Source organism: Candidatus Sulfotelmatobacter sp., assembly GCA_036500765.1.
GTDB lineage: Bacteria > Acidobacteriota > Terriglobia > Terriglobales > Acidobacteriaceae > Sulfotelmatobacter.
Window position 1 is genome coordinate 1 of record DASYBM010000017.1, and the last position, 56,891, is coordinate 56,891.

At 58.0% G+C, this 56,891-nt stretch carries 53 protein-coding genes and 4 tRNA genes (1 of these 57 running past the window's edge); 30 read left to right on the plus strand and 27 right to left on the minus strand.

Annotated features, from left to right (window positions below; translation table 11 throughout):
• The 7 genes from VGM18_20295 to VGM18_20325 form a co-directional block, all read right to left on the minus strand.
• On the minus strand, positions 1-333 hold a 333-nt coding region (locus VGM18_20295), incomplete at its 3' end, for a GTP-binding protein (GenBank protein ID HEY3975355.1).
• A 118-nt stretch (positions 334-451) separates the two neighbouring features.
• The gene (locus VGM18_20300) at positions 452-790 is read right to left on the minus strand and encodes a hypothetical protein (protein HEY3975356.1); all 339 of its coding nucleotides are present in this window, start codon (positions 788-790) and stop codon (positions 452-454) included.
• Between the two features lie 17 nt (positions 791-807).
• Positions 808-882, minus strand: a tRNA-Gly gene (locus tag VGM18_20305).
• A 157-nt stretch (positions 883-1,039) separates the two neighbouring features.
• Positions 1,040-1,115 (minus strand) — tRNA-Thr (locus tag VGM18_20310).
• Positions 1,116-1,160: 45 nt separating this feature from the next.
• Positions 1,161-1,337 (minus strand): hypothetical protein, encoded by a 177-nt coding sequence (locus tag VGM18_20315; GenBank protein ID HEY3975357.1) that lies wholly within the window; start codon positions 1,335-1,337, stop codon positions 1,161-1,163.
• A 52-nt stretch (positions 1,338-1,389) separates the two neighbouring features.
• A tRNA-Tyr gene (locus tag VGM18_20320) sits at positions 1,390-1,478 on the minus strand.
• A 296-nt stretch (positions 1,479-1,774) separates the two neighbouring features.
• Positions 1,775-1,850: transfer RNA gene (locus tag VGM18_20325), tRNA-Thr, on the minus strand.
• Between the two features lie 206 nt (positions 1,851-2,056).
• Here VGM18_20325 and VGM18_20330 point away from each other — a divergent pair.
• The 3 genes from VGM18_20330 (at position 2,057) to VGM18_20340 (ending at position 5,486) form a co-directional block, all read left to right on the plus strand.
• A complete protein-coding gene (locus VGM18_20330; GenBank protein HEY3975358.1) occupies positions 2,057-3,118 on the plus strand; it encodes a hypothetical protein in 1,062 nt (353 codons plus the stop codon).
• Positions 3,119-3,250: 132 nt separating this feature from the next.
• A complete protein-coding gene (locus tag VGM18_20335; protein ID HEY3975359.1) occupies positions 3,251-4,792 on the plus strand; it encodes a cytochrome c biogenesis protein/redoxin in 1,542 nt (513 codons plus the stop codon).
• A 151-nt stretch (positions 4,793-4,943) separates the two neighbouring features.
• Positions 4,944-5,486: a protein-disulfide reductase DsbD domain-containing protein gene (locus tag VGM18_20340; GenBank protein HEY3975360.1), complete on the plus strand. Its 543-nt coding sequence runs from the start codon at positions 4,944-4,946 to the stop codon at positions 5,484-5,486.
• A gap of 263 nt (positions 5,487-5,749) precedes the next feature.
• On the opposite strand, the gene VGM18_20345 is transcribed toward VGM18_20340, so the two are convergent.
• Positions 5,750-7,474 carry a glutamine--tRNA ligase/YqeY domain fusion protein gene (locus tag VGM18_20345; protein HEY3975361.1) on the minus strand — a complete coding sequence of 575 codons (1,725 nt, stop codon included), beginning with the start codon at positions 7,472-7,474 and terminating at the stop codon, positions 5,750-5,752.
• A gap of 464 nt (positions 7,475-7,938) precedes the next feature.
• On the opposite strand from VGM18_20345, the gene VGM18_20350 reads away from it, so the two are divergent.
• Positions 7,939-9,114 carry an FG-GAP repeat protein gene (locus VGM18_20350; protein ID HEY3975362.1) on the plus strand — a complete coding sequence of 392 codons (1,176 nt, stop codon included), beginning with the start codon at positions 7,939-7,941 and terminating at the stop codon, positions 9,112-9,114.
• A 453-nt stretch (positions 9,115-9,567) separates the two neighbouring features.
• On the opposite strand, the gene VGM18_20355 is transcribed toward VGM18_20350, so the two are convergent.
• Positions 9,568-11,052, minus strand: a complete 1,485-nt coding sequence (locus VGM18_20355; protein ID HEY3975363.1) for a radical SAM protein — start codon at positions 11,050-11,052, stop codon at positions 9,568-9,570.
• Between the two features lie 152 nt (positions 11,053-11,204).
• Positions 11,205-12,677, minus strand: a complete 1,473-nt coding sequence (gltX, locus tag VGM18_20360; protein ID HEY3975364.1) for a glutamate--tRNA ligase — start codon at positions 12,675-12,677, stop codon at positions 11,205-11,207.
• A gap of 215 nt (positions 12,678-12,892) precedes the next feature.
• Here gltX and VGM18_20365 point away from each other — a divergent pair, with 215 nt between their 5' ends.
• The 4 genes from VGM18_20365 to lpxC all read left to right on the plus strand — a co-directional run bounded on the left by VGM18_20365 (position 12,893) and on the right by lpxC (position 19,528).
• The gene (locus VGM18_20365) at positions 12,893-16,276 is read left to right on the plus strand and encodes a diguanylate cyclase (GenBank protein ID HEY3975365.1); all 3,384 of its coding nucleotides are present in this window, start codon (positions 12,893-12,895) and stop codon (positions 16,274-16,276) included.
• 233 nt (positions 16,277-16,509) lie between these two features.
• Positions 16,510-17,292, plus strand: coding sequence for an SDR family oxidoreductase (locus tag VGM18_20370; protein ID HEY3975366.1), 783 nt, complete (start codon positions 16,510-16,512; stop codon positions 17,290-17,292).
• A 177-nt stretch (positions 17,293-17,469) separates the two neighbouring features.
• Positions 17,470-18,423: a hypothetical protein gene (locus tag VGM18_20375; protein HEY3975367.1), complete on the plus strand. Its 954-nt coding sequence runs from the start codon at positions 17,470-17,472 to the stop codon at positions 18,421-18,423.
• A 193-nt stretch (positions 18,424-18,616) separates the two neighbouring features.
• Complete coding sequence (lpxC, locus tag VGM18_20380) at positions 18,617-19,528, plus strand: UDP-3-O-acyl-N-acetylglucosamine deacetylase (GenBank protein HEY3975368.1); 912 nt, start codon at positions 18,617-18,619, stop codon at positions 19,526-19,528.
• A gap of 139 nt (positions 19,529-19,667) precedes the next feature.
• Here the strand turns inward: lpxC and VGM18_20385 are convergent, their stop codons facing one another.
• Both VGM18_20385 and VGM18_20390 read right to left on the minus strand, forming a co-directional pair.
• On the minus strand, positions 19,668-19,904 hold the full coding sequence (locus VGM18_20385) for a hypothetical protein (protein ID HEY3975369.1): 237 nt from the start codon (positions 19,902-19,904) through the stop codon (positions 19,668-19,670).
• 200 nt (positions 19,905-20,104) lie between these two features.
• A complete protein-coding gene (locus VGM18_20390; GenBank protein HEY3975370.1) occupies positions 20,105-20,836 on the minus strand; it encodes a PilZ domain-containing protein in 732 nt (243 codons plus the stop codon).
• A gap of 168 nt (positions 20,837-21,004) precedes the next feature.
• Here VGM18_20390 and folK point away from each other — a divergent pair, with 168 nt between their 5' ends.
• On the plus strand, positions 21,005-21,499 hold the full coding sequence (folK, locus tag VGM18_20395) for a 2-amino-4-hydroxy-6-hydroxymethyldihydropteridine diphosphokinase (GenBank protein HEY3975371.1): 495 nt from the start codon (positions 21,005-21,007) through the stop codon (positions 21,497-21,499).
• A gap of 28 nt (positions 21,500-21,527) precedes the next feature.
• On the opposite strand, the gene VGM18_20400 is transcribed toward folK, so the two are convergent.
• Complete coding sequence (locus VGM18_20400) at positions 21,528-22,205, minus strand: hypothetical protein (GenBank protein ID HEY3975372.1); 678 nt, start codon at positions 22,203-22,205, stop codon at positions 21,528-21,530.
• Between the two features lie 297 nt (positions 22,206-22,502).
• Between VGM18_20400 and VGM18_20405 the strand changes: the two genes are divergently transcribed.
• The 3 genes from VGM18_20405 to VGM18_20415 all read left to right on the plus strand — a co-directional run bounded on the left by VGM18_20405 (position 22,503) and on the right by VGM18_20415 (position 25,349).
• The gene (locus VGM18_20405; protein ID HEY3975373.1) at positions 22,503-22,796 is read left to right on the plus strand and encodes an HU family DNA-binding protein; all 294 of its coding nucleotides are present in this window, start codon (positions 22,503-22,505) and stop codon (positions 22,794-22,796) included.
• Between the two features lie 164 nt (positions 22,797-22,960).
• A complete protein-coding gene (locus VGM18_20410; protein HEY3975374.1) occupies positions 22,961-23,941 on the plus strand; it encodes a Gfo/Idh/MocA family oxidoreductase in 981 nt (326 codons plus the stop codon).
• Positions 23,942-24,008: 67 nt separating this feature from the next.
• Positions 24,009-25,349, plus strand: coding sequence for a hypothetical protein (locus tag VGM18_20415; GenBank protein ID HEY3975375.1), 1,341 nt, complete (start codon positions 24,009-24,011; stop codon positions 25,347-25,349).
• A 12-nt stretch (positions 25,350-25,361) separates the two neighbouring features.
• On the opposite strand, the gene VGM18_20420 is transcribed toward VGM18_20415, so the two are convergent.
• The 3 genes from VGM18_20420 to VGM18_20430 form a co-directional block, all read right to left on the minus strand.
• Positions 25,362-26,663 (minus strand): amidohydrolase family protein, encoded by a 1,302-nt coding sequence (locus VGM18_20420; GenBank protein HEY3975376.1) that lies wholly within the window; start codon positions 26,661-26,663, stop codon positions 25,362-25,364.
• 20 nt (positions 26,664-26,683) lie between these two features.
• Positions 26,684-27,121, minus strand: a complete 438-nt coding sequence (locus VGM18_20425; GenBank protein ID HEY3975377.1) for a CBS domain-containing protein — start codon at positions 27,119-27,121, stop codon at positions 26,684-26,686.
• 145 nt (positions 27,122-27,266) lie between these two features.
• Entirely contained in the window at positions 27,267-27,671 is a 405-nt protein-coding gene (locus VGM18_20430) for a RidA family protein (GenBank protein HEY3975378.1), read from the minus strand.
• A gap of 308 nt (positions 27,672-27,979) precedes the next feature.
• Here VGM18_20430 and VGM18_20435 point away from each other — a divergent pair, with 308 nt between their 5' ends.
• Positions 27,980-28,531 (plus strand): hypothetical protein, encoded by a 552-nt coding sequence (locus tag VGM18_20435; protein HEY3975379.1) that lies wholly within the window; start codon positions 27,980-27,982, stop codon positions 28,529-28,531.
• 21 nt (positions 28,532-28,552) lie between these two features.
• Here the strand turns inward: VGM18_20435 and rsmD are convergent, their stop codons facing one another.
• Entirely contained in the window at positions 28,553-29,140 is a 588-nt protein-coding gene (gene rsmD / locus VGM18_20440) for a 16S rRNA (guanine(966)-N(2))-methyltransferase RsmD (GenBank protein HEY3975380.1), read from the minus strand.
• 66 nt (positions 29,141-29,206) lie between these two features.
• Here rsmD and VGM18_20445 point away from each other — a divergent pair, with 66 nt between their 5' ends.
• Positions 29,207-30,364: a site-2 protease family protein gene (locus VGM18_20445; GenBank protein ID HEY3975381.1), complete on the plus strand. Its 1,158-nt coding sequence runs from the start codon at positions 29,207-29,209 to the stop codon at positions 30,362-30,364.
• Between the two features lie 47 nt (positions 30,365-30,411).
• On the opposite strand, the gene serA is transcribed toward VGM18_20445, so the two are convergent.
• Positions 30,412-32,025, minus strand: a complete 1,614-nt coding sequence (gene serA / locus VGM18_20450) for a phosphoglycerate dehydrogenase (protein HEY3975382.1) — start codon at positions 32,023-32,025, stop codon at positions 30,412-30,414.
• A gap of 262 nt (positions 32,026-32,287) precedes the next feature.
• On the opposite strand from serA, the gene VGM18_20455 reads away from it, so the two are divergent.
• Entirely contained in the window at positions 32,288-32,719 is a 432-nt protein-coding gene (locus VGM18_20455) for an IPT/TIG domain-containing protein (protein HEY3975383.1), read from the plus strand.
• A gap of 42 nt (positions 32,720-32,761) precedes the next feature.
• Here VGM18_20455 and VGM18_20460 read toward each other — a convergent pair whose 3' ends face one another.
• Both VGM18_20460 and VGM18_20465 read right to left on the minus strand, forming a co-directional pair.
• Positions 32,762-33,967 (minus strand): alanine--glyoxylate aminotransferase family protein, encoded by a 1,206-nt coding sequence (locus VGM18_20460; protein ID HEY3975384.1) that lies wholly within the window; start codon positions 33,965-33,967, stop codon positions 32,762-32,764.
• Positions 33,968-34,125: 158 nt separating this feature from the next.
• A complete protein-coding gene (locus tag VGM18_20465) occupies positions 34,126-34,419 on the minus strand; it encodes an antibiotic biosynthesis monooxygenase (protein ID HEY3975385.1) in 294 nt (97 codons plus the stop codon).
• Positions 34,420-34,530: 111 nt separating this feature from the next.
• On the opposite strand from VGM18_20465, the gene VGM18_20470 reads away from it, so the two are divergent.
• Both VGM18_20470 and VGM18_20475 read left to right on the plus strand, forming a co-directional pair.
• Positions 34,531-34,989 (plus strand): GatB/YqeY domain-containing protein, encoded by a 459-nt coding sequence (locus tag VGM18_20470; protein HEY3975386.1) that lies wholly within the window; start codon positions 34,531-34,533, stop codon positions 34,987-34,989.
• Positions 34,990-35,045: 56 nt separating this feature from the next.
• Positions 35,046-35,657 carry a hypothetical protein gene (locus VGM18_20475; GenBank protein HEY3975387.1) on the plus strand — a complete coding sequence of 204 codons (612 nt, stop codon included), beginning with the start codon at positions 35,046-35,048 and terminating at the stop codon, positions 35,655-35,657.
• On the opposite strand, the gene VGM18_20480 is transcribed toward VGM18_20475, so the two are convergent.
• Both VGM18_20480 and rsmI read right to left on the minus strand, forming a co-directional pair.
• Entirely contained in the window at positions 35,654-35,971 is a 318-nt protein-coding gene (locus tag VGM18_20480) for a type II toxin-antitoxin system Phd/YefM family antitoxin (protein HEY3975388.1), read from the minus strand. The genes VGM18_20475 and VGM18_20480 overlap by 4 nt on opposite strands.
• Positions 35,972-36,050: 79 nt before the next feature.
• Positions 36,051-36,965, minus strand: coding sequence for a 16S rRNA (cytidine(1402)-2'-O)-methyltransferase (rsmI, locus tag VGM18_20485; protein HEY3975389.1), 915 nt, complete (start codon positions 36,963-36,965; stop codon positions 36,051-36,053).
• 140 nt (positions 36,966-37,105) lie between these two features.
• Here rsmI and VGM18_20490 point away from each other — a divergent pair, with 140 nt between their 5' ends.
• The 3 genes from VGM18_20490 to VGM18_20500 all read left to right on the plus strand — a co-directional run bounded on the left by VGM18_20490 (position 37,106) and on the right by VGM18_20500 (position 38,581).
• A complete protein-coding gene (locus VGM18_20490) occupies positions 37,106-37,435 on the plus strand; it encodes an MmcQ/YjbR family DNA-binding protein (protein HEY3975390.1) in 330 nt (109 codons plus the stop codon).
• Positions 37,436-37,504: 69 nt separating this feature from the next.
• Entirely contained in the window at positions 37,505-38,062 is a 558-nt protein-coding gene (locus tag VGM18_20495; GenBank protein ID HEY3975391.1) for an NlpC/P60 family protein, read from the plus strand.
• Between the two features lie 135 nt (positions 38,063-38,197).
• Positions 38,198-38,581 (plus strand): zinc ribbon domain-containing protein, encoded by a 384-nt coding sequence (locus VGM18_20500; GenBank protein HEY3975392.1) that lies wholly within the window; start codon positions 38,198-38,200, stop codon positions 38,579-38,581.
• 68 nt (positions 38,582-38,649) lie between these two features.
• Here the strand turns inward: VGM18_20500 and VGM18_20505 are convergent, their stop codons facing one another.
• On the minus strand, positions 38,650-40,884 hold the full coding sequence (locus VGM18_20505) for a DPP IV N-terminal domain-containing protein (GenBank protein ID HEY3975393.1): 2,235 nt from the start codon (positions 40,882-40,884) through the stop codon (positions 38,650-38,652).
• A gap of 232 nt (positions 40,885-41,116) precedes the next feature.
• Between VGM18_20505 and VGM18_20510 the strand changes: the two genes are divergently transcribed.
• Entirely contained in the window at positions 41,117-42,244 is a 1,128-nt protein-coding gene (locus VGM18_20510; GenBank protein ID HEY3975394.1) for a C4-type zinc ribbon domain-containing protein, read from the plus strand.
• Here VGM18_20510 and VGM18_20515 read toward each other — a convergent pair.
• On the minus strand, positions 42,241-42,792 hold the full coding sequence (locus tag VGM18_20515) for a hypothetical protein (protein ID HEY3975395.1): 552 nt from the start codon (positions 42,790-42,792) through the stop codon (positions 42,241-42,243). The two genes, VGM18_20510 and VGM18_20515, sit on opposite strands and share 4 nt — an antisense overlap.
• A 374-nt stretch (positions 42,793-43,166) precedes the next feature.
• Between VGM18_20515 and VGM18_20520 the strand changes: the two genes are divergently transcribed.
• The 6 genes from VGM18_20520 to VGM18_20545 all read left to right on the plus strand — a co-directional run bounded on the left by VGM18_20520 (position 43,167) and on the right by VGM18_20545 (position 47,763).
• A complete protein-coding gene (locus VGM18_20520; GenBank protein ID HEY3975396.1) occupies positions 43,167-43,415 on the plus strand; it encodes an addiction module protein in 249 nt (82 codons plus the stop codon).
• Entirely contained in the window at positions 43,405-43,707 is a 303-nt protein-coding gene (locus tag VGM18_20525; GenBank protein ID HEY3975397.1) for a type II toxin-antitoxin system RelE/ParE family toxin, read from the plus strand. Before VGM18_20520 ends, VGM18_20525 begins: the two co-directional genes overlap by 11 nt.
• A 130-nt stretch (positions 43,708-43,837) precedes the next feature.
• Complete coding sequence (locus tag VGM18_20530; GenBank protein HEY3975398.1) at positions 43,838-44,476, plus strand: hypothetical protein; 639 nt, start codon at positions 43,838-43,840, stop codon at positions 44,474-44,476.
• 573 nt (positions 44,477-45,049) lie between these two features.
• Entirely contained in the window at positions 45,050-46,321 is a 1,272-nt protein-coding gene (locus VGM18_20535; GenBank protein ID HEY3975399.1) for a class I SAM-dependent rRNA methyltransferase, read from the plus strand.
• 197 nt (positions 46,322-46,518) lie between these two features.
• A complete protein-coding gene (locus VGM18_20540) occupies positions 46,519-47,028 on the plus strand; it encodes an Hsp20/alpha crystallin family protein (GenBank protein ID HEY3975400.1) in 510 nt (169 codons plus the stop codon).
• 132 nt (positions 47,029-47,160) lie between these two features.
• Positions 47,161-47,763 carry a LemA family protein gene (locus tag VGM18_20545; protein ID HEY3975401.1) on the plus strand — a complete coding sequence of 201 codons (603 nt, stop codon included), beginning with the start codon at positions 47,161-47,163 and terminating at the stop codon, positions 47,761-47,763.
• Positions 47,764-47,881: 118 nt separating this feature from the next.
• Here VGM18_20545 and VGM18_20550 read toward each other — a convergent pair whose 3' ends face one another.
• Together VGM18_20550 and hemB are read right to left on the minus strand one after the other, a co-directional pair.
• Positions 47,882-48,760 carry a sulfotransferase gene (locus tag VGM18_20550; GenBank protein ID HEY3975402.1) on the minus strand — a complete coding sequence of 293 codons (879 nt, stop codon included), beginning with the start codon at positions 48,758-48,760 and terminating at the stop codon, positions 47,882-47,884.
• 186 nt (positions 48,761-48,946) lie between these two features.
• Positions 48,947-50,059, minus strand: a complete 1,113-nt coding sequence (gene hemB, locus VGM18_20555; GenBank protein ID HEY3975403.1) for a porphobilinogen synthase — start codon at positions 50,057-50,059, stop codon at positions 48,947-48,949.
• A 224-nt stretch (positions 50,060-50,283) separates the two neighbouring features.
• Here hemB and VGM18_20560 point away from each other — a divergent pair, with 224 nt between their 5' ends.
• Entirely contained in the window at positions 50,284-52,038 is a 1,755-nt protein-coding gene (locus VGM18_20560) for a HAMP domain-containing sensor histidine kinase (GenBank protein ID HEY3975404.1), read from the plus strand.
• 94 nt (positions 52,039-52,132) lie between these two features.
• Entirely contained in the window at positions 52,133-54,652 is a 2,520-nt protein-coding gene (locus VGM18_20565) for an endonuclease MutS2 (protein HEY3975405.1), read from the plus strand.
• Positions 54,653-54,715: 63 nt separating this feature from the next.
• Here the strand turns inward: VGM18_20565 and VGM18_20570 are convergent, their stop codons facing one another.
• Entirely contained in the window at positions 54,716-54,889 is a 174-nt protein-coding gene (locus VGM18_20570) for a hypothetical protein (protein HEY3975406.1), read from the minus strand.
• Between the two features lie 184 nt (positions 54,890-55,073).
• Between VGM18_20570 and VGM18_20575 the strand changes: the two genes are divergently transcribed.
• Positions 55,074-56,891 carry the 5' portion of a DNA primase gene (locus tag VGM18_20575; protein ID HEY3975407.1) on the plus strand. The gene runs 219 nt beyond the window's last position, so only the first 1,818 of its 2,037 coding nucleotides appear in the window; the start codon lies at positions 55,074-55,076; the stop codon falls past the right edge of the window.

Below are 56,891 nucleotides of genomic sequence, written 5' to 3' on the forward strand. Positions count from 1 at the left end.
GTCGGTCGCCGCCACCACCAGAATGCCGCCATCCATCTGCGCCGCGCCCGTGATCATGTTCTTGATGTAGTCGGCGTGGCCCGGGCAATCGACGTGCGCGTAGTGCCGCTTCGCCGTCTCATACTCGACGTGCGCCGTGGCAATCGTGATGCCGCGCGCTTTTTCTTCCGGCGCGTTGTCGATCGAATCGAACGACCGAAACTTGATATTCGGATTGTGCTTCGACAAAACCTTCGTGATCGCCGCCGTCAACGTGGTCTTGCCATGGTCGATGTGACCAATCGTCCCCACGTTGCAGTGCGGCTTGGTCCGATCAAATTTTTCTTTCGCCATAACTCAGCTCTTAGCTCCTAGCTCTTAGCTTCTAGCTCAAACCAACCCCACCCCTTGTCATTCCGAACCCGCCGCTAAGGCGGGTGAGGAACCTGCTGTTTTCTGAACACCGCTGGATTCAGTAATACTGATACAGCTTTTTAAACTTGTGCCGCAGCGCCGGATCTACCGTTTCGAGCTTCGACAGATAAAACTCCCGCATCTGCGCCTGGTCCGACACCGGCAGCGATTCATATAGATGCTTCGCGCCCAGTTCCGCTTCGCCCACCACAGCCTCAAGCAACCGCTGCGCCAGTACCGCGTCAAAATCCCGGACGCGAATTCCCTTGCGATCGAGCTGCTTCAGGAAGCGCTCGACTCTCTCGGGCAAGAACGCCTGCTCGACCGCCGCTTGCAGCTTGGCGAACTCGTGCGCCTTCTCGACCTTGATGGCAGCCTGCTCGAAATTCACTGTCATCGTCCTCGCTAGATCCATGGAGCGGGAGACGGGAATCGAACCCGCGACCAACAGCTTGGAAGGCTGTGACTCTACCACTGAGTTACTCCCGCCAAAACCAGCTGTCAGCTATCAGCCCCTTCGCCATACGGCTCAGGGCAAGCTAAAAACAGCTCTCAGCCAAACTGCTGCGGCTAAAGCCGCTCGTTATACGACGCTTTACGGCACGGCTAAAGCCGCGCCCTTCCACTATCCTTCCAACTCAAACTCTGGAGCCGATGACCAGGATTGAACTGGTGACCTCTCCCTTACCAAGGGAGTGCTCTACCAACTGAGCTACATCGGCCCAAAACCAGCCGTCAGCCCTTGGGCGTCAGGCGTCAGCAAACCCTTACTCGGCGTCGCTCTTGTCCGCGTGAAGAACGTCGTTGCGCCGCAACACCGACTTCACCGCGAAAAATGCCAGGACCACCAGGGTCCCCGCCCTTAACTTCGCGTCGGTCAGCGTCGTCCAGGCCAACGCTCCCAACACCACGTAACACACCAGCGCAATGGACAATCTGCTCACAAATCAGCTGCTCTCAAATCAGCGATTCACAGCTTCAGCGATTCAGAAGTCATGGTGCACAGGGAAGGATTCGAACCTTCGTACCTCGCTAGGAGGGACAGATTTACAGTCTGTTGGCTTTAACCACTCACCCACCTGTGCAAAAACTTTCGGGCGATGCGGCTGGAAAGCACTTGCTATACCCGCAGACCAAACGCAGCAAAGCCACGCACTTCGATTTCACAATACAAGATTCGCTAAACAGGGAAACCAAGGCTCGCGCTAAGAAAACCGCGAAGATCACAGCACGCCGGAAAAGTACCGAATGGAGTGCGTTGGAAAAACCTGTTGCGCCACTACCGAGTCCGCCAGAACTGCCGCAAATTCACGTCTTAATTCTTTGCTACGATCTTTACTGCGATTCTTTTGCTTGCGATTCCGTTCCCGCGATTCATTTCTGGAGCTGGCGAAGGGATTTGAACCCCTGACCCTCTGATTACAAATCAGATGCTCTACCGACTGAGCTACGCCAGCAAATTCGGGAGAAAAACAAGCCTTCGCCCAAACTTATCCCTCTGATCCTTACCAGATGTCCGGGACAATTGTTTACGATATCACAAGGCCAAGATGGGGCGCAACCGGAGATAGTTGCGTTCTGCCTGACCATCACGACCGGGCTAAACTTCCAGCCGCACGTCTCCGACCCTTTGCTGCTATCATTTCATTCCTGACCTGCATTCATGCGAATTAGGCGCACTTTTCCTATCGCTCTGGCGGTTGTAGCGGTTGCCGCGGCGGTGACGTTTGCCGTCCAGTTACGGAAGCATGCGCCCCCGGAGCCGGCGCGGCTGCTGCCCGGCGCCGACGCCTTTATCTATGCCGATTTCGGCTGGGCCCGGAAGATGAATGGCGGAAAGCTGCTCCTGCCGGGGGCGCATAGTCCGGAGCACGATCCGGACTATGACCGCTTCATTCAGGACACGGGATTCGACTTCGAGCGCGATCTGGACGCCGTGGCCTTCGCCGTCCACTATCCGGCGAGTTGGCCGGGCGGAGGAACCGGGGGGGCCGCGCCGGAGCCGCGATTTTCCGAGGTCTTCACCGGCAAGTTCGACGGCACCCGGTGTCTCGCCTATCTGAAGAAGACCGCGAAGTCGGTCGAGAATTACCAGTCGATCGACATCTTTACGATTCCACTCTACGGACGATCCTTCCGCATTGCGATTCTCGGCGTCGATACGGTCGCGGCCTCGAATCATGACGACCCAGCGGTGATCCGCGGCATGGTCGACCGTTCGCGGCGGCTGGCTTCACCTTTTGGCGGTCCGGCCTTGCTGCGCCGCTTTTACAAGCGTGTGCAACTGGCCAGTCCGGTGTGGATGGTGGCACGGGTCGAGCCATCGTCACCGGGATTTGACGCGTGGTCTTCGATATTTCCCAAGCCTGCCGACCTGGTCGTTTCCGCGAGCTACAATCCGCTCCATCTGCCGTTGCGCACCGGGGTGCTGCATTTGCGCGCCGAGGCCGAAGCAGCCACTGACGACGACGCTCGTAGCATCGTCGACAAGGCCAATGTATTCCTGGCAATGTTTCGCAGCGCAGAAATATCGGTGGGCGCGCCGGGCAGCGACGCCGACGTGAAGGCGGCTTTTGACAGCCTGCACGTGCGCCAGGAGGGTTCGCGAGCAATACTCTCGGCAATCTTGCCCAGCGGAGTCCTCCGCAAGCTGGGCGAGACTTCGGATCAGACAACGGAAATGGGGGCACCCGCAGCCAATGCGAAGCCGGGGAAATCGCGCTGAGAATGCGGTCGGGTATCTGAACTTGCCATTAAGACCCGCAACTGCTGAAACTAAATCCTTCGCTGAGCGTCTGATCAATATGATCGCATGCGGTCAGATCGCATCCAGCAGGTACAATAAAAGCTAAGTAAAATGTCGAGCTCTCTCTCCAGTCTGCCGCTTCCTCTGGCCGCGTTCGTCGCGGGGCTGATTTCGTTTCTCTCGCCCTGCGTGCTGCCGCTGGTGCCGGGGTATGTTTCCATGATCTCGGGAGCCGCCCTGGACGAGCTCAAGGCGGCAAGCGGCGATCTCCGGCGGCGAGTCCTCATCAACTCCGTCGCATTTATTCTAGGTTTTTCGGTTGTTTTCATCGCGCTTGGCGCCGCCGCTACCGAGGTCGGCCAGGCGCTCGGACAATACCGATCGATCCTGGCTCGCGAAGCCGGAATATTAATCATCCTGTTCGGCCTGCACATGACCGGATTGGTCACTATCAAGGCCCTTTACACCGATGCTCGCCTGCACAACGTAAAGGGTGGCAGCACGATGCGCGGGTCGTTCGCCATCGGCTTCGCCTTCGCCTTCGGCTGGACGCCCTGCGTGGGCCCGATTTTGTCCGTGATTCTCGGATTCGCCAGCGCTGAGGCCTCAGCCCTCAAAGGTATTCTCTTGCTGGCGGCATACTCGCTGGGGCTGGCTGTGCCGTTCATGATCACGTCGCTGGGCCTTGAACAGTTCCTTAGCTTTTACAGCCGCTTCCGTCGCCACATGCACATCATGGAGGTCGCGAGCGGAGCGATTCTGATCGCCCTCGGACACCTGCTCGTTTTTGATCGCTTCACTTTAATCTCAAGCCAGCTTTCGTTCCTGGGCCGCTTCGAGACATGGCTCGAGGGAGTGGTCACCCACAGCAGCGTTACCGGAATCATTCTCGTGACGGCTGCGGTTGCCCTGGTGCTGTACCTCGCTTTGCGCCCGGGACGACGCGCAATCGCGCCGACGCCGGCAACACCAAGCGTGACAACCGATGCCGGCGCAACGCAGGATGCCAGCGATGCAACGGTTCCAAATTCCCTGCCAGAGTCGGCACCTTCGCAAATCGCAAGAGGCCGCAATCCTCTCGCCCTAGTCGCAGCGGCGCTGGTCGCAGCCGGGATGATTTACTTTGGCGTGCACATGGCGCGCCGCCCGTCGCCGCCGCAAGCCGCAGCGCAAGCCTCGCCCGCGCCCGACTTCACCCTCGAATCGCTCGATGGCAAGAATCTCAGCCTATCCGACTTGCGCGGCAAAGCCGTTCTGCTGAATTTCTGGGCAACCTGGTGCGGTCCGTGCAAAATCGAAACTCCGTGGCTGGTGGAATTGCAGAACAAATACGGAGCGCAGGGACTTCAAGTCATCGGCGTCGCCATGGATGATTCCGGCAAAGACGACATCGCCAAGTTCGCCAAAGATATGGGCATGAATTATCCCGTGCTGCTCGGTAAGGAAGCCGTAGGCGACGCCTATGGCGGCGTTCCCGCGCTGCCGGAGAGTTTCTTCATCGGGCGCGATGGCAAGATCGTCGACAAAATCGTCGGCTTGAGAGGGAAGGCTGAAATCGAGGACTCGATCAAGATGGCGCTCGGGACGCAGTCGGGCAACGCGAAAGACCAGAATGACGCCGCGCCACTAGCCGCGGCGCAGCCTCAGAACTGACACTAGGAACCGGTGTGCGCTCGCTCTACCATTGATCCAGACCGCAGTTGTCATCCTGAGCGAAGCCGTTTTTCAGGCGGAGGGAAGGATCTCAAGTCCGCGGGCGCGTCGCGTGAGCCCGAGTGCACGACTTTAGACGATCGCATTCGAAATGATTTCGCCAAGGCATAGCTCGAACCTGATCGTCATCCTGGCGCTGCTCGCGGTCACGGCATCCGCGCAGACCGGCAAAGCGCCATCGGTTTCCTTCGCGCCAGTGGCGCTGGTGACGGCCCCCCGCGCAGCGCAGACGATGGTGAGCCTAAATTTCCGCGTGGCCTCCGGTTTTCACATCAACTCCAACACGCCGAAGGACGAGTATTTAATTCCAACCAGCCTGAAGATGGACCTGCCCACCGACATCATTCTTGGAAAGATCAATTATCCCGAAGGCAAAGACTTGACCTTCCCTTTTTCTCCCGACGAAAAGCTAAACGTGTACAGCGGAGATTTTACGATCGCGGTGGCCGTGCATCCGCTGCACGCGGTAACGCCGGGAAAGTACGTGATGCACGGCGTCCTGCGCTACCAGGCCTGCGACAACGCGCAGTGCTTCCCACCGAAAACTCTGCCGGTAAGCTTCGATGTCAAAGTCGTCAAGGAACCGCCGGGACCACACAAAAATCCGGCCCAGAGCCCGCACGTGCATAACTAGATGTCGGCTTTCAGCTGTCAGCAACACCCGTAAACCGCGTTGTCATCCTGAGCGTAGCCGTTTTTCAGGCGAAGCGAAGGATCTCACACTTAATCGGCTCGGCGCGTAAGCCAACTGCACCACTACCGCTCTCTCAGTAACCTTGACTTCGAATTTCAATCTGCCGATAATTGAGTTGTAGCTGGACAGGCTTACGCCCCGAGTGCAGTTTAGCTCGGGTTTCGTTTTTCGGTTCCAGCCGAAAGATTAATCCGCGTTAGCTACTATTTCCCGCCCTGTCTCTTCTCGGTTCTCGCCCAAGCATCTTTCAACGCGACAGTACGGTTGAACACCGGCCTGCCTGACTTAGAGTCGGGATCGACACAAAAATATCCCAGACGTTCGAACTGATAGCGGGTTCCCGCCTCAGCGTTGGCTAGCGACGGTTCAAGCTTCGCGTCGGCAATAATTTCCAGCGAGTTTGGATTCAGATTGTCGAGCACATCCTCGCCTTCCTCTACATCGCTGGGATCTTCTTTCAGAAAAAGATTTTCGTACACGCGCACTTCGCCCTCCACCGCGTGCACGGCCGAGACCCAGTGGATCGTCGCCTTCACCTTGCGGCCGTCGGGAGCATTGCCGCCACGCGTCGCAGGATCATACGTACAGTGAACCTCGACCACTTCGCCGTTCTCGTTTTTCACGACGCTCGTGCAGGTAATGAAATATCCATAGCGCAGGCGAACCTCGCGTCCCGGCGACAGCCGGTAATACTTCGGCGGAGGCACCTCGCGAAAATCATCCTGCTCGATATAGAGCACGCGCGAGAACGGCACTTTGCGCGAACCGGCGCTTTCATCTTCGGGATTGTTCACCGCATCCATCTCCTCACTCTGTCCCTCGGGATAGTTGTCGATCACAACTTTCAACGGACGCAGCACCGCCATCACGCGCAGGGCGCGCTTGTTCAAGTCCTCGCGCACAAAATGTTCGAGCATCGCAAGCTCGATCGAGCCGGTGGTTTTCGATACGCCAATCGCTCCGCAGAAATTGCGGATCGCTTCCGGCGTGTACCCGCGGCGTCGAATGCCGCTCAGCGTCGGCATGCGCGGATCGTCCCATCCCCGCACGCGCCCTTCCTGCACCAGTTGCCGCAATTTGCGTTTACTCAGCAGCGTGTGCGTCAGGTTGAGCCGGTCGAACTCGATCTGCTGCGACGGAAAAATGCCCAGTTGCTGGATGAACCAGTTGTAGAGCGGGCGATGATCTTCAAACTCCAGCGTGCACATCGAATGCGTAACTTTTTCGAGCGAGTCCGACTGGCCGTGGGCAAAGTCGTACATCGGATAGATGCACCACTTGTTGCCGGTGCGGTGGTGCTCGGCGTGCAGAATGCGATACATCACCGGATCGCGCATATTCAAGTTCGGCGACGCCATGTCGATCTTGGCCCGCAGCACGCGCGAGCCGTCGGGAAATTCTCCCGCCTTCATGCGCTGAAACAGATCGCGATTCTCCTTCACCGACCGATTGCGATGCGGACTGTCCTTGCCCGGCTCGGTGAGCGTGCCGCGATACTTGCGAATTTCTTCCGCCGAGAGGTCGTCGACGTAGGCCTTGCCATCGCGAATCAATTTCAGCGCCCACTCATAGAGCTGGTCGAAATAATCCGACGCGTAAAAAAGTCCGTCCCAGTGAAAGCCCAGCCACTTCACGTCCTCCATGATGGAGTCGACGTATTCGGTCTCTTCTTTCTCAGGATTGGTGTCGTCGAAGCGGAGATTCGTGTGTCCGCCGAACTCGTCGGCGAGCCCAAAGTCGAGGCAGATCGCCTTAGCGTGCCCGATGTGGAGATATCCGTTGGGCTCGGGAGGAAATCGCGTCTGCACCCGCCCGGCGAACTTATTAGTCTTCAGGTCGTCAAAAATAATGTCGCGCATGAAGTTAGACGGTCGAAGCTCGGGCGCGGCCTTTTCGCCGGTCTCTGCCTCGGCATTGGACGTTTTCATACTGTGATCTTACCGCAAAGAAAGGCGCCCTCGCCCGCGCCGCTTGCTCGGGAAACCAAGCGGCGAACACGAACCGCAATCGGCACAACGGGGACAACGAGGTAGGCGGGAAAAAAAGAATTGCGACAATGAGATATCACATCTCCCTCTCCTTCCAACAAGCTGCCGACAAACGACATCCGTTGCCCTTGACAGGGTGGTTGGGCGCTTTGATAATGTTTTCCCCCGCGCTGGGCTCCCCCGTCTTACAACCTACTTTCCGAAGTGTCTCCACGACCCTTCACGAGGACAAATGTATGACTCTCACTCTCGCTAGACTACGCACCTTGGCAGCCTTGCTATTGGCTTTACTCGTAGCGGCGTGCGCCTTCGGGCAAGGCAACACATTAGATCGACCCGCGGCAGTTCGCGGCGCCCTGGCTTCCACATCCTCGCCTCGCATATCGAAACCTCCCATATCGGCGATGGACCAGATCGCGGAATTGACAGCTTCGGACGAGCAACAATTCAGCTACCTGGGAACATCGGTGGCAGTGAGCGGCAACACCGTTGTAGTCGGCGCACCTGGCACCGATGGCCAGGGCAATTTCGTTTCAGGAGCCGCTTACGTTTACGTGAAGCCGTCCACAGGATGGGGGAATATGACCCAAGTCGCGAAGCTGACAGCTTCCGACGCTGGCGGAACGGCCGGATTTGGTCTCTCGGTGGCCATCAGCGGAAAGACGATCGTAGTCAATTCGAATCTTCCGGAACTATATGTTTTCGAAGAACCGGCCGGTGGCTGGACCGATATGACCGAAACCGCGATCCTGAGCGTTTCCCCCGTCGGCCTGGGTCCGTGCCTTTGCGGCCAGTTGGGGATTGACGGAGACACCCTCATCGTCGGGTCGCCGCTCGACGCCTTCGGTAATTTTGGTTCAATCGAGGTTTACGTCAAACCGGCCACTGGCTGGCAGAACACTTCCCAACCCAATGCCACGCTGATCCAGGCCGATGCACAATACGAGGAGCAGTCCTTCCGGTCGGTTGCCATTAGCGGCGGCACGGTCGTCGGGGAAGGTCTCGTTTTCGCCAATAACACGGCAGAGAACTCCGTTTTCCTGTTTACCAAGCCAGCGAATGGTTGGAACGGGGACTACACTCCGCAGGCCGTGCTGTCCTCCACGCAAGCGTTGAATTACTTTGGCGGGGGCACCGTCTCCATCAGCGGCAATACTGTCGTCGCCGGCTCGAACAGTCCTAACTTAACTAATTTTCCGCCGCCCTTTGTCGACGTGTGGGTCGAGCCCACCTCGGGTTGGAGCGACATGACGGAAACGGCTCAACTCAGCGATGGCAACACTACCTTCGCTGACGAATTCGGCACCTCCACGGCGATCGTCGGCAACCGAATCCTGGTAGGCACGCCCGCTGCCTACGCTGTCAAAGCCGGCTCGGCCTACCGCGGAACGGTGTTCTCATTCACCAAACCAGCGAACGGCTGGAAAACCACCACCACCCCGAACGGCCGCTTGCTCAATTCCGACGCCACTAACAACGACGGATTCGGTTCCAGCCTCGCGGCAGCCGGAACCACCACAGTGGTAGGCGCTCCCTACGGCCCCACCTCCAGTTACAATGGCAGAGCTTACGTTTATTGAACGAAAACTGGGCTGGCCCATCCCTTGCAGTCAGCATGTAATGTGGTTGCCCCATCCTTCCCGCGTTTTGTGCGGAAGGGTGGGCCGCCACGAACGTCGCAGCGTTCCTTCTTGCCTCCATCATGCGCGTTACCGGCGCCTGGCGCATCCCACCCTTGTTTCCGCAAAGTACAAACGCAGACAAGGGTGGGGGTGCTTCCCGAATCGGAAGACTTAGGATCGTTTGCATCCAGCCTATAAAGTCAAGTCCACTTTCGTAGACATTGACCGTCCACGAAAGTAGACATTTCTTCCACAGCCTAACTAACTCAAAACAAACCGCTGCGAAAATGCCTCGTAACAGAATCAATGACTTGGGGCCCGCGATTCCGTGCTTTTCCACAGTGTTCCCGCAGGAACATTTGTACATACAAGGGCCGTCGAGTCCCCGGCGGAATTTTCTCCCTCCGGCCGTTAAACCCCGGCCGACACAACTTGCCCCGGTGCCACGGCCGCAGACGCCTCTCGCTGCGCCAATCGGCGGCGAAAATGCACGTGACGCAAGCGCGTCATCTCGACCAGCGGCTTCCAGACCGGATTCACCAGGTCGTGCTTGATCAGCAGATGCCAGAAGCGGTTCGATCTTTTATACAAATAGGACATTGCCAGGTAGAGGGGGATCGCCTGCCAGTCTTCCGGCCGGCGACGCCAAATCGAGGCGTGTGAAAACAGCCGCTGGTAGATCCAGGCATAGCCCTGCTCGAGTTCTTCGGGCGTCATGTGTTTCGGCTGAAAAACAGCGTGGCCTGTGTCATAAAGCGTCCAGTCACGATGCAGGATTCGGCGTTGCTCTTCCATTTGACGAAACAAAGGTGTGGCCGGGTAGGGCGTAAGAATGTGGAACGTGGAGCACTCCAGTCGATTTTCTTCGATCCATTCGGCGGTGCGGGCGAAAACGTCTTTGCGGTCGTGATCGAAGCCAAGGACGAACGATCCGTTCACCTGAATTCCGTAGTCGTGCAGGATGCGGACGCGCCGCGCGTAGTCTGAGGTCTTCGGCGTTTTCTTATGCGAGTCGGCGAGATTGTCGTCGGAGAGCGATTCGAAGCCGACGAAGACGCCGGTGCATCCTGCAAGGGCCATGTTGCGGATCAGGCTGAGATCGTCGGTTACGTCAATCGTGACGGCGGCGCTCCATATTTTATCGAGCGGACGCAGCGCGGCGCAGAGCTGGTGCAGATAGTCGCGGCGTGAGCCGAGATTGTTATCGATGAAAACCGCGTACGGCTGGTCATCCTCTCGAAAGTCATCCACCACCTGCTGCGGATGCCGCATGCGATAGGGCATGCGCAGGCCGTCCGTGGCGAGATAGCAGAAGCCGCAGCGATTGTGGCATCCTCGCGTGGCGATCAGGCTGGTCGTTGTCAGAAAGCTGCGGCGCGGCAGAATCGAGCGCCGCGGCGAGGGGTCGTCGCAATAATCGTTCTCATAGGTGGCGACATAGCGCGCTTGCAGGCGGTTTGCTTCCACGTCTTTTAAAATGCGAGGCCACAATTGCACGCCGTCGCCGAGCGCGAGCGCATCCGCATGCGGCGCGCATTCATCGGGGCATGACAGCACGTGCAGTCCGCCGAAAATCACTTTTGATCCGCGGGCACGGTACCAATCCGCCAGTTCGTATGCACGTTGCGCAAAAGTCAGATGCACGGTGATGCCCACGACCTGCGGCATGGGACGAAACGGCGGACGGCCGTCGAGCAGATTTTCGTCCCAGTAGTCGACGCGCCAGTGTTCGGGGGTCGTCGCCGCAAAGCTCGTCAGAGCCAGGCTCGGCGTGAGGACGTGCTTGCCGAAGCTGGCATTCGCATCCTTGGGATAGAACGGATTGATCAGCAGGGCGTAATGTTTTTCGCTCGGGATCGCGGGTTGGTTGCGATCGAGCGCGGGCGCGACGGTCATCTCGCGAGGAATCCAACGCTTTGGGACGGGGCGAAGGAAGGGTCTGTCGGGTGCGATCATGAACGTACTTTATACTACAAAGTACTTCGTGTAAAGAGGAATATGACCCCTGAACGCTTGGGTTCTTAATTTTAATGAGCGGTGTCCGGGACCTATTGAATTCGGTCGATCGCTTGCCCAATCCTTGCCAGCGTGGTCTCTTTCCCCAACACTTCCAGCGTTTCGAACAATGGCGGCGCGTTCTTGCGGCCGCAGACGGCGACGCGGATCGGCTGAAACATCTGTCCAGCCTTCACGCCCAATTCCTGCGCTGCGGCGCGCAGCGCCTGATCGAGAGGATCGTGTTTAAATTCGACATTGGGCAGAACTTCCTTCGCGCGCCGTAGAACTTTCAGCGCCATGGCTGCGTCTCCCTTTTGCGGGATCAGTTCGGCCGGATCGTAGGGCGGCAACTGCTCTGCAAAAAAGAAGTCGGCGGCTGTGAGCACGTCGCGCAGCAGCTTAATGCGCTCGCGGATGAGCGGCGTGATGCGCAGCATTTTCTCGGCTGTCGCAGTGAAGCCGGCGGCGTGCACGATCGGCAGAAGGCGCTGACTGAGGTCTTCGACGTTCAGGCCGCGAATATGCTCGGCATTGAGCCAAACCGCTTTGGGATCGAATGTTTCCTCCGGCGTGGCCGCTGGCTCTTTGAAGTTCACCACTGCGTTCGAGCGGTTGATGCCTTGCAGCGAGAATGCGTCTCGCAGTTCTTGCAGCGACATATTCTCGCGATCGTTTTTTGGCGACCAGCCCAGCAGGCACAGAAAATTGATGAAAGCTTCGGGAAGAAATCCAGCGTCGCGATAGGTTGTAACGCTTACGACCGGGCCATGGCGGCGTTTCGAGAGCTTGGTTCCATCGGGCGCGACCAGCAAGGGCAGATGCGCGAACTGTGGGGGCGAGAAGCCCGCGGCCTCGAAAATCAATACGTGCTTGTAAGTGTTCGACAGATGATCCTGACCGCGAATGATATGGCTGATGCGCAGGTCGGCATCGTCCGCGCACGAGGCGAGGTGATACGTCGGCATGCCATCGGATCGCAAAAGGGCAAAATCTTCAATGTCGGCGCCTGCCTTCACCTGTTTGCCGTAAACGGCGTCGCTGAAGCGCACGATCCGGCCGTTGTCGCGCGGAACGCGAAAGCGCAGCGCAAACGATTCACCGGCGGCGGCGCGGCGGTCGCTTTCCTCGCGGGAGAGTTCCCGCATCCCGGTATTGAAGAGCCAGGTACCCTGCGCGCCCGATCTCTCACTATCCCCGGTATGGGCGGGAGTGAAATCGCGGTAGGCCAAACCTTTTTCAAAAATCGTCTCGGCCATCCGGCGATGCAGTTCGCCGCGCTCGGACTGTTTATATTCTTCGTCCCAACCCAGGGCCAGCCACTTCAGGCCATCGAAAATGGAATTGACCGAGGCGTCTGTGTTGCGTTCCACATCCGTATCGTCGAGCCGCAGGATCATCGTGCCCCCATTTCGGCGGGCGTACAGCCAGTTGAAAATGAAGGTGCGGGCGCTGCCCACATGGAGGAACCCGGTTGGCGAAGGCGCAAAGCGCACTCGCGGCCGGTTTTGCGAAAGTGAGGTCATTTGTTCGGGCATAGAATCGGGTTAGGCAATGCAGAGTCAAGCAAAAGCGCCATAACGATTTGGCGTTCACCCTCGATGCAAAAGCGTAATCGTCGAAGTTGGCCACTGTACTTAAATCTTATTGTGTTTTTCAGGCCTGATGTGAAAACATTGCTGCACTGTTTCCCCCCCGAAACTGCGCCGCCGGTTTTGGCCAGAAGTGTGCTTCCCGACCTATGAACAGTATAGTCACTACGACAACGGTACTCGTCCCGGGTTTTGTCTCGGTTCTGTTGTTCCTCGTCTTTACTTATCTGCACGAACAAAGCCGGCAGCCTTACTTCCGCGCGTGGCAGCTGGCGTGGGCCGCTTATTCCCTGCACTACGTTGTGGATGCGTTCCCGTCGTCTCCGTTCTCCTTCCTGCTGAGTGAACTCTTCCTGGTGGCGATGGTACTGTGCATCTTCGTTTCCACCCGGCTGATGCGTGGCCCGGATCACCTGCGTTGGTACGATGCAGCGGTTGGCGGTGCGGGCGTTGTCCTCGCCGGCATCACATTGAGCCAGCACATTGTAGATGGCGCCTTTCGTCCCGACGTACAACCCAGCATTCGTTTGGGTGTAGGCCTGGCCGTCATTCTGCTGTATAGCTCGTGGTGCTTTTATGTGAACGGCCACAAGCGGGGATCGCTGGCCTTCCAGGTGCTCGGAATCTCGCTGGCGCTGTGGGCTGCGCTCTGGGCAGTGGGGCAAGTGCAGAGTCCGTTGGGAGAAATGTTTGGCAGCGCCAGCCGTTTATTTGGCGCAGTGCCGCAGATGCTCCTGGGCATTGCGATGGTGATGGTGCTGTTTGAGAACCAGCGCAATGCGGTGCAGGAGAATACGCTGGCCTTGTCAACGTTAGGGGTGGACCCCCGCCGTCTGCTTTTCGCCGAAGATCTCGTCCCCAGTATGCAAGCCGCGCTGGAGCGCCTGCGTAGCGCCCTGGCCATGGAACGAGCCGCGATCGTGATCACCGAGCGCTGGCGTAGTCTGTTGCCTTCGGTGCAGCAAGGTTTCTCTCCGGGATTTCTGGAGGCGATGGAAAAAAGCGGCGCCGGAGATTACATCTGCGAACTGGCTTACCGGCAGAGTGGAATTTATACCGTGCAGGGGCTGGCCGAAATGACGGAGCCTCTTCCGGTCGCGCCACTGGGGACTTTCGCCGAATTCAAGCGAATTCTCACGGAGGCGGACGTCCGTAATCTGACCGCAGTCAACCTGCGGACGCGCGAACACAATTTCGGCGTGATTCTGTTTCCGCACGCGGAACGCCGAGGGTTCGGTTCGTCAGGCCCGCATTTGATGGTCGGTCTGGCGTTACAGCTCGGGCTCACGCTCGAAAATTACGCCATCAGCCACGACGCTCATCGGCGGACGAAAGAGTACGAATTGCTGACCGAGATTGGAAAGGCCATCAGTTCGCGCCTCGATCAGGACGAAATCCTGCGCACGATCCAAATCGAACTGGGACAGATTTTCGATACCAGCCACTTCTATATTGCGTTTCAGGAAGGCGACCGGATCGAATTCGAACTCGAAGTCCGAGAAAACCGGGTTCTGCCCAAGCGCACCCGCGAACTGCGCAACGCCTTCACCGAGTACGTCATCCGCAGCGGCGAACCGCTTCTCATCCGCTCCGATCTTGAGACCACGCGGAGCAACCTCGGCATCTCACATATTCCAAGCCGTCCGGCGAAATGCCTGATCGCGGCTCCGATTTTCCTGAACAACAAGGCCTACGGAATCATGGTCGCGATGAATCCGGAATGCGAATTCGTCTTCGAGCAGCGCGATCTCGATGTTCTGGTCACTGCCGCCGGTCAGGTTTCAGTGGCGGTAGAGAATGCCCGATTGTTTGCCGAAGAGCAGCGCCGCTCGCGCCAGCTCGCCTTTCTTAACAATGTCTCGCGCACGGCCATCTCCAGCGACGATCCGGTCCACATGCTGGGCCAGATCGTGAGTGAGATCCAAAAGAATTTCAGTTTCGATCACATCGGAATCGGACTGCTCGACTACGGAACCAAAGAAATCGAGATCAAGGCCGAGGCGGGTGCAACGGCGCACGCCATGGGAAAGCGCATCCCGGTGGGCAGCGGTATTCTGGGCCGCGTAGCCCGCACCGGGGAACGCGCGCTGGTGCAGAACGCGTTACCGGGCAATCTAACGGGAATTCTTCCGGACTCCCGTGCGGTCCTATGCATTCCCATCACCTACGGCGAGTCGCTGCTGGGCGTTCTCAACATCGAAAGCCGCAACGAGAACGCGTTCTCTCCGCAGGACGTTCTCATTCTCAACACCCTGGCTGACTTGCTGGCCACAGCGCTGCACAATGCTTTCGTCTTCCAGAAACTGCAACAGCAGTCCATCACCGACGGCCTGACCGGAATCAAGACGCGGCGTTTTTTCTGGGAAGCCTTGTCGGCAGAGTGGAAACGCGCGTCGCGCTCCGGACGCCCGTTCTCGGTGGTGCTCATCGACCTCGACAAATTCAAAGAAGTCAACGACACCATGGGCCACTTCGAGGGCGATCTCGTGCTGGCTCGGGTGGGCCGCTTGCTCGAACAAAAATCGCGGCAATCGAACGTCGTGGCCCGCTATGGCGGCGATGAGTTCATAATTCTGATGCCGGAGACCGGTTCCGAACAGGCCCAGGTGCTGGCTGAACGCCTGCGCCAATGGCTGGCAACGGATCCCATGCTGAGCGAACACAAGATCACCGGCAGCTTCGGAGTCGCAAGTTTTCCCATGCACGGCTTCTCGATCGAAGACATTATTCGCGTGGCCGACGCTGGCATGTATGTCTCCAAGCGCTCGGGAGGGAATTCCGTCTCGACGGCGCAGGAATTTGTCGAGGGCCAGGACTTCGCCCGCCAACGCCAGCAAATCTCCGCGTATATCGAAGGATTTCTGCAACGCGAACACACCGGACCTGAGCATCTGGAAGAATTGACGTCGACCCTGTTCAAACTTTGCTGCGGTGACGAGGGCTGCAATGTGCCCGTGCTGAAAGAAGCGATTGAATCGCTGAGCCGCGCCGCCGAGTCGCGGGAGTTACAGGCCGCTGGGCATGGCGATCTGGTCGCGCGCTATACCGAGGTGATTGCACGGTCCCTGGGCTTATCCTCGGAAGAAACCGCCGATTTGGTGTATGCGGCCCGGATTCACGACGTAGGCAAGATTTTCGTTCCCGAGCGCATTCTGAATAAACCAGGCCCCCTCGCCGACGACGAATTTCAACTGGTCAAAATGCATGCGCACGTGGGCGCGGTGATGGTCGGAACCATTCCGTACAGCGACATGATGCGAGAGGCGATCGAGCATCATCACCAACGCTTTGACGGCTCGGGGTATCCCGATGGCTTGCGGGGTGAGCAGATTCCGCTGTGGGCGCGAATTATCGCACTCACCGACTCCTACGCCAATATGGTCACTGAGCAATCCTTCTCGGCCGCGAGAACGCCGGAGCAAGCCCTCGAGGAACTGTCGAAGATGAGCGGAATCCGCTTCGACGGCATGCTGGTAAGACTGCTGCTGCGCAGCCTGAAGTCAGAGCGCATGTCGTCGGGCTCGGGACACTGATCTCGTCGGCTTGAATTCTATCGGTGGCGAGCTTCGATTGAGGGCCGCCTTCAGGCGTGACCGTACAGACCACGAACAGCGGCTAACGCTTTCCACTTCCTTCGACTTTAACGGGCTTCGACTTTAACGGGCACCGCTGAAAGCGATGCCCTGTGACGCACCTTCGCAAAACGAGACCGTTACCGCACTCTTCGACTTGCAAGCGTGCAAAGGAAGCTCGAAACTAGTCAGTCATGTCGATCCCTCTTTCTCTTTCGGGCAAAGTTGCACTCATCTCCGGTGGTTCGCGCGGCATTGGCGCGGCCACGGTGCGCATGTTCGCGGCGGCGGGCGCGAAGGTGGCTTTCGGTTATCGCAGCGCCCGCGCGCAGGCGGAAGCGCTGGCCAAAGAATGTGGCTCCGCCGTCTGCCATCCCATTGCTTCCGATCTCAATCATCCGGATGCGGCGCGGGCACTGGTTGCCGAAACCGTCCGGCATTTCGGACGGCTCGATATTCTTGTCGCCAACCACGGCGTCTGGGCCGCCGCAGACGTGCCGATCGAGAACATGTCGGATGAACAATGGCGTTCCACTATGTCGATTAATCTCGATGGCGTATTCGGGCTGGTGAAACACGGCGTCGCGCAGATGAAAGCCCAGCCTCGCACCAACGCGCCAGCCGGACACATTGTGCTGATCAGTTCTACCAGCGGCCAGCGCGGCGAAGCCTTTCACTGCGACTACTCCGCGACCAAGGGCGCTCTCATCAGCATGGTCAAGGGACTGTCGACCGAGTTGGCGCCGGCCGGCATCTATGTAAATTGCGTGGCCCCGGGATGGGTCGATACGGAGATGAGCGCCGGGACCCTCGCGGACCCCAAAAGTGGCGACGAAATCCGCAGCACGATTCCGCTCGGCCGCGTCGGCCGTCCCGAGGAGATTGCCGCCCCGGTGCTGTTCTTGTGCACCGAGCACGCCGCCTTCATCACTGGAGAGGTCTTCAATGTCAACGGCGGCGCGGTTCTCGCAGGATAGATTTACCTGCCATGAGCGGCCGGAAACGGACAAAAACCAGGCCCTCCGCTTGCAATCCGCTCTTTTCCTGCATCCAAGGAACGAAAGGAGCTTTTCGTAGTGGGAACACTGCTGCGGGCGGAACGTCCACAAGAAACGCTACAATTCTGATTGCGCGCGATCACGCCCTCAAGTGGAATGAAACAGTTTCTTCCGATACTAGTTTTGGTGTGCTCGACCTGGGCTCAGGCGGGAGCGGAGCCTCGCGGAGTAACGCGACAGGCGTCTGCGCCGGCGACTTCCCAGTCATCTGCTCAGTCATCCCTCCAGGCGGCCAGCGATGCGGCCAAGACCGCAACCTCGCCGATGCAGAATTCGGCGAATCAGATTTCTCCGAAGCAGCCTTCTGCCGATCAGATTCCTCCGGATCAGGAGAATGCCCGCAAGGCCAAGGCTGTGATCGAGCAAGGGATTCAAGCGTTGGGCGGTCAGGCCTTCCTGACCATTCGCGACCGGGAACAGCAGGGACGCGGCTACAGCTTTCACCATGGCCGCGAAAGCGGCGGCGGAGTTTTCTGGAGTTTCACCGAGTTCCCCGACAAGGAGCGCGTGGAACTTACCAAAGAGCGCGACATCGCGGAGCTGTACGTCGGCGATAAGGCATACGAGCTTACCTACAAGGGCGCTCACCCCATTGACGAAAAAGAGCGTAGCGCCTACGTGCGGCGACGCCGATTGTCGCTCGACACGATTCTTCGCACTTGGATCGACGATCCCAGTGTGGTGATGCTGTTTGAGGGATTTGCCATTGCCGCGCAACATCCGGCGCAGCAGGTAACGCTGATCGACGCACAAGACGAGAGCGTCACGCTCTATTTCGATTCCGATACGCACTTGCCGATCAAAAAGACCTTCCAATGGCGGGATCCGGTGGACAGGCAGAAGAATCTCGAAGAGGAAATTTACGAAAACTATCGTTCCGTCTCCGGAGTGATGGCCCCCTACAACATCAGCCGATATTTCAACGGCGACATTGCGGCCCAGCGTTTTCTGAACTCCGTCACCATCAATCAGGGCCTGGACCAAGCCATGTTCGACCCTAATTCCGGCTACAACCCCAACAAGGTACCGGAGAAGAAGAGCAAGCGCTGAACCGCTCGGGCCCGATCAGATCTCAAGTTCCGCAGCAATTCATTTATCAACCTGGAGTTACGCGACTCGACTGTAGAATCGAAGGCGCTTACGAGATCGACTGACCGCGACGGACTGTGGCTTTTTTGCCACATACGACTTTTGTAACATTGCCGTAATCTAATGCATTCACTGCGACATAGCTGATTCATTCTTGACCCACGAGCAGACAATTCGCTCCGCAGTCGAGTGCAGCGGCGTCGGTCTGCACAGCGGGGCTCCGGTCGCCATGCGAATGCTGCCGGCCCCGTCGAGCACTGGTATTGTTTTTCGCCGTACTGATCTCGACGGTTTCGAAATCGAAGCCGTTAGCCGGAACGTTGCCCGCGTCAGCTACGCCACCAGCCTGATGAAGAAAGGCGTGCTCATTTCTACCACCGAGCACGTTCTTTCCGCCTTCATCGGGATGGGCATCGATAATGCCATCGTCGAGCTCGACAATCTGGAATTGCCCATCCTCGACGGCAGCGCCAAGCCGTTTGTCGAGATGATTCGCAAGGCGGGCATCCGCAAGCAGCGCCGCACGCGAAAGTATTTGAGAATTTGCCGCGAGGTCGAGATGCGTGAGGGCAACAAATTCATAGCCGTCTATCCCTCGCACACCTATTCCGTTTCCTACGCGATCAACTTTCCGCATCCCCTCATCGGCAAAGAAACTTTTCAGGTGGAATTGACCAACGGAAGTTACTTGAAGCATATTGCCGCCGCGCGCACCTTTGGTTCGCGCCAGGACGAGCAGGCCATGCGCAATATGGGATTGATTCGCGGCGCGTCCAGCGAGAATTGCATCGTGCTGACTCGAGACGGCATCGAGAATGGCCCCCTGCGCTTCCCCGACGAATTCGTTCGCCACAAAGTTCTGGATCTGGTTGGCGATCTGGCTCTGCTGGGAAAGCAGATTCTGGGAAAGGTAGTCGCCGATCGTGCGGGTCACGCCATGCACACGGCGCTGGTCTCGCGCATCCTGCGCGATAAAACGCTCTGGGAGGAAGTGACTTTCCCCGGCGAAGACGCCGACAGCGCTGTAACCCAAAGCGCCGAGGCCGCTGCCGGTTCGTCGCTCTAAGTCTCTTTGACGGGACTCTCTTCAGCTGAACTTCCCCGCCTTCACTTTAATCCGTCATTCCCATCGGAGCCGGAGCGCCGCCGTGGAGGGATCTGCCGTTTGCATCCACGTCCCGCAAATTCTCTTAGTCGGCGGGCCCTTAGTCGGCGGGCTCGCAGTTCGCTTCGCCGGAATCCTGCGCATCGTGCGGCTGCGCCTGAAGCAGTCGTTGCAACTCGGCTCTCGTCTCGTCAATCACGGCTTCGGCAAATTTGCGGGCCGCCTCCTGCCGCTCTTTCGATAGCTCCTTCACCCGCATATTGAGCAAGGGGATATCTTCCTCAAACCTGCGCAAGGTGTTTTGCACTTTGGCAATGCGAAATTCGTTCGTCAACATTCTGGCGCTCCCGGGTGTGAAGATGGGGTGAAAATAAAGATGGCGTGAAAAATAATCATCGCGCGAATCGCGATCTCTCAGATTGCCACGCATAAATACGAATCGCAATTGTAAGAAGAGATACCTCTTGGCAAGAAGGAGAAAGGACAAAGGAGAAAGTTCGAGGAATGACTTCGACGAGTCGAGCTGCGGGAGTGCGCTTAGCGGGGCGTTTCGGATTCCGCGGCAGCCACGCGCTCTTTTGTGCCCGGAAATTTCTGTTCGATCTGATCGTCAAGCCACTTTTCCAGTTTTTGTTTGGAACTTTCAGCGAAGTCGTGAAAACGGAAGCCAGCCAGACCTTTCACGTCCACCCAGGCTACCTCCGCCGCCACATCGATATGAATGCTGGAGTTGGGGAGAGTGAACTTCAGATGCGGCGCCGCGCCTTTTGGGGGAGCCTCTCGCAACATCAGCGCCAGGCCGCCTTCGCTGATGTTGGTGCTGGTCGCATTCAGAGTTTTCCCTTCGTAGACCAGTTTCACCAGCATTTTTACCGGCTGGCGGAAGTAGCGGCGACGCTCCTTGATCATGAAATTCAGCGCTGCGTGAAAGCAACGGGCCGCGTTGATCGAGCTGATCGGTTTCTGAAGAACAAAATTTGCACCCATGCCGAAGGCGTCCTGCATGGTGGTTCGATGCCCGTTCAGCACAGCGAAGGCGACGGAGTTCCTGTTGCTGGGCGTGCTTCGCAAACCCTGCAACACCGCCAGCCCCCCGTTGAGATCGTCGCAATCCACAATCACCGCATCGAACTTGTCGGTAATCAGAATGTCGGCGCCTGCTCGGGCCTCATGACAGATCTCTACATCGATCGACAGTTGCTCGAGGGTCGGCCGGATCACGCGCACCAATTCCGGGTCTTGGCTCAAGATGAGGGAGTCCAGCGTCATAGCGCAATTTTAAAGTTCAACCCCGATGAACGATAGTGACCAAGGTCATGGACCCTTCGTCGACCACACCAGTTCTAAATGCCAGGATCCCGAAACCCAATATTGTGCGGAGTAAAGGGAGCGGAGTACAACGGAACAGCGTGCCCAAACTTTCGGGCCTAACCTTTGATGACAAGCTGCGTCTTGTATCTTTCGCTCGGTTCGAACATGGGAGATCGCCGAGCCCACCTGCGCGAGGCCCTGGAACGGCTGCAAACGATCGGTCGTATTGTTTTGGTTTCTTCGTTCTATGAAACCGAACCGGTCGAAGTCACCGATCAGGCTTGGTTCTTGAACTGCGCCGTGGCTTTCGAAACGATCGAAAATCCCGGGCATTTGATGGCGAGGATTCTCCACATCGAGCAGCAGATGGGGCGGGGACGAGTCCGGAGCAAAGGCCCGCGCACCATCGACATTGACATCTTGCTGGCTGGCGACATGGTAATCGACACGCCCGACTTGAAAATTCCCCACCCCGCAATGCACCACCGCCGTTTTGTCCTGGAGCCTCTGGGCGAAATCGCTCCGGACGTCGTTCACCCGCTACTGAAGAAAACAATTCAGGAACTGCTCGATAGATTGCCCCCGGGGCAGACCGTTCGCCGCGTACGGGCCAACGACTAACAAATAACGACTAACGACCGACGACGGCTCAGGGCAGGATAATCCGGCTCCCCGTCTCTGCGGGTACGACGACCGCCTCTTCTCTTTCAGGGAACTGGGCAAACAGAAACTCGACAAACGCTCGCGATTTTGGCCGCCCCGTCGTATGCCCTTGCGCCAGTCGCACCAGAAACACCAGCGCCTTCAGCACATCTGAATCACGCAAGCTCGAATAACCGGCGTGCTTCTGCTCCGCCTCGCGATACTCCTTCACCATGGTCTCAACCTCACCCGCAACTCTGCGCTGAGCATTGTTGGTCAGCGGTTGCTCGTAGTGCAATCCTGAATTCGCCAGCCGCTCATAGCGTTTTACCAATGCCGAAAGCGTGGCGATCAAGTCCTGATCGTGCACCCCGCGATCCGACCGCGCGGCCTTGGCCAGCGCATAGGTCAGCCCCAGCAGCAGATGTTCTTTCTCATACATGAACTGGTCGGAAATTTCGATCTGTAGAAATAGTCCTGAGGGGTCTACCTGGTCGGCAGTGCGCGGCTTCTCGTGTGCGCGCGCCTGCACCAGATAAGGGCAGTCGCTCGGACAATCCAGCGTTACCTCGCGCTGCTCGCCACAGCATTGGGCGCAAATGCGTCCGTGCACTGCGGGACAAAAGCGTTTCTCTTTGCGAATCTCACAAATCGCGCAGACCAAAATCGAGGCTCCTGCAAGCATTATGGCACCCCAGCGGATTTTCAGATTGAAGATTGCGGATTTCAGATTGAGAATCGTGCTTCATTTTTCAATCTGCAATCCGAACTCGCCAAATCTGAAATCGCTTTTCCCGGTTACCACGTTGGTACGCATCCTATGCGCCTGCCGCCATTAGCATGCAAAGAAAGTGCTGTAGACATGCCCGCTTCCGCGTCTACCACTAAGAAAACCCTTATAAAATAAGGTGATTTCCACAGCCGTTAAGGTATAAGATAAGCCCCGCTGGTATTAAACCGATTTTTGTCGAGGAGAACACATATGGCAGCAGGATTGACCAAGACCCAGCTCATTCGGCATCTCGCCGAGAAAACCGAGCTTCCCAACAAGACCGCGGCTTCGTTCCTGGAGCATCTGGCCGACACCGCGATCAAAGAAACCAAGAAGAACGGCATCTTCGTTGTGCCCGGCCTCGGCCGTCTGGTTAAGGCGCACCGCAAGGCTCGCGTGGGACGCAACCCGCAGACCGGCGAACCGATCCAGATCAAGGCGAAGACCGTTGTGAAATTCCGTGTCGCCAAAGCCGCAAAAGACGCAATCGCGCCGAAGAAGTAGTTGTGCGTTGAAAGTGATTCGAGGCCGGCGTAAAGCCGGCCTTTGTTATTTACTTTCGTAGTGCCGGCATCTTGCCGGCTGTCCGGCGGGCGTCTCGCCCGCCGCGTCGAAAGCTGCATGAGTCTTCGCAGTTCTTGTAGCGATAGTCGTTTCAAAAAGGCGTCATGCTCAACTGGCTCGTAGTCGGAATCGGCGACATCACGATCCGCCGGGTCATCCCGGCGATTCAAGCCGAGCCGCGCAGCCGCCTCTACGGCCTCGTAACCCGCGATCCCGCGAAGGCGGCGCCCTACATTTCCTCTGATGACGTGCGCGTCTGGCCGACTCTCGACCAAGCTCTCGCCGACAATGCCGTCCAAGCCGTCTACGTCGGCACTCCGGTCTTCCTGCACGCGCCTCAAACAATCCAGTCGCTACGAGCCGGCAAGCACGTACTCTGCGAAAAGCCGCTGGCGATGAACGAGCCCGAGGCTCGCACAATGCTGCAAGCCGCCAAAGAAAGCGGTAAGACTTTCGGAGTAGCGTACTACCGTCGCTGCTATCCCAAAGTCCAGCGTGCGAAAACGTTGCTCGCAGCGGGCGTAATCGGCAAACCAGTTCTCGCCGAACTCTCCTGCCACATGTGGTTCGACGGACGAGGCAGCCGCAGTTGGCTGGTCGATCCCGCGAAAGCCGGAGGCGGACCTCTATTCGACATCGCCTCGCACCGCATCGACGTTCTGAATTTTCTATTCGGCCAGCCGCTGCGGGCCAGCGGACAGCTCTCGAACGTGGTCCATCATTACGCGGTGGAAGACAACGCGACTGTCATGATCGAATACGCAGGCGGGGTCCGCGGGATCGTCGACGTTCGCTGGCATTCAAAAGTGCCGCGCGATGAATGCCGCATCCGCGGCACCGATGGCGAGATGGAACTGAGCCCGCTGAATGGCCCCGATCTCATCCTTTCCACCGACCTCGGGTCCAACGCCAGCCGGTCCAGCACCAGCGAGCCTGGCAGCCGAGAAACTCTCCCGACGCATACCAACCTGCACTATCCCATGCTGGAAAATTTTGTAGATGCGGTAGAAGACAAGGCAGAGTTACTCTCCAGCGGCGCCTCCGCCTACTGGACAGACTGGGTCACCGAGCAGGCGAAGCGATAGCCAAGCCGTCGCTGATGAGATACCTTGGTGGCAAAGTTGGGCCCTCGCGATGACCGTGGAGGTTCTTATGGCGTTGGCCAGTATGCTTCAAAGATCGCGCTGTCTTCTCGCTGTCTTTCTAACTGTTCTGCCGATTTGCACTCGACCCTCGCTGGCGCAGGGTGCGCCGGCAGACCTTCCACGCGTGACCCTGCCGGATGCCCCGAGTCTGATCTATTCGAGGCGGCCCGACGATCCCTGGAACCAGATCTTCTATTTTCTTTTTTCGCGACGCCTGGCGGTTCGCCTCTCGCCGGATTTTCCGGAAGGCGCGCCTTTCCTTGACCCAGGCGAACGCATTTCGGTCAGCCGACAGGTGTTCGAAAAGGATGAAATCGGCGATCGCGCCATCGAGCCGTTGTATCCAACTTTTTTTGTGGGTTTCGGCGGCATGCTGGTGTTGCGCGACCCGGCGTATTCGAGATTCACGAAGTCCCTGAAAGCCGCTCTCGACGATGACTCTCCTCGCAGCGCGGTGGCGCGGGCGTTGATGCAGAATGATTTATGGGGAGCGTATGACGAGTTTTTCTTCCCACTGCTCCCCGATGATGAGAAACTTCTGGGCGTAAGAAGGATGTCAGCGCTCGATCTGATCGGGCATTTCATCCGAAAGATCGCTCTCACTCCCGCCGAGATCGGCGCACTGCCGGAAAACTACTCTGCCGTGGCACGGCGACAATCGTTGCCCGATGTATTCGGGAAAGATAGCGGATGGACGGAGATCGAGTGGTTCATGCCGCGGGCGCACGATGACGCGGCCGGATTTCGAAAAGTCAGTCGAGTGTTTCTGAAACCGGACCATCCACCGCGCAATATGAAGAAGTTTCTGAACTCCCTGGCCGACGATCCCCAGAATGTAACCAGTCTGGCAGGCGTGGCGCTCGTCATCCAACTGCTCTTGGTCGACTCGCACGGCGATCTGCGGCCAACTAGGCTTGTCGTCGATGCTCAGACAAGACTCTTCGAACGGACTCCCGAAGGCAAAATCAAAGCCAGCGTCAAAGAGGCCGAAATCAGCCGCAAATTGTATAGCGAAGACCCGAACTCAGGCGGTCTGGTACTGGAAGACGAGCGGACTCCGGCATACCTGAGCAATGGTGGCAGCTACGAGTTTGCGGAAGGCCAGATAATGCCAGGGCAAAAACCCGAAATCCGGGAGCCGGTGCAAGTCCGGCTGCGAACGCGGTGCGCACTTTGCCATGGCGAAGATCTCCAGCAGTTGATGACCTTCTCCATCGCCAGACCGCCTCATCACAAGGGTCCCCCGATCAGGCAATTGGACCGCGAGGCAACCGAAGCCGCAGATGTCGACATTGGAGCCAAGCGTAAGCAGGAAACGTTCAAAGCTTTGCTCGAGTATTTCCGCTGAAGCGCGCGAGGCTTACTTCCCGTACTCGTTCTTCACCACCTCGCCGCCCTTCATCACAAACTTCACGTGCTCGAGGGTCGTCACGTCCTTCACCGGATCGCCATCTACGGCGACGATATCGGCCCACGCGCCCGGCTCCAGGCTGCCAACCTTGCCCGTCCATCCCAGCAGATCGGCGGCATTCACGGTCGCGGCCTGAATCGCCTGAAGAGGCGTTAGACCCAGCCGCACCATTACCGCGAATTCGTGCGCGTTCAGGCCATGCGGATACACCGCCGCATCCGTTCCAAACGCAACTTTCACTCCGCTGGCAAACGCGTGCGCAATATTCTTGCGCGCGGCCGGAATTACCTCTTTCGCCTTGGCCAGCAGCGGCGGGGGTAGGCGCGTCAACCCTGCATTGTCGATCATCCAGTCGCCCAGATACAGAGTCGGCACCAGATACGTGCCGTGCTCCTTCATCGCCGCGATACCGGCATCGTCAATGTAAGACCCGTGTTCGATGGAATCCACACCGGCCTCTGTTGCCCAGAGAATTCCCTGCGCCCCATGGGCGTGCGCAGCCACTTTGCGGCCCAACCGGTGCGCGTCGGCCACAATCGCCTTCATTTCCTCCAGCGTATATTGCGAGGCCTGCGGATTGTCACCCAGTGACAGCACGCCTCCCGTCGCGCAAATCTTGATCAGATCCGCTCCATACTTGATGTTCTCGCGAACTTTGTGTTGCACCTCTGCGATGCCGTCGGCGACGCCATCGCCCACGGCGTGATATTCGTAAGGCAACATATTGTTGTCGCAATGTCCGCCGGTAATGCCGATGAGAGGGCCGCTGACCAACATTCTGGGTCCGGGCACGTCCCCGGCATTGATGGCGTCGCGCAGGGCGACATCCGTGAAGCCGCTCGCTCCCACATTACGGACCGTGGTGAATCCCGCCAGCAGCGTGACTCGCGCGTTCCTGGCGCCGATCAGAGCCTCCCGCGGAATTGAAATCGCCAGCGTTTCGTAGCCGAACTTCGGTTCCATGGTCAGGTGAGTGTGCGCGTCGATCAACCCCGGCAGCACGGTCGCACCGGGCAGATCGATGCGGAATGCATCCGCGGGAATCCTGGCGTCGGCGGCAGCACCGGAGCCGACGATTCGGCCGTCTTCAATCAGGAGCGTCTGATCGGGCAGCAGCTTTCCTGTCTTCAGGTCGAGCAGATACCCCGCATGAACCGCCACGTGGCGTGGAGTCTGGGCGATTGCCGCCGTTCCCAAAAAAACCAACGCGACGGCAGCCATCACGTTCCTGATGCTCACACCCATGCTCATGAAGTCCCTTTCTTGAGGCCCTAGCCCCCCGGCCCATCATTGGAAACATACTGCTCGAGCGCATCGAGTTCGTGGCTGAGATCGTCCACTCGCCACTCCAGCAGATTTCGTATGGAGAGAATCCCCAGAAGCTTGCCGTTGTCGTCAGCCACGGGCAGATGGCGAAAGTGCCGCTCCAGCATAATGCTGAGCGCCTCGCCGGCTCCGGTGGCGCGCGTGGCCATCTCAACCGGAGTGGTCATCAGCTCGCGCACCGAAGTTAGCTTTGGATCCACATGACTGAGCGCCATTTTTCGCAGGACATCGCGCTCGGTGAAGATTCCCGCTACCCGGTACTCGCTATCGACCACGGCGACCGCGCCCACATGATGGTCCAGCATTTTATGAATCGCATCGGCGACGGTAGCTTCCAGACCTACCGCGGCAATTTCCCGATCACAAAGATCCAGCACGCTCATAAACACCTCCGTCGCTTAAACGGGATTGACGCATTATGATCGCGGCCCGGCGCTTGTCAAGGAAATTTATGAAACAACAGATTCGCCTCAGTTCGGAAGGTCCGCAGTCGCCGGGCATGATGAGAAGCCACACTCTGAAGTTGAGTTAGTCCCCCACCACCGCATCGGCCTCAATCTCCACCAGAATCTCCGGGGAGATCAGCGCGCTCACCTCGACCATCGACGTCGCCGGTCGGATATCGCGAAAAAATTCTCCATGCGCCTTTCCCACCTTTTCCCATTCCGCGATATTGATCACATACATCCGCGTTCGCACCACGTCTTTCATGCCGGCGCCCGCTTTCTGAAGCGCACTCTCAATGTTTTTCAGCGTCTGCACCGCCTGCGTATATACATCGCCATCGCCTACGATCTTTCCGTCGACACCGGTGGCGGTCGTCCCCGACACGTGCACATAAGAGCCGACTTTCACCGCACGAGAGTAACCGACAATGGGTTCCCACTTGGTGCCGCTGGAAATCTTCTGCCGCTGCAACTTTTGGGCTGGCATAGAAAACTCCTCCGTAACGGTGTTCATTTTATACGCGGAAAGTGTTCATCGACTTATACGCGGAAAGTGTTCATCGACGGGCGGGTATTGGCAGCCGGCCACTCCGAGTGCCAGCAAATACAGCTAATCCCTCAGCGCTCTAATCGTTTCCGTGCACAACGCCCTCGCCCTTCGCTCTCTTCTAATTGATTGGAAAAACGAATCATGCCGATAAACAGAAGTCACTTGCGTAACACATCGACATGAGATATCACTCACGCAGGTGACTGAAAGTCCGTGTCCGCTAGGGAGTTCAGGGGAGGTCGAAAATGATTCCGGAATCGCATCCGCTGCAAGAATTGTTTCAGGATCTCGTAGGGCGCCATTACGCGGAGGAGATCGGCATTCGCGATCCGCAGATCGTCGCCTACGTTTCTCATTTGCTGGCGGAGTTCTGCGAAGCCGACCAGTTCTACAAGATTCACGGTGCGCAGGATCGTCCATTATCGGATGTCGGCGAGATGCTGCTCGAATCCGATCCCGTCTATGGCCCCGCGCCGTCCTTTGACCGCGAGCGCCAGGTACGCAAACACATCGGCGACTACGCGCTGTTCCTGGCGGGCATGTTTCCCGAAAGCATCAATCATTTTCGGCTGCGGCGCCAGCGTCTGGAAAGTTTCGTCGAATGGGTCAAGGCCGGCAAGGAAAGTTACTACATCGTTTCCAAGTTCGAGCACTTCGAATACGCGAAAGTCGCGCCCCTGTTCGCCACTCTCTCCCGCAACTTCGAGGAATGTGTATATGGCTTGAACATGGTGAAAAACGACCTGCAAGAGATGCAGCACCCGATCGTGCGGCGGTCCGACGATTTAATCATGTAGCCCGTAATCGCAATTCGCGCTTCACACGCGTAAATCGCCCGCACTGCCCATGCGGTAGAAGCTCAAGGCCGCACCACCCTGCGCCAAATGGCGAAACCTGCGCAGCGGGCCGAATTCCTCTCCGGGATCGAATTTCTTTTCGTGTTCGGCAATCACCACTGACATCGCCCATACCAGCGAGGAATCAGCCAGCGCCCTCAGCGTTTGCATATAGGAATCCTGCAAGCGATATGGAGGGTCGATAAATACCACGTCGGCCGCGACATGCTGCCGCTCCATCCGCCAGAAGGCGCGCGGCAGTTCCTCCTGCAAAATCTTGAACCCAGCGGAAACCCCCAGACTTTCCAGATTGCGCCGTATCGCGTCCGCCGCCGCCATCGTGTGCTCCACGAAATACACTTCTTTCGCGCCGCGGCTCAGGGCTTCGATTCCGACCGCTCCGGTTCCTGCGAACAAATCCAGCCACACGCTGCCCTCGAGCGCAGCCGGGTTTCCGGCCGTCAGCACATTGAACAATGTTTCCCGCAGCTTGTCCGACGTGGGGCGCACATCCATCCCGCGTAGAGCCCGCAACGGCCGGCTTCGATATTTTCCCGCGATCACTCGCATGGAGCTGTACTTTGGGTCCCCACACTCACTATATCCATCCATGTAGAATAAGAGTAGCTAAGGCCGATGCGAAGCTGGTCCATCCCGATTGGACGACTGTTGGGCGTTGAAGTCCGCATTCATTTCACGTTCCCGCTACTGGCCCTATTTATCTTCTGGACCGATTACGCAGCCCATGCCGGGAATGCGACCGGGCCTCGCGACCTAGCCATCGTCGCAATCCTTCTGGCCTGCGTGGGCGCCCATGAATGTGGACACATGGTGGCCGCACGGCGCTTCGGTATGATTCCGAAAGCCGTGATCCTGTTGCCGCTCACTGGCGTGGTGGTCTACGACGAATCGCGCGCCGACAAAAGTGAGGGGGGCAATAGCACTAACAATGAAAAGCCGCAAACGGCGCTGGCCTGGAAGCGTGAAATTCGCCTGGCCCTGGTGGGACCGCTGGTGAGCCTTGCCCTTGCCTGTCTTGCCGCATCCGCCGTAACCGCCTCCGGAAACGATATTGAACTGTGGAAGTGGCCATTTTTGCAGGCCCGCAACCTGCCCCGCAGCCTGGTGTGGGCCAACCTTTATCTGGCAGTTTTGAATCTCATGCCCGCTTATCCTCTCGATGGCGGCCGCATCCTGCGCGCTCTGTTCTCGCGCAAGCTGGATCTTTCCGCGGCCACCCAGCGTGCCGTCTCCATCAGCAACGCCATCGCCATGGTCCTGATGATCGCCGGCCTGTTCAGCGATAACTGGCTGACGATGGTCGGCGTCATCGTCTTCTCGGCCGCTCAGCTAGAAGAACGCGCCCTGGTATTCCAATCCGTACTCGATAATGTTCGCCTGGAAGAAGTGATGCTCACCGATTTCGCCACGCTCTCTCCCGCCGACACTCTGGAAGACGCGCTCGAAAAGGCTGTCCACTCTTTGCAGGATGATTTCCCGGTAGTTCGCGGCAGCGATATGGTGGGCGTGATTTCGAAGCAGCGAATCCTCGACGCCCTGCGCGCGGAAGGCAATGGGTATGTACAGGCTGTGATGAATAAGATTTTTGAAGTTTCGCTTCGCCAGGACTCGCTCGGCTCGGCCTTCCGTAAGCTTACGTCCCGCAATTCCAGCATCATTCCGGTCGTCGAAGACCAGCGACTGATCGGCATCGTCACCCTGCAAAACCTGATGCACTCCATGGCCCTGCTGGCCGAAACCCGCAAACTGCGGCGGGAAGAATCGGAGTCGTAGCTCCGCCGTCTCGGCGGCTGTCGCGAGGGCGTCTCGCCCTCGCATTTCTAGAACAGCCGCACCGCCTTCGCCTCCTGCACCGCCGGAATCGTCCGCAGCTTGGCCAGCACTTCCTCCGACACACGTCCGTCGACGTGGACCACCGCAATCGCCTCACGCGGCTGATCGGATTCTGCCTGAGGATCTTTTTCTACAGAACGCCGCCCCAGCGAAAAGTCGGCAATGTTGATCGACTCCTCACCCAGAATCGTTCCCACTCTGCCAATCACTCCGGGCACATCGCGATTGCGCAGATAAATCAGACTGCGCTGCAGCGGAGCTTCTACGTCGATGCCATCCACGTGCAGCAACCGCGGCGCTTCCCCATGGAGCACCGCTCCCTTCACGATGTGTTCTTCGGTAGCCGTCTTCAGAAAAATCGAGAGCACGCTGCCCGCGCCGCCAGTCGAGGCTTTCGCCTTATGCGATTCCAGGACGCGCAGTCCGCGCTCGTCCGCAATCGTGGCCGCGTTCACCAGGTTCGCCTTTTCCTCCAGCGCCTGATTCAGAATGCCTTTGATCGCGCCATTGCGGATCAGTTCCGTCTTCCACTCGGCAATGTGTCCGCCGTAGCGGATCGAAATTTCCTCGATGCTTCCCTCCGATACCTGCGCCAGAAATCCTCCCATGCGCTCCGCCAGCACAATGTAAGGCGACATCGCCGCATATTCTTCGGCCGAGACCGATGGCACGTTCACGGCATTCTGAATCACGCCGTGTTTCAGATACTCCTTCACCTGCTGCGCAATCTGCACTCCGACGGCTTCTTGCGCTTCAGCCGTTGACCCGCCCACGTGTGGAGTGAGCAATACATTCTCCAGCGCGGTGAGGGGGGAATTTGTCGGCGGCTCCTCGGCAAATACGTCGATCGCCGCCGCTGCCACGTGCTTCGACTGAAGCGCCTGCGCGAGAGCGGATTCATCCACCAACTCGCCGCGCGCGCAATTCACCAGCCGCACACCCTTCTTCATTTTCGCGATTGACGCTGCATTGATCATCCCGGCGGTCTGCGGAGTCAGCCCCACGTGCAGCGAAATATAGTCGGCAACCGCGTACACCTCGTCGAGCCCCGCCAGCCGAATGCCCTGCTCCTTCGCGACGGCCACCGACACAAACGGATCGTGCCCCAGAAGTTCCATGCCGAACGCGCGTGCGCGCCGCGCCACTTCCATGCCCACGCGCCCCAGCCCGATAATGCCCATAGTCTTCCCGCGCAGTTCCGTCCCCTGCAATGATTTCTTCTCCCACCTGCCGGCGTGCATCAGGGCGTTGGCCCGGCACAAATGCCGTGCCATGGCCAGCATCATCCCCAGCGTCTGCTCCGCCACCGCGACCGCATTGGCCCCCGGCGTATTCATCACCGCGATGCCTTTGTGCGTAGCCGCTTCGAGGTCGATGTTGTCCACTCCGACGCCTGCTCGCCCAATCACGCGTACCTTCTTCGCATGCTCCAGCAGCTTGGCATCGGCCTGGACCGCAGACCGCACAATGAGCGCATCCGCGTCTTCGAGTTGCTGCTCCAACTTGCCGTCGAGCTGATCCGGAGTCAGAACGGTCCATCCCGGTTCCTGTAGTTCGGCCACGGCTGATGCTGAAATCTTTTCCGCCACGATGATCTTCACGAATGATTTCCTTTAAACGACTTTGGATTCGTTTGATACCGGCCCGCCGGCCCGCCGATTTTTCTCGGCGACCTTTGCAGCATTTCTCAGCGTCCTTCGCGCTTTTGGAATTTCGGAAAAAGGACCGCAATACGCCCACGAAACGGAGAATCTGCCTGACAACCAAATGACGGGAAAATGACGAGTCGCTGACATTCCTCCCAACCAACGTTTCTAAGCTTGTTCTCGCTGGACCCCAGGGAGAACAACTATGAACAAAACCATGAAAACTTTACCAATGCTGAAACCCGTCAAGACAACCGCGCTCGTCGCCGCACTCCTGGCACAGATCACCCTCACATTCGCCTGCGGTTATAGCTCCAAGACTACGCCGCCAGTCGCTGGAACCATGCCCACCATCGCCGCACTCGCGCCCAACAGCGCCACCGCAGGCGGTGCGGCCTTCACCTTGACCGTCAACGGAACCAACTTCGGGACCCAAGCGGTGGTGAACTGGAATGGCACCGCGCAAACCGCGAACACAACTTTCGTGAGTGCCAGTCAACTCATGGTTGCAGTTCCCGCGTCGGCCATCGCCGCCTCGGGGACTATCAGCGTGACCGTTACGAACCCGGGCACCGCGGGAACAGGCATATACGGAACCGGCGGGACGTTGGCCGAGACTTCGATGCCGATGGACTTCACGGTCAACTAGTTCGGGCCCAGCGCTACGCGAATAGGGCTCGATATGCGGGCTTCAGGCGCCGACCAATTGTCGCTTCCCCGGCTGGGTGCGGGCATAGACTTGCTGTGCTGCCCGCACCGCCACGCCATACTCCACGCTTTGGTCGGTAACTTTCGCAAGCACATGTTCGAGCGCGCCCAGAATGCCGATGGTGTCGAGATAGTCGTAATACCCGATGTGCGCGACGCGAAATAGCTTGCCTTTCATTTCGCCCTGACCGTTGGCGACGACAGCGTCGAACGATTCACGGAACTCTTTCACGATCTTGCCGGAATCGACTCCCTCCGGCGCGCAGATCGCAGTCAGCGCCGCCGCCGGGGACGACGCATAGAGTTTCAATCCCAGCGCCTTCGCGCCGGCACGGGTCATCTCAGCGCAAAGCTCGGCATTGTTGACCAATTCTTCGCGTCCCTTGGCCAGATCGCCCTTCCCCATGCCGCGCACAAATTCCAGCGCCGCTCCCAACGCCGCGAACAACGACGTTGCTGGAGTGTACGCTGTCTCGCCCTTCGCTGCCGACTTCCGCTCCTTGCGCAGATCGAAATAATATCGCGGTGAAGTCGTCTTCTCCATCGTCTTCCATGCCCGCTCACTCACCGCGCAATACGCCAGCCCCGGAGGCATCATCAGCGCCTTTTGCGATCCGCCAATAATCACGTCCACGCCCCAGCCATCGACATCGAGATGGGTTGTGCCTAGCCCCGTGATTGCATCCACGACCAGCAGGGTTTCGTTTTCTGAACCCGCGCCGTGAGCCCGCACAATCTTCGCGATCCCCTCAATGTCATGCCGGGCCCCAGTGGAACTCTCCGTCGCCTGCACGAAGACAGCGCGGGTGGCGTTATTTACGCGCGCTCGAACGTCATCGAGATTGAACGTCTCGCCATACGGCACTTCCAGCACTTCCACATGGCAGCCAAAAGCCTTGGCCAGTCCCGTCCAGCGCTCACCGAACTTACCGGCGGTCAGCACTAGCACGTTGTCTCCCGGCGACGTCAAATTCGATACCGAAGCCTCCATCACGCCCGTGCCCGAACAAGCCAGCACCAGCACATCGTTCTTCGTGCCAATGAATTCCTTCATGTCGGCCAGTACCCGTTGAAACAGCGCCTTGAAGTCGGCAGTCCGATGATGCGCCGTAAACGAAGCCATAGCCGTCTGCGCCGCCGGCAACAGCGGCGTTGGTCCCGGAGTAAAAAGACGATTCTTACGCAACATATTCGAGGAAGCCCCTATGAGTGAAGTCCGGCGTGAGGAATGCGTTTACTTCAGTAGTTTAGCGGAAGGCGGCCATAAGGGCACGCCCCGCCTGCATCGTGAAGAGCAGGCGGGAGTTCTTTTCGTGTTAAGGTCAAGCGTGTTAACGTCGAGCGTGCTTATTTCGAGGCAAGGATCTCGGGCTTACCGATCTCGGGGGGTTTAGCCAAAAGCTCTCCCGCCTTGGCAAACAGAGCCTTGGCGATTTCGCCATTCAGATGAGCGTTGCGGCCATTCTCGTCGGCAAAGGTATCGAAGATCCCATACTTTCCCGGCCCCATCTTGATGGCATACCAGGTAAGAGTCTCCGGCTCGGCTTCGGCCAGCGGTTGCGCGGACTTCAGGAATGCCTCTACTTCTTTTTCTTTGCCGGGCTTGGCTTCGAGTTGCGCCCAAATCGATACTTTTCCCATGGATTTCTCCTCCTAGGCATCTGATGCACGAGATTCGCTTTTGGTACTGACTAAGAAGTAAGAATCGACATCAATTCTGTCTCGAAACCACTCCGCTATAATTGCGCCATCATGACTCTTGTAGAACAGATCCAGAAAGACATCGTCACCGCCATGAAGGCCAAGGACGAAGCGCGCCTATCCACGCTGCGCATGGTGAAGAGCGCGCTGATGAACCGCAAAGTCGAGAAAATGGCCGAACTCGACGACAAAGAATCGCAAGCAGTGCTGGCCACGCTGATCAAGCAGCGCAAAGAATCCGTCGAACAATTCACCAAAGGCGGACGCCAGGAAATGGCCGACAAAGAAGCCGCCGAAATCGTCGTGATCGAGAGCTACCTCCCGAAAGCCGCCGGAGAAGCAGAAGTAATCGCGGGCGTAAAAGCCGCCATCGCCGAAATGGGCTCTCCAACCATGAAAGATATGGGCACAGTCATGAAGAACGCCATGGCCAGATTCAACGCCGCCGGCATGCGCGTGGACGGGAAGATGGTCAGTGAGATTGTGAAGAGAGAGCTAGCGGGGAAATAACTCTGCGCTTGCGGACTCGAGTTGAGGTGAACCTTACGAAAGCACAGATCGACCGAATGGGCCCACTCAAGGCTAAATGGGATGACCTCAGTCTGAAGGTGTTGGGCGAGCTCGAACTCCCTCCGTCTCGAGTTCTTTGCTGGTTCGATGACAAACTCGATTCGGAGCACCTGTGTTGTCCGTCAGTTCCAGCCGTATTCCTCCCCCTCAAGGGAAATAAGGGAAATCGTGAGCGTCGTCCTCGCGATGTGAAAGAGCACGTTTGCGACGAAGATGGCGAAATGCGCGACGCGTTGGTCTATCTCTCCGGATATGCGTGCTTACCTAGGGATGACGTTTTCTTTGTGATGACTTTCGCGCACGAACTCCAGCATTTCGTGCAGTGGGGGCATTCGCCAGAGAGTTGGAAACAATGTTTGCACGGCTTTCCCGGAACCGGTCGTTGGGATGTTCCTACGGAACGCGACGCCTTGATCGCGTCAAGACGCATCACGATCAAAGTCATCGCCCCGGACGCGGTCGCAGCATACGCCCAGATGAAGATCGACAAAGGAGCCGACACAGCGTACTGGTCGCTTTTTCAAAGCATCTCGCCATTCGAGCAATACGACTGGGTCGGAGAAACGGAGCGTCTGACGACTCAAAACCGATCCCAAGCTTCTCGCTAGCGAGAGGTCTGCCGCTTCACTTTTTTCACCGGCCGCCGTAGCTCGGCTAGGAATTCGCTTGCGTCGCGCACATTGCCAGCCAGGTAGTCCCGATGGCCAGTCTTGATTTGTTCCTTCAACGCGCCATCCTGCTGGTCCAAATAATCTTCCAGGTCATCGACGTGCATGATCCCTGCGACGGGAATGCCGTCCTTCTCAAGAATAAAATACTCGCGGTTGATATGAGCACGCCGTACGACCTGGCCGAGATTAATGCGCGCTTTCGTGAGTGGAATTCGATGTACTACGCTCTTCGTCGACTTTGAAACAGTCATTATGGCCCTCCGAGTTAATTGATTAACGTTAATCAACTTCAATTATCTCATGAGTGGGGCGAGGTTCAGCACAGTCGCCTCACTTGCTCCTCTGCCATTCCCGGTAAGCCTCGCTCTTCGAAACTCCCCGCTCCTTCGCCACTTTTTTCAGCGCCGCCTTCTCATCGACTTTCTCTTCCGCCATGATCTGCTCCACCCGCTGCCGCACCGACGGACGGACCCTTCGACTTTGCTCAGGGCAAGCTGCGTCCGTCCCTACGCGAGCCACTTCTTCTTCGGCTTTGCCGATCAGCAGCGTGATCTCGCCTTTCACCGCTGCGCGCGCCTTCAAGTTTTCCAGCACTTCACCCGCGAATCCGCGTAGAAACTCTTCATGCAGCTTGGTCACCTCGCGCGCGATCACCACCTGCCGGGCGTTTCCCATCACTTCGCAAATATCTTCCAAAGTCTCGACCACCCGGTGCGGAGCCTCATAAAATACCTGCGTCCGCGGAGAATTCTTGACCGCCTCCAGCGCCGCGCGACGCTCACCGCGCTTCGCGGGAAGAAATCCACTGAAGCGAAATGAATCCGTCGGCAAACCGCTCGCGACCAGCGCAGAGAGAAATGCTGATGCCCCCGGAATCGGCACCACCGACACATGATGCCGAATCGCCAGCGCAATCAGCCTGTACCCGGGATCCGAGATTCCCGGCATCCCCGCATCCGTTACCAGCGCCACGCTCGCGCCCTCCTGCATATCCTTGACCAGTTCCGCCGATTTCGTCATCTCGTTATGTTCGTGGTAACTCGTCGTGCGGGTCGCGATCGCGTAATGATTGAGCAGCTTCTGCGTCTGCCGCGTGTCCTCGCAGGCAATCACGTCGACTTCTTTCAGCACGCGCAGCGCGCGCAGCGTGATGTCCTCCAGATTCCCGATCGGCGTCCCCACCACATAAAGCGCCGGCCCGGAAGACTTCAGGGTCGCGCGGATTTCTGCGTCAGCGTCGTTCATGGCGGGAAGTCTACCACTGGTCATGTGGGGACAGCCGCCCCCGGCTGTCCGGTCGAGCGAAGCTCGACGGTATGCGGCGGCCGTAACTTTCCAAGCGCACGGGCAGTTATGTTAATGTACGTTTCCTTGGAGGCCTCTACATGACCGCCAACAACTTCCGCGAAATAGCCCTCGCACTCCCCGAAACCGAAGAGCGCCAGCACATGGACCATCCTGACTTTCGCGTAGCCGGAAGGATTTTCGCGACACTCGGCTATCCCGATAAATCCCGAGGCATGGTAAAGCTCTCGCCGGAAGATCAGCACAACTTTGCCAAGGATTATCCCGAAGTATTCACTCCGGTGAACGGCGCTTGGGGACGCCGCGGGGCGACCAGCGTCCTTCTTAAGCCGGGGAAAAAAGAAGTTCTCGGCAAAGCCATCGAAGCCGCCTGGCGCAATACCGCACCAAGGCGTTTAATCGCAAAGTAAACCAACCGTGACTCGACCCAAAACAACGGCAGCTACCGCCGCGACCCAATTTTGCATCCAAGCAAGGCGATGCGGCTCGCTCCAAAACCCGCCACGGTAGCCCTGTTCTGCGGGTTGACACTATGCGTCTGCCCGGCGCAACAGGCCTCGCAGCAACGCGAAAATGCGAGCGCCACTCGCCCGCGGACAAATGAGAATTATGCACGACGGTCCGATAAGACCTTGACTGCCGACGAGGGCCTCGCCGTAATTTCCGCCGCGCTTGACCGCAGAGTGCGCCGCTATTCTGGACAGGACTGTTCTCATCTGGTTCACGCGATTTACGAACGGGCCGGGTTCCCCTACCAGTACGCAACCTCCGACGATCTTTATGACGGAGTCCCGAAGTTTCAGCGCGTAGCCGAGCCGCAGCCCGGCGATTTGATCGTCTGGCACGGCCACGCAGGAATTGTGGTGCGGCCCTCGCGCCATGTCTTCTTCAGCTTCATGAGCGCAGGCCCGGGCATCGACAACTACGAAAGCCGCTATTGGAGCCGCCGCGGACACGCCCGCTTTTATCGCTACATCAAAAATGAAAGGTGCCCAGGATGCACCGCGGTCAGCAAAAACGTTCGGACGAGACGATAAGAGAACGAGACGATAAGAGAAGACGATAAACCGTGCAGCTCCCAGAGTCGCCGCTATTTCGCAAATTGACGCGATCGCTCCCCAGCCCCTAAAATCAATAGGAATCTGATTGTTCCTCGCAACCGTCTCACACTCATGCCCCTTTACGAATACGAATGCAAGAAGTGCGGCCACCGCTTCGAGAAAATCCAGAAATTCTCCGACAAGATGGTCAAGAAGTGCCCCGAGTGCGGAGGCGTGGTTGAGCAGATGATCTCCGCTCCCGCCGTCCAATTCAAAGGCTCAGGCTGGTACGTCACCGACTACGCCAAGAAACCCGCATCCTCAGGCAGCAGCAGCGGAGAGTCGAGAGAGAAAAAGGACGACAAATCCAAGTCCGACGGCGGCGCTAAAGAAACATCGTCAAAAGATAGCTCGACGAAAGATAACTCGCCAAAGGAGAGCTCCTCGAAAGAGTCCAGCTCGAAGGACAGCTCCTCTAAGGAAACGTCGCGCAATGGTTCGGGCAGACATAAATAAAGCGGCTCCGATTCGTCGAGGCCGCCGAAATCTCCATCCGCGCATTCGCCACTAATCACTGACCACTGCTACTTCAGCTCCCGCTCAAAGTGCTCTTCAATCATCGTGAACAGATGCACCCGCGCATCTTTCCCCGCAATGCTGTGCGTCTTGTTGGGATAAATCATCAGCCGGAACTGCTTCCCCGCCTTGATCAGCGCATCAATCATCTGAATGCTGTTCTGGAAATGCACATTGTCGTCGCTCGTGCCATGCACGAGCAGCAGCGCCCCGTGCAACTTGTCCGCATCCCTCGTGACGTCAGATTGTTCGTACCCTTGCTTGTCGTCCTTAAGCAGCCCCATGTAGCGCTCGGTATATATCGAATCGTAGTTCACCTGATCCGTCACCGGAGCCACCGCGACGCCGGCGCGAAAGCGGTCGGAATGCGTCATCGCGTACAGCGTCATCGACCCGCCATTCGACCATCCCCAAATCGCCACCCGATCCTTATCAAGCTGCGGATACTGCGCCAGCAACTGATCCAAAGCGGTCAGCTGATCTTTCAATTCGATTGCACCAAACTCGTGCCGGATAGCCGTCTGGAATTTTCGGTCGCGCCCCGGAGTACCGCGGTTGTCCACCGAAAAAATCGCGAACCCTTTCCGCGCCAGAATTTCGTCAAACGGATCTGGCGGCCCTTTTCTTACCGTCTGCGCCGCCGGACCTCCGTAGATGTTCACGATCACCGGAATCTTGCCGCTCGCAGCGTCCGGCGGAAGCAACAGCCGCCCATAGAGCACCGTTCCATCGTCAGCTTTAAACTCCAGGTACTTCGGCGCCCGCAACCCATATTCTGCGATTGCGTTGTGTGCCTGCCACACCGGGCTACACGCAGCTCCCACCGTGCACAACGAGAGGCTGGGCGAATTCTGCGGACCAGAATGCATGTGCGTATAGTGCTTGCCGTCGTCGCTGAAATTTCCAGAATGCATTCCCTCTTCCGGTGTGAGATTCTTGAAATCCGATCCATCCAACCTCACGGAATAAATGTGCACTTCCCGCGGATCATCCTTATTCGCTGCAAGAAACACCGTGCCCGCGGCTTCGTCCGCACCCAAAATCCCCAGCACCGCGTAGTCGCCCTTCTCCAACTGCCGTTCCAACTTGGCATCAGCGGCCATCGGATTCTGCTTGTCAAAGCTGTAAAGATAAATATGCATGTTGCCGTCGCGCCAGCTTGGCCAGAGGAACTGTCCGCCGGATTTCAGAAAACGAACCTCGACATGCTCGAAGTCGATCCATGCTCCCGGCGTAGTCTCAGTCAATACGATCCGCGACTTGCCGGTTTTCGCATCGATGAAATACAGGTCCGACTTATCTTCTGTTCGATTTAGCACCTGGGCCCAGATCACGCCTTCGCGCACCCAGCCGAATCTTGGAATGTAGGAATCCTCGTCGCTGGTCGGCGAAATCCAACGCACTTTCCCCTTCTCCGTGTCCACCACCCCCAACTTCACCACCGGATTGGGATCGCCCACCTTGGGATATTTCTCGTTGTCTACATTAGGATGTGTCGGCATCCAGTCGGTGATGGGATAAGTGGGCACCTTGGTTTCATCCATGTGCATGAACACGATCTCTTTGCTATCAGGCGACCAGAAATAATTGCTGCGCACGCCCAACTCTTCGGCATAAACCCAGTCAATATCGCCGTTGAAGAGACTATCGCCCGTGTCTTTGGTCAGCGCCTTTTCGTCTTTGCCGCTGATCGGGCGGACATACAAATTGTGTTTGCGTACATAAGCCAGTTGATTGCCGTTGGGCGAAAACTTCGGATCGCCGCTGGGGTCGCCTGCCGACGTAAACGCCACCGCCGTCTCCGTTCCCAAATCGTAAAGCCAGAGCTGACCCTGCGAATCGAAAATCAAATGTTTCGAATCCGGCGCCCACAAATACGACGCCACGCGATAGCGCGTTAGGCGTTCTTTCTCGCGCTCGTTCTTGACTTTATTCACGTCAGGGTCGAGCGACGCCAGTTTGGCCGCGCTCACCAGCACCTTCTTCTCGCCCGTGGCCGTGTCCACATACCACAACTCACCCTTCTCGCCCTTTTCGTCGCGCTGCACGAAGGTGAGCTTGGTTCCGTCCGGACTCCACTCGATCGTCTCTGGCCCGCGTCCGTTGAGGCCTCCGGTCTGATAAATGGCTTCAATCGTCAACGGCTTGGTAGGCGCGGTTTGCGCGGGAGCCGGGGTTAAAAAGCCGAGAACAACAATAAGTGCGAGCAGGGAAAAGCATGCCAACGAAATCTGTCTTTTCACGAAGTGACCCTCACAGGAAAATTCTCACAGGAAGAATTTAGAGTGTACACCGACCCAGCTCATGGAGGGGCGGACGCCTCGCCCGCCCCGAAGTGTGGCGCAGACATGGCCTGCGGCCATCCCGGACGAGGCGTCCGGGGCTCCACTAAGTTTTCTTGCTATCGAGGCCGCGGCAGCCGTCGCAACCACCGCAATTCGCCCCCCGCCGCATGCTAGAATCATGAGAGGGTCAATGCTTCCCGACATCGAAAATCTGCTGAAACTGCAAGACACCGACAAAGAAATCCGCCGTCTGCAGGACGAAGTCGCCGAGTTCCCCAAACGCGTCGCCGTCATCGAGCAGAAGCTGGCTGGCACCAAGGCTCAACTGGAAAAAGCTCAGACTGCCGTCAAGGCCGACGAAGCCAGCCGCCGCAAGTACGACAGCGCCATCAACGACCTGCGCGGCAAGATTTCGAAGTATCGCGATCAGTCTCTCGACGTCAAAACCAACGATCAGTACAAGGCGCTGCTGCACGAAATTGAGTTCGCCGAAAAAGAAATCGCGGCCAACGAAGACAAGATTCTCGAGCTGATGGTCAATGCCGACGCCCGCGATAAAGAAGTCAAAACCGCGCAAGCCGAACTGAAAGCCGAAGCCGCCGAGATCGAAGCCGAAAAAGAACAGGCCCGCCAGACCACGGCCGCCGACGAAAAGCTTCTCACCGAGTGGCGCGGCAAGCGCGATCAGATTCGCACCGGCATCAACGAAGACCTGCTGCGCCATTTCGAGCGCGTTTCAAAGTTCCGAGGCAGCGGCATCTCAGAAGTTCGCGATCAAAAATGCATGGCCTGCCGCGTGATGCTGCGGCCGCAGACCTACAACGAAATTCGCTCCGGCCAGCAAGTCATCGTCTGTGACTCGTGCCAGCGCATTCTTTATTTCAATGCCGCGGATGAACTCGTGGACCAGGTTCCCTCCACGCATCGGCCAAAACGCCATCACCCTAAAATCGACGCGCCCCAGGCCTGGTACTATCGTCCCGAGTTCCAGGACATCGGCGAAGTATTTCTGTGCCTGACGAATTCGCGAGGCCAAGCCACCCGCCGCGTCTACGACGTCCACACCGGCCGCCTCATCGGCGACATTCTCACGCGGGAAGGCGACTACCGCCAAGCCTTTCCTGAAGACATCGCCGGCGCGACGCGCCTAAACGGCAGTTGGACCGAAGACGAACTTGATGCCTTCGGCGCCGAACTTCCCATGGTCGCCCTGGACTCGCTAAGATTCGATCTAGACCACGCCCGCCATGAAGCCGCCACCGGCTCGCACGTAAAACAACCCGCCCCCGCAGCCTCGACCGAACAAGCCGCCAGCTAAGCTCTCGTGGGGACGCAGGTTTTGGTCTTGACTTCGACTTCGGCTTCTTCTTCTCCTTCTTCGTCTTCTTCTTCTTCCTCTTCTTCTTCCTCTTCTTCTTCGAAATCAGAGTCGTCCCAGATGTGCTCGCCCAGGAGATTTTCGCCGAGGGCGCGAGGATCGACGATGACGTCGCGAATATAGGGCTCGAAGGTGGTGCGACTGAGATTGGCGCTGGCGGTTTGCAGAGCGTAGAGCAGGAGTCCGGCGGTTTTGTGATCGATTTGGCCGGAGACGAGGTAGCGCATGATCTGCATGAGGGAGACCTGGATGGAGTTGGCATCCTCAAGCACGGGGAGTGCGAGCGTGGCTGGGGCAAGCGGGCCGTGGCCGGCTTCGATGCGAGCGGCGTTCAGCGCATTTTGCCGGAGGCGATCGAGGCTGAGTTCGAGTCGCTCCTCGTGATGGCGTTTGTGAAAGTAACAGAATTTGTTGCGGCGCAGGGCGGGCGATCCGCACTGCGTGCCGTTGACTTTGATGTGCTGACAGCGATTGGGAAACGAATCCATTTCTTTAAGCTCCTGGCTCCTAGCTACTAGCTTCTAGCTAACATCGAACTTCTGACTCGGGCTGCGGGTTCCTTCGATGTGGTACCCCTCCCCCTCCCCTCCCCCCTCCTTGATCCCGATCTATTGGAATCACGGAGTTGGCGGGATTTTGCGAATTGATCCTTGGGCTGCAATAAGTTAGGGGGAAAATCTTGAGTCCCTTGGACTTAAGTGCGGCGGAAGAATCTATTTTTGTTTTGTGCTGGCCGAGTATTCAACAGCTAGATTTCTCAGTCAAGGTTGGATGAACATTGGGAGGGTGTGGAAAAGGTCGGGTTGGAAAGGTTGGAACTAAGGACGCGCGCTTGCGTTAAGATAGCCCGAGTGAGGGGCACATGGCACAGATGACACCGCAGGTTTCCGAGTTGCTGGAGCGCGCTCTGTCGCTCTCGATTGAGGAGCAGGAGGCATTGGCGGAATCTCTGATCTCCTCTTTAGGCGGCAAGGTAGATGAGGGCGTACAAGCGGCCTGGGAGTCCGAGATTGGAAAGCGCATCGCGGATTTGGATTCGGGACAGGCCAAGACTACCTCATGGGCAGAAGTGCGAAGACGCAATTTAGCGAAGTTACCTCGTGCCCAGTGAGCCAGTCGAGTTTCACGACGAAGCTACCGCCGAATACGATGCGGCGTTCGATTGGTATCTGGAACGAAGTCCTGACTCCGCTCTGCGCTTCGACGCGGAAGTTGAACGAGCTCTAGCAGAGATCGTGGCTGCTCCTCGACGTTGGGCCATGGGCCCGTACTCTACGCGCAAGTTCCTGCTGCGACGGTTTCCCTTCATTCTGATTTATCGCGAGCGACCGTCGGGGAGCATTCAGATTGTCGCGGTCGCTCATACCAGCCGCAAGCCGGGATATTGGAAGGGACGACTGTAGGTCGAGATGCGCGGCCAGGGTCCGTGCCCCCATGTTTCGAGGTTCTGAGTGAGCTTTGCGACGGATCTCTTGCTGGCCTTGTTGCTTCAGCAGAACGGAGGTATGATCGCCGTTTCAAAGAGCTGCCGCGATGCACGAGCGACTGACGCTCGGCGTTAGGGAAAAAGCTATGTGGATTTTCCTCGGCCTTGCAAGTTTTCTTTTGTTCTACAAGCTGTTCATCTCCTACTATCTCGGAAACGCAGGTCGGGGCCCACTAGACAGCCCTCCAGTATTCGCTCGAAGTTGGTTTCATCGCGTCGTTTGGTCTCTGGCCTTGCTGCTCCTCGGCCTGTCGGCGCTCTTTTCCTACGCTGTGAGCGGCTGGCTCGTTCCGGTTCCGCTGATATTAGCTCTTATTCTCCCGGGCTGGAAGGCCTTTAGGCGCGACGCCGAACTAGATGCGACGATCAAGAAAAGCATCGTGACTCACTATGAGTTGAAGGGGCAAGGCGTCCCTGAACCAGAGATTTTCAAGCGTGTTGTGACCATCGTCGCGGGAGCCGAGGCAGAAGATTACGAATTTCTGTGGGAATCGGCTGATTATGATTGGGATTTGGAGCGCGTGATTCAGTACATAATCCTTCCTGCCAAAAAGCTCCACTCAAACCACCCAGGACAGGGTGTACACGGCGTTGAGGCGAGTGTAGAAGTCAGGAACCGCATCAGAGGATTCGTGGCCTCCTTTGAGCGCCTGAGGGTCGGCCATGAGGAGCGAGACTCGAAGTAAGCGACAACGGAGTTGAATCGGGGCCGCCGCTCCTCTCCGACTATCCAGTGTATCCGCCAAGATTACCTGATATCGGACAACTCGCAGCGCGTCTTTGCGGATCTCGTGGAGTTGCGCTTAGCTCCTCCACGCACTCTTCTTGATGGGTCTCGCAGAAGAATTTCGATCTTCTGCCGTCTGGATTGTTTACGACGATGCATTGTTCGCGGGCCACGATTTCTTACCTCCTGGGAATTATTCTAAACCCAAAAGAAAAGGCCATCAGATCTCTCTGACCGGCCTTCATTAATGCCGGCGACGACCCGCTCCCGCACACTTTCGCGCGCAGTACAATCGGCCGAGCGAAAATCCCTGCGGCCCTCAGGGGCTAAAGCCCGCGATCTCTTGGGCGCTTTACGGTACGGCTGAAGCCGTACCCTTCCACGAACCGGATTCAACCCTTACGGTACGGCTAAAGCCGCACCCTTCCACGGGCCCGGATTCAACCTTTACGGTACGGCTGAAGCCGCGCCCTTCCACGAACCTGGTCCACGGACCCGGATGCAAAAGAGTTCCAGGCATTAGTATGGGCGGATGTCTCCATCTGCCCATTCGACTCTCCCCACCGTCAAGATCTCCCCGCGCGGCGCCGGCCGGCTCAAGTCTGGACACGTCTGGGTCTACCGCTCCGACATCGTTTCCACCGATGGAGTCGAGCCCGGTTCGTTGGTCCGCGTCGTCGACCACCGCGGCAAGTTCCTCGGTACTGCCCTCTACTCCAGTTCCTCGCAAATTGCGATCCGGATGATTTCGCAGGATCCCGTGGCTGACTTCCCGGCACTCCTCCGTCAGCGCATCGCCGACGCCATCGCCTATCGCGCGTCGATCATCGGTCAAGGCAGCGGCGAACGCAGCGTCCGCGACAACGGAGCCTACCGCGTTATTTTCAGCGAAGCCGATTTCCTTCCCGGCCTTATCGTCGACCGCTACAACGACATTCTTTCTCTGCAAATCCTCACCCAGGCAATGGACGCCAACCTTTGCCGCGAAACTGTCATCTCTGAACTGACCGAACAGTTCCATCCTGCCGCGATCGTTGAGCGGGTTGACCCGCGGGTTCGCGAACTCGAAACTCTTCCACCTCGCACCTCTGGCCTGTTGCACGGCGAAAAGTCCGCCACCACTTTCACCATGAACGGCATTCAGTTCAAATTCGACGCCCTCGAAGGCCAGAAGACCGGAGCCTTTCTCGACCAGCGCGAAAATTATGCCGCCGCCGCGCAGTACGCCCACGGTGACGCCCTCGACATGTTCTGCTATCAGGGCGGATTCGCTCTTCACCTGGCTCCGCGCTGCTCGCAAGTCACAGGCGTTGACAGTTCGCGCCCCGCTCTCGAAACCGCCGAGCAGAACGCGGCGCTGAACGCTACTGGGAACGCTTCTGGGGCGAACAAGACTGGGGTGAATAAAAACGAGATCGAATGGATCGAGGCCAACGCCTTCGACCTGCTGAAGGACTATGCTTCGTCAGCTCGCCCGGGCGAAGCTCAGCGCTACGACACCATCGTCTTAGACCCGCCCGCGTTCGCCAAATCCAAACGCGATCTCGACGCCGCCCTTCGCGGCTACAAGGAACTGAATCTCCGCGCCCTCAAGATGCTGCGTCCCGGCGGCATCCTGGTTACTTGCTCCTGCTCTTACCACATCAGCCAGTCGAATTTCCTCGAAATGCTGGCTTCGGCGGCTCTTGACGCTCACCGCATCCTTCGCCTGATCGAAGTGCGCGGACAAGCAAAAGATCATCCCGTCCTGCTGAATGTCCCCGAGACTGCCTACCTGAAGTGCGTAATTGCGTATGTAAACTAATGAAAATGCGGGCAATCTAATACTTGACAACAATACACTAAGCTTTTATGATTCTTTTACGCTAACGTTGCGTCTAATGAAGTGACCGCCGCTCTAATGCTCGCGTAGCTCCGGATGCATTCGTCCGGGATCAGCCAGCAGAGCCGGTCGCAATTCAAAGTCTCTGACTTAACCAAAATCTGAAGGAGGATTTAGTCATGACCGTTTTAGCCCGTTTTGAGCCTTTCCGTGAGTTTGCCACCTTGCAGGACCGCATCAATCGCGTTTTTCGCGATTCCTACAGCGGCGCCGGCCAGGGGGATGACTCTCTGACCACATCGAGCTTCGCCCCGGCGGTGGACGTCTATGAAGACGAGCACCAGGTCACTCTGAAGATCGAAGTGCCCGGAATCGAGGAGAAGGACATCGACGTCCGCGTAGAGAACAACACGCTCACCGTGCATGGCGAGCGCAAGATCGAGAAGGAAGAGAAAGAAGAGAACTATCGCAGGGTCGAGCGCCAGTATGGCAGCTTCACCCGTAACTTCACTCTGCCCCAGACCGTAGACACCGAGAACGTTTCGGCAACCTACGACAAAGGCGTGCTGAAGATCTCTTTGCCCAAGAAAGCCGAAGCCAAACCCAAGCAGATCAAGGTAAACGTGGGCAGCGGGAAGTCCCTCGAAGCCAGGACCTCGGAAGGCAAAGCCCCCAGCAAGGCCGCGTAAGCGGGAACTGGTGGAGGGCGGACGCTTTCGTCCGCCCGAGAAGCTCAATGCTTTTTGCGGGAGGCGGCCGAAAATCCGCCTCCCGTAACCCCGTCTGCCACTTGCTTCCGCAGCGCTCTGCTGGCACCTTGAATGTTGACAGCCGAGGTGGCGATGGACGGCAGCATTATTACGGGCTTCGCGTTTTTTCTGTTCGCGGCTGGCGTGCTCCTCTATGCCGTCATCATTTACAACGGCCTGGTGCGGCTGCGCAATGGGAACGACCGCGCGTGGGCAAACATCGATGTGCTGCTCAAAGAGCGCCACGATGAAATTCCCAACCTAGTCGAGACCGTCAAAGGATACATGCAGCACGAACAGCAGACGCTGCTTGCCGTGACCCAGGCTCGGACGGCGTCGGCGGACGCGGCGAGCATCGGCCAGAAGGCCGTCGCCGACCTGAAGATGGCCAGCGCGCTGCGCGGCTTGTTTGCTGTGGCAGAAAGTTATCCGCAACTGAAGGCCAACGACAATTTTCTGAAACTACAAAACCGCATCAGCGAGATCGAGGAGCGCATTGCCGACCGCCGCGAGTTTTTCAACGACGATGTCAACATCTATAACACGCGCATCGGCCAGATCCCCGAAGTGCTAGTGGCCAGCTTTCTAAGCCTGAAGCCGCGCCAGTTGTTCGAGGTCTCTGAAGAAGATCGCAGGCAGGGGGAAGTGAGCTTTGCCAGCGGGCAAGGGGCATAGCTGCTTGTGGGGCGGACACCCCTGCCCACCGCATTTTGCTTCTGCATCGACGGGTTCCGTTCGGGCTAAGTCAAAGTCATAGGCTGCGAACAGGAGTGTCGATCCGAGACAGCGGCCATTATTTCCAGGCCGATAAGCTACGATTCAAGAGGGCTTCGAGTTCAACCACGTCAGGGCGGAAGAGTTGGCGCAATTTCTCCCGCTGCGCCGAGGATAATTCCGCAAACGCGGGTCCGCCGCCGACGAATAGTTTCAGCGCTCCGAACCTTTTGGCAGTGGCCACGAGTGAGTCGAGCTGGCGCGTCTTCGCCCACTCCGCCAGCCGAAAACCAGCGCGAGTCCAGTAATAATTGCGCGGCTCCGACATGTCTTCCGAGGTCAGGACACGACGAATCTGAGGCGGGCGCAGGGTAATCCGCGGCACTCCCACAAAGTCGACCAGCTTGTCCAGATAGGACTGCGGATCGTTTTGGATGTCGTCATGCACGGTTACCATGACCTGATCGTTTCCGAAAGTCCGCTTCCACTCCTTCAGGTGAGCCGCGTACCGGCTTGATTCCATCAGTTCCGGATCGCGGGCCAGGGCTTCGTCGAAGCTCCACGGGATCAAGCCGTAGGCGCGTTTCAGCCGGTAGAGCGACACGACACGATCCACGGGGTTGCGGAAGGTGCACACAATTTTGGCGTGCGGGATGAGCCGAGCGATCCGTTCGCGCGCTTCGGGCGAGGCGAAATAAGTGGGAGCAACTTCCCCGATGGCGCGTCCGTCGCACACTTTACGGTAGTGCGAGCCGTACCAGCTCAGTCCGCGGTCAAAATATTTATCGAAAAACCTGGTCTCTTTCGTGGGATGGGAGAGCCAGGCCCCCTTACTCAGGACGGTATGCAGCCAGCTCGTTCCGGTGCGCGGAGGACCGACGACGAAGAAAGAGGGCAAGGGCGAAACGGCGCTTTTGACAGCAGCTCCAGCCGCTATCGCGAAGCTGTTGGTGGACATTCCGAACGTTCCTTAGTTAGAAATACGCCGTTCCTGCCGGGTGCGCGGCATAGCAACGACGGTCGGGCCCCATGCGACAGAAAAGGAGCCTGAGAATCATTTTTAACGGGTGGCCGCTAGTAGATGCGCGGCGCCACGAGTGGGTTGTCCAGATAAGTATGGCCTGCCGGGCAGCCGACCCGACTGTCAGCCCAGCAACCTGGCGGCGTCCTTGGCGTAGTAGGTCAGGATGATGCTGGCGCCTGCGCGGCGGATGCTTAGGAGGCTCTCCATCATGACGCGGTCGTGGTCGATCCAGCCATTTTGGGCGGCGGCTTCCATCATGGCGTATTCGCCGGAGACTTGATAGGCGGCGAGCGGCAGGTCGAAGCGCTGGCGGGCGGCGGCGATCACGTCGAGGTATGGCAGGGCGGGCTTGACCATGATCATGTCGGCGCCTTCTTCGATGTCGGCTGCGATTTCGCGCAGGGCCTCGCGGAGGTTGGCCCCGTCCATCTGATACGACCGGCGGTCGCCGAATTGAGGGGCGGAGTCGGCGGCTTCGCGGAAGGGGCCGTAGTATCCGGAGGCGAATTTGGCGGCGTAGGAAAGAATGGGCGTGTTGGTGAAATCGGCTTCGTCAAGGGCGCGGCGGATGGCGGCGACGCGGCCGTCCATCATGTCGGAGGGAGCGATGATGTCGATGCCGGCTCTGGCCAGGGAGACGGAAGTGCGGGCCAGGAGTTCGAGTGTGGCGTCGTTGAGGATTTCGAACGTCGCTTCAGAGGCTCGGATGGCGACGGCGGCCAGCGCTTCGATAGCTCTTTCTTTTTCGTCACCGTTTTTTACTGCGACCGCGCGCACTGAGTTCGTTGCGTCGCGCGCGGCCGCGCCCAGAGACTGCGGCGTCAGGGCGGCCTTCACGATTCCACAATGGCCGTGCGACATGTATTCGCAGAGGCAGACGTCGCCTATCAAGAGCAGGCCGGGGACTTCGCGTTTCATGGCGCGGGCAGCTTGCTGCACAATTCCATCGTCGGACCAGGCGCCGGTGGCGACGTCGTCTTTTTTGTCGGGCAGGCCGAATAAAATCACGGCGGGCACGCCGAGGGAGTAGACTTCCTGCGCTTCTTTCACCGCTTCGTCCACCGACAGATTGAATACGCCGGGCATGGAGCGGACTTCTTTGCGGATACCTTCTCCGGGACAAACGAACATGGGATAAACCAAAGCATCGGGAGTTAAGCGAGTCTCCGAGACCAGGTTGCGCAGTTGGGCAGTGCGGCGGAGGCGGCGAAGGCGGGTTACGGGGAATGCCATTGGATGATCACCAAGGGAAAGCTGGAAGTGCTTCCTGATTGATTCTAAGATCAAACTGGCCGCTCTGTCTCGCCAAAGGGACGGCGGTGGTGTCGTAATTTGAATTAGGACAGTACCGGACGGCGACAGAAGGACGAAGCAGCCAGCCCGGGGTGACCAAAGTAATTGGAAGCGTTCCCATCGGTCCTCGGATTCCCGGATCGAAGCTCATAGAATGGGGACGGATGAGTCTGTTCCAACGTTACCGTTGGTTTGCCGGAGCGATCGGAGTCACTCTGATCTTTGCGGCGGTGTGCCTGACCGGGCACAAGAGCGCTGGACTGACCGCCTTCGCCGATATCACAGGTCTGGTGTTGATGGCGGCGGTCGCGGGAATCACGCTAGCGAACACATTTTGGCGGCCGGCCCAGGAGCGCAGTTTCTGGGCGTTGCTGTCGCTGGGGTTCTCGCTTTGGGCGGCCAACTGGGCCGCCTGGGCTTGGTTAGAGGTTGGACTGCATCGAGAAATCCCCGATCCGTTCGTCTTCGATATCGTTTTGTTTTTTCATGTGGTGCCGGTGTTCGCGGCGGTGGCATGGCGTCCCGATCTGAAGAACAATAAAGAGGGAAAAGTCCTGCTTAGCCTGCTGAATTTCCTGATGCTGGTGGGCTGGTGGCTGTTTCTTTACGCCTTCATCGTCTTCCCTCATCAATATGTGTCTATAGAGAAAGCCACGTACAACAGCTATTACGACGCGCTCTATGGCGTCGAAAATGTTCTTCTCGCCGGAGTTCTGTGCCTGGCCGCATGGACCAGTTCGGGGGGGTGGCGGCGGTTCTACCTGCATTTTCTCGGCGTGTTCGTTGTGTACTCGATCGATGCGCAATTTGTCGACCAGGCGACGGCGAACAACTCCTACTATTCGGGAAGCCTGTATGACATCCCTCTGATCGGAACGGTGGCATGGACAGCGGCGGCGGCTTTGTCGGCCCGCGAATGGAACCTTGAAAGCGTCGAGTCTCGGTTTAGTCCGCGCTGGAAAAGTGCAGTGCCGCGGCTCGCTACGATGGCGCTGCTGTCGCTGCCGGTCCTGGGAATCTGGACGATATTGCTGGACAATTCAGCCGGGCCTTCCCGGGCATTCCGCGTTTTTACTGTGCTGGGTGCGATGTTGTTGCTGGGAACATTTGTATTCCTGCGCCAATATCTACAGGACCGTGCATTGGTCGCGGTGCTACAGGAGTCGCGCCGGGGATACGAAAGCCAGAAGCGTCTGCAAACCCAATTAGTCCAGAAAGAGAAGCTGGCGACGCTGGGAAATCTGGTGGCGGGAGCGGCCAACGAGATTAATCATCCTCTCGACTCCATCATGAATTATTCGGAACAACTCTGGGGGAAGGAGGGTCTGACGGAGGAGCAGAACCAATTGGTGCGCAAGATTGTGAACCAGGCCCGGCGGACTCGCGATCTGGTTTCGGACCTGCTGCGATTTGCCCAGCAGTCGCCCGGAGAAAAAATTCTGGTCGACCTCAGCGTGCTGCTGCACCGCGCCACCCAAATGCTGGAATTGCGGCATCCTGGCGGTAAAATTCGTATCACGGTTTCAGTTGCGCCGGATGTACCGCGTGTGCAGGGCAATGCCAACCAATTGTTCCAGGCCTTCGTTGAGATCATTGACAACGCGATGGACGCTCTCGAAGAGGCTGGCGGGGGCGCTCTGGACATCACGGCCCAACGCCAGGGAAAAGACGTCATGCTGCAATTTTCCGATACCGGACCGGGAATCCGCGAGCCACTGCGAGTCTTCGATCCGTTTTACACGACCAAGCCTGTCGGCAAGGGCACGGGTCTGGGTTTAAGCGCGGTATACGGCGTGATCCATGAACACAATGGGCAAATCACCTGCCTGAACAAACCGCAAGGCGGAGCCGTGTTCGCAGTAAGGATCCCCTTGGCCATTGAATCGGTGGCGCAGGTTGCCGGTGCCGGCGGCGATTGAGTTCCGAATTTTTCTTGTCCTCGCCCGCTCCGTTCCACGCTCCCAACTGGCGGCCTCCGTTACATCAAGCCGCTCCTGCTACCATGAAATTGCGATGGCTGGCGAACTGATTCACAATTCCGCGCGGGTGCTGGAGTTCGACGCTTTGCGCGAACTGCTGCGGGGATACGCCTCTTCGCCTCTAGGCCAGGAGCGTATTGCGGCGCTGCTTCCCTCGACCGATCGCGACTGGATTGAGAGCCAACAAGCGCTGGCCCAGGAAATCCGGGAGTTTCGTCGCGTAGGCGGAAGGTTCGATTTTTCCGGCTTGCTGGAGATTGGTCAGTTGGTCGAGAAGGCGCGCATTGTGGGCGTGGCGCTTGAGACCACGGAGATTCGCGACGTGATCCTGGTGGTCGATCGGGCGGCGGAGTGGCGTGAGATTGCGTTGCATCCTCCGGCGAATATGCGAACGGATTGGCAGTGGGTGCGGCCGCTCTCGGACCAAATTTCGGACTTCACCGAGTTCCTGCGCGGCTTCCGCAACAAGATTCAGCCCGACGGCACGCTGGAGGATAAGGCATCTCCGGAGTTGGGGCGCATTCGACGTGAGATTGAAAAGCAGCGGCGATCGATTCAAGAGTCATTGCGCGGATATCTGCGGCGGCTGGCCGAGGGCGGCGCCGTGCAGGAGGAGCTCGTCACGATCCGCGGCGAACGCTTCGTAATTCCGGTAAAGGTTGAGCAGAAGCGGCGCGTGCAGGGCGTGGTGCATGGCGCGAGTTCGAGCGGCCAGACGGTGTTCGTGGAACCGCTGGAGACGATCGAACAGAACAACGAACTGGTGCGGTTGCTGGAAGAGGAGACGGCGGAGATTCATCGCATCTTGCTCGAAATGACGCAGCGCATCGGGGCCCATGCTGTCGACATTCGAACTGCCGTAGATGTGCTGAGAGAATTGGAGCTACAGTTCGCCAAAGCGCGGTTTGCGGAAGAATACAACTGCGTGCAGGCGAAGTTGAGTGAGACTCAACCAGAGCCACGTGGCGAAGGACGCATTCATGAGCCTGTCCTGAGCGAAGTCGAAGGGTCAGCGAGCGCAGCGAGTCTGGTGTTGGACAATGCCCGCCATACTCTTCTGGAGCGTAATCTAAAGCTCAAGGGCGTCCCAGTCGTCCCCGTCAGCGTGGAACTGGAAGGCAAACGGCGCCAACTCATCATCACAGGCCCGAACACCGGCGGCAAGACGGTCACCCTAAAGACTGTCGGCCTTCTGGCTCTGATGGCGCAGGCGGGGCTGCCGGTTCCCGCGGATCGGGCGGAGCTTCCCGTATTCGATGCTGTGCTCGCCGACATCGGCGACTACCAGTCAATCGAACAGAATCTCTCGACCTTTTCGGCGCACGTCACAAATATCGATTTCATCTCGCGTACCGCGACGGCGCATTCGCTGGTGCTGCTGGACGAACTGGGTTCTGCGACCGATCCCGAAGAGGGTGCTGCCCTGGCGGTGGCCATTGCTGGACACTTTGGAATGATCGGATGCATGACTGTGATCTCGACTCATCACACCTCGCTCAAGGTCTACGCCGCGAATACGCCGGGCGTGGTGAACGCTTCGGTGGGCTTTGATGAGGCGACGTTGCAGCCGACTTACGAATTGAAAGTCGGGGTGCCGGGAGCGTCGGCGGGCATTAACATCGCGCGGCGCCTGGGATTGAATCCGGAGATCATCGACAGCGCGCGGGCGAAGTTGGGAACGCAGGCGCGCGATGTTGGAAAATTCCTCGACAAGCTGCATGCCGATCTGCGCGAGGCTGAAAACGAACGGCTGCGCCTCAAAGCAGGCCAGCAAGATCTTGAAGAAGAAAAGAAACGTCTAACGGTTTTCGGAAAAAACGAACAGCAGGCCAAAGTTCGCGAGATGGAGAAAAAGCTGGAAAGCCTGCTGCGCGATTTCGAATATCATGCGCGCGAGGCGGTCAGCGCCGTGCAGGATCGCGCTGCCGCGCAGAAGGTGTCGAAAGAGGCGGAACGCCGCATCGCCAAGTTGCGGCGCGAGTTCCGCGACCAGTTTGACTCGACCGTAGTCGCACACTCCACGGGCGCTGACCGGAACGATCCGCACGCGCAGCCGCAGATCGTGAAGCACGTTGCCGAGGGGGACACGGTGAAACTGAAGTCGACCGGACGCGGCGCACGCGTGGTACGCAAGCTGGACGACCATCATTACGAAGTCGAGATGGGCGCGATGAAGATGAAAATTGCGCGCGACGACATTGCAGAAGTGCTGGCAAGTGCGCAGGGTCAGGACCCAGGCGGACAGACTCCGGTGAAAGCGGCGCGCTCTCGGGGGATTTCCGTGTCGCTCGAAAACGAAAGCGCGAATGTGCCCACGGAGATCAACGTGATCGGGCGGACGGTCGACGATGCATCGCGCGAAGTCGAAAAGTTCGTGGACCGCGCATTTCTAGCAGGACTGGCCCGGGTGCGGGTTGTACACGGCAGCGGCATGGGCATCCTGCGCAAAGCGCTTCGTCAGTTGCTTCAGCAGCATCCGCATGTGGAATCCGTGGTTGAGCCTCCGCAGAACCAGGGCGGGGGCGGGGCGACGGTGGTGGAGTTGAGGGTATGACCTGCTGGCATCGGACCTCAGTCCACGGCGTGGAGTTGAAAATATGGATAAGAAATTATTAGGCTACGAGAATCGCCAACGGTCGCCGCTGACACGTCTGCCTATTTTGCCAATATGACCGAGGAAGACGCGGTCGAGCACCACTAGGTCGAACACCACTAGAGGAAGCGCCAGAGTGCTGCCGAGATCGACTTCGATCAATCCAGCGCCTCCGGTGAAGGTTCCTGGAATCACCACTTTTCCTCCGAACTCAACCGGAAATCGGATAATTCCACAGTTTTTCCGCAACAAACTCCAGGCTGTATAGTCGAGGCGGGCCTTTCTTACCTCACAATCCTTACGGAGAACTCCGTTCCGAGACTGGCGGACGGACGAATGTCGTCCTAAAGTAATAGCGAATTGAAGATTGGCGAGCTAAAGAATGGCGAACCCTGGCGATTTCGCGTACACGCTGAAGCAGCAGGCGGATATTGTCCGCATTGTGGGCGACTACATCAAGCTGAGGAAGGCTGGGGGGCAGAACTATTCGGGGCTGTGTCCATTTCACCAGGAGAAGACGCCGTCGTTTTCAGTGCATGCGACGAAGCAGTTTTATTACTGCTTTGGCTGCCAGGAAAAAGGCGACGTGTTCAACTTTGTCCAGAAAATCGAAAACGTCAGCTTTCCTGAAGCGGTACGACTGGTGGCGCAAAAGCTAGGGATTCCGGTGCCTAAGGCCAGTTTTTCGACTCCTGGCGAAGCCAAAGAGGCGCGACTGCGCGGGCAGTTGCTCGATGTGCATGAGCGGGCGGTCGCTTTTTTTCAGGAATGCCTGCGGCGTCCGGAGGGCGCGCGGGCGCGGGAATATCTGAAAGAACGCGGACTCGACGAAGAGATGATTGCGCGCTTTCGCATCGGATACGCGCCGGATTCCGGCTTTCTCTTGCGCGACCGACTGAGGGGCGAATTCAACGAAGAGGTGCTGCGGGAGAGCGGGCTTTTTTCGTGGAAGGAGAGCTCTCAGCTTTCAGCTATCAGCTCTCAGCAAAACAGCAGGTCCTCTTCGACAGGCTCAGGGCAGGCTCTTGACTCCGCTCCGGATAACAAGGCGGGAGAGCCAACGACCGACGACCAACGACCGACGACCGCGTCCATGTACTCCAAATTCCGCAACCGCGTCATGTTTCCCATATCCAGCGATGCGGGGAAGGTGATTGCGTTTACCGGGCGCACGCTGACTGCGGATGAAAAGTCTGGACCGAAATACTTGAATTCACCCGAGACCGGAATTTATTCCAAGAGCAAAGTGCTGTTCAATCTCGATCTTGCGAAGGAGTGGATCAAGAAATTCGATTACGCGATTCTGGTCGAGGGGCAGATGGATTGCATCTCCGTCTATGCCGCTGGGTTTCACAACGTGATCGCCAGCTCGGGCACTGCGTTCACGGAATTGCAAGCCAAGCTGCTGGGTCGCTTCAGCAAGAACGTCGTCGTGAACTTCGATCCCGACACCGCGGGCGCGAAGGCGACGGAGCGCACCCTCGGTTTGCTGGTCGGAGAAGAATTCACCATCAAAGTGCTGACGCTTGAGCAGGGATTCGATCCCGATCTTTACATCCGGCGCAAGGGCAAAGAAGCGTATGGGACCGCGCTGAAGAATTCGCAGAAATATTTCGACTATCTCATCGAGCGTGCGCGCGCGCAGTTTCCGGTGCGCAGTGCCGACGGGAAGAAGAATGCAGTCAACTATTTGTTGCCTCATATCCAGCGCGTGCCCAGCCGCATCGTGCGCGACGAACTGGCGCAGGAAATTTCACAGAAGCTGGGAATCGATTCGGCGGTGTTGCGGCAAGAACTACGGCACGCCGCTGGGACGCGCGCGACCTCAGCGGTGAAGGCTCCGGCAGAGGCGCAGGTCACCGAGGCGGAAAAAGTTTTGATTCGCGCGCTGGCTTCGGTGGGCCAGATCCAGCCGGGCACGCATCTTTCTGAGCCCGATGGCGCCGGGTTTACGGAGGCCGGATTTACGGAGGCGGCGTTTACGAAAGAAGAAGAATTCGATCCGGCACGCCAGGCTCAGTTCGTCCTCCAGAACGAAGGATTACATCACGGGCTGGCCACGGAATCGCTCGTTGAGTCTCTGCTCAATGTGGGCAGCGAATTTGCCGATATCCTCGAAGTGCCGGCGACGGAGACCGATCGCCGTATGCTGGCTCTAATTCTGCTCAAGGAAGACGAAGCCATGACCGCAGAGGTGCTC

Bases quoted from the DNA above. Each gene is read 5' to 3' on its own strand.
- VGM18_20300 (HEY3975356.1), bottom strand. From the start codon at position 790: ATGACAGTGAATTTCGAGCAGGCTGCCATCAAGGTCGAGAAGGCGCAC.
- VGM18_20330 (HEY3975358.1), top strand. From the start codon at position 2,057: ATGCGAATTAGGCGCACTTTTCCTATCGCTCTGGCGGTTGTAGCGGTT.
- VGM18_20335 (HEY3975359.1), top strand. From the start codon at position 3,251: ATGTCGAGCTCTCTCTCCAGTCTGCCGCTTCCTCTGGCCGCGTTCGTC.
- VGM18_20340 (HEY3975360.1), top strand. From the start codon at position 4,944: ATGATTTCGCCAAGGCATAGCTCGAACCTGATCGTCATCCTGGCGCTG.
- VGM18_20345 (HEY3975361.1), bottom strand. From the start codon at position 7,474: ATGAAAACGTCCAATGCCGAGGCAGAGACCGGCGAAAAGGCCGCGCCC.
- VGM18_20350 (HEY3975362.1), top strand. From the start codon at position 7,939: ATGGACCAGATCGCGGAATTGACAGCTTCGGACGAGCAACAATTCAGC.
- VGM18_20355 (HEY3975363.1), bottom strand. From the start codon at position 11,052: ATGACCGTCGCGCCCGCGCTCGATCGCAACCAACCCGCGATCCCGAGC.
- gltX (HEY3975364.1), bottom strand. From the start codon at position 12,677: ATGACCTCACTTTCGCAAAACCGGCCGCGAGTGCGCTTTGCGCCTTCG.
- VGM18_20365 (HEY3975365.1), top strand. From the start codon at position 12,893: ATGAACAGTATAGTCACTACGACAACGGTACTCGTCCCGGGTTTTGTC.
- VGM18_20370 (HEY3975366.1), top strand. From the start codon at position 16,510: ATGTCGATCCCTCTTTCTCTTTCGGGCAAAGTTGCACTCATCTCCGGT.
- VGM18_20375 (HEY3975367.1), top strand. From the start codon at position 17,470: ATGAAACAGTTTCTTCCGATACTAGTTTTGGTGTGCTCGACCTGGGCT.
- VGM18_20385 (HEY3975369.1), bottom strand. From the start codon at position 19,904: ATGTTGACGAACGAATTTCGCATTGCCAAAGTGCAAAACACCTTGCGC.
- VGM18_20390 (HEY3975370.1), bottom strand. From the start codon at position 20,836: ATGACGCTGGACTCCCTCATCTTGAGCCAAGACCCGGAATTGGTGCGC.
- folK (HEY3975371.1), top strand. From the start codon at position 21,005: ATGACAAGCTGCGTCTTGTATCTTTCGCTCGGTTCGAACATGGGAGAT.
- VGM18_20400 (HEY3975372.1), bottom strand. From the start codon at position 22,205: ATGCTTGCAGGAGCCTCGATTTTGGTCTGCGCGATTTGTGAGATTCGC.
- VGM18_20405 (HEY3975373.1), top strand. From the start codon at position 22,503: ATGGCAGCAGGATTGACCAAGACCCAGCTCATTCGGCATCTCGCCGAG.
- VGM18_20410 (HEY3975374.1), top strand. From the start codon at position 22,961: ATGCTCAACTGGCTCGTAGTCGGAATCGGCGACATCACGATCCGCCGG.
- VGM18_20415 (HEY3975375.1), top strand. From the start codon at position 24,009: ATGGCGTTGGCCAGTATGCTTCAAAGATCGCGCTGTCTTCTCGCTGTC.
- VGM18_20420 (HEY3975376.1), bottom strand. From the start codon at position 26,663: ATGAGCATGGGTGTGAGCATCAGGAACGTGATGGCTGCCGTCGCGTTG.
- VGM18_20425 (HEY3975377.1), bottom strand. From the start codon at position 27,121: ATGAGCGTGCTGGATCTTTGTGATCGGGAAATTGCCGCGGTAGGTCTG.
- VGM18_20430 (HEY3975378.1), bottom strand. From the start codon at position 27,671: ATGCCAGCCCAAAAGTTGCAGCGGCAGAAGATTTCCAGCGGCACCAAG.
- VGM18_20435 (HEY3975379.1), top strand. From the start codon at position 27,980: ATGATTCCGGAATCGCATCCGCTGCAAGAATTGTTTCAGGATCTCGTA.
- rsmD (HEY3975380.1), bottom strand. From the start codon at position 29,140: ATGCGAGTGATCGCGGGAAAATATCGAAGCCGGCCGTTGCGGGCTCTA.
- VGM18_20445 (HEY3975381.1), top strand. From the start codon at position 29,207: ATGCGAAGCTGGTCCATCCCGATTGGACGACTGTTGGGCGTTGAAGTC.
- VGM18_20455 (HEY3975383.1), top strand. From the start codon at position 32,288: ATGAAAACTTTACCAATGCTGAAACCCGTCAAGACAACCGCGCTCGTC.
- VGM18_20460 (HEY3975384.1), bottom strand. From the start codon at position 33,967: ATGTTGCGTAAGAATCGTCTTTTTACTCCGGGACCAACGCCGCTGTTG.
- VGM18_20465 (HEY3975385.1), bottom strand. From the start codon at position 34,419: ATGGGAAAAGTATCGATTTGGGCGCAACTCGAAGCCAAGCCCGGCAAA.
- VGM18_20470 (HEY3975386.1), top strand. From the start codon at position 34,531: ATGACTCTTGTAGAACAGATCCAGAAAGACATCGTCACCGCCATGAAG.
- VGM18_20475 (HEY3975387.1), top strand. From the start codon at position 35,046: ATGGGCCCACTCAAGGCTAAATGGGATGACCTCAGTCTGAAGGTGTTG.
- VGM18_20480 (HEY3975388.1), bottom strand. From the start codon at position 35,971: ATGACTGTTTCAAAGTCGACGAAGAGCGTAGTACATCGAATTCCACTC.
- rsmI (HEY3975389.1), bottom strand. From the start codon at position 36,965: ATGAACGACGCTGACGCAGAAATCCGCGCGACCCTGAAGTCTTCCGGG.
- VGM18_20490 (HEY3975390.1), top strand. From the start codon at position 37,106: ATGACCGCCAACAACTTCCGCGAAATAGCCCTCGCACTCCCCGAAACC.
- VGM18_20495 (HEY3975391.1), top strand. From the start codon at position 37,505: ATGCGGCTCGCTCCAAAACCCGCCACGGTAGCCCTGTTCTGCGGGTTG.
- VGM18_20500 (HEY3975392.1), top strand. From the start codon at position 38,198: ATGCCCCTTTACGAATACGAATGCAAGAAGTGCGGCCACCGCTTCGAG.
- VGM18_20510 (HEY3975394.1), top strand. From the start codon at position 41,117: ATGCTTCCCGACATCGAAAATCTGCTGAAACTGCAAGACACCGACAAA.
- VGM18_20515 (HEY3975395.1), bottom strand. From the start codon at position 42,792: ATGGATTCGTTTCCCAATCGCTGTCAGCACATCAAAGTCAACGGCACG.
- VGM18_20520 (HEY3975396.1), top strand. From the start codon at position 43,167: ATGGCACAGATGACACCGCAGGTTTCCGAGTTGCTGGAGCGCGCTCTG.
- VGM18_20530 (HEY3975398.1), top strand. From the start codon at position 43,838: ATGCACGAGCGACTGACGCTCGGCGTTAGGGAAAAAGCTATGTGGATT.
- VGM18_20535 (HEY3975399.1), top strand. From the start codon at position 45,050: ATGTCTCCATCTGCCCATTCGACTCTCCCCACCGTCAAGATCTCCCCG.
- VGM18_20540 (HEY3975400.1), top strand. From the start codon at position 46,519: ATGACCGTTTTAGCCCGTTTTGAGCCTTTCCGTGAGTTTGCCACCTTG.
- VGM18_20545 (HEY3975401.1), top strand. From the start codon at position 47,161: ATGTTGACAGCCGAGGTGGCGATGGACGGCAGCATTATTACGGGCTTC.
- VGM18_20550 (HEY3975402.1), bottom strand. From the start codon at position 48,760: ATGTCCACCAACAGCTTCGCGATAGCGGCTGGAGCTGCTGTCAAAAGC.
- hemB (HEY3975403.1), bottom strand. From the start codon at position 50,059: ATGGCATTCCCCGTAACCCGCCTTCGCCGCCTCCGCCGCACTGCCCAA.
- VGM18_20560 (HEY3975404.1), top strand. From the start codon at position 50,284: ATGAGTCTGTTCCAACGTTACCGTTGGTTTGCCGGAGCGATCGGAGTC.
- VGM18_20565 (HEY3975405.1), top strand. From the start codon at position 52,133: ATGGCTGGCGAACTGATTCACAATTCCGCGCGGGTGCTGGAGTTCGAC.